47 protein-coding genes and 2 pseudogenes (1 of these 49 running past the window's edge) are annotated in these 57671 nt (G+C 40.6%); 28 read left to right on the plus strand and 21 right to left on the minus strand.

The features are described from left to right. Positions 1 to 152 precede the first annotated feature (152 nt). Both HHO47_RS12005 and HHO47_RS12010 read left to right on the plus strand, forming a co-directional pair. Positions 153 to 1526 carry an ATP-dependent nuclease gene (locus HHO47_RS12005; protein ID WP_211183708.1) on the plus strand — a complete coding sequence of 458 codons (1374 nt, stop codon included), beginning with the start codon at positions 153 to 155 and terminating at the stop codon, positions 1524 to 1526. Further along, positions 1523 to 2899: a UvrD-helicase domain-containing protein gene (locus HHO47_RS12010; RefSeq protein WP_169020502.1), complete on the plus strand. Its 1377-nt coding sequence runs from the start codon at positions 1523 to 1525 to the stop codon at positions 2897 to 2899. Before HHO47_RS12005 ends, HHO47_RS12010 begins: the two co-directional genes overlap by 4 nt. A gap of 220 nt (positions 2900 to 3119) precedes the next feature. On the opposite strand, the gene HHO47_RS12015 is transcribed toward HHO47_RS12010, so the two are convergent. Then, positions 3120 to 3551 (minus strand): GNAT family N-acetyltransferase, encoded by a 432-nt coding sequence (locus tag HHO47_RS12015; protein ID WP_149980946.1) that lies wholly within the window; start codon positions 3549 to 3551, stop codon positions 3120 to 3122. A 336-nt stretch (positions 3552 to 3887) separates the two neighbouring features. Between HHO47_RS12015 and HHO47_RS12020 the strand changes: the two genes are divergently transcribed. The 3 genes from HHO47_RS12020 (at position 3888) to HHO47_RS12030 (ending at position 8358) form a co-directional block, all read left to right on the plus strand. Beyond that, the gene (locus HHO47_RS12020) at positions 3888 to 5399 is read left to right on the plus strand and encodes an SIR2 family protein (RefSeq protein WP_169020503.1); all 1512 of its coding nucleotides are present in this window, start codon (positions 3888 to 3890) and stop codon (positions 5397 to 5399) included. 453 nt (positions 5400 to 5852) lie between these two features. Then, positions 5853 to 7172, plus strand: coding sequence for a lipase (locus HHO47_RS12025; protein WP_169020504.1), 1320 nt, complete (start codon positions 5853 to 5855; stop codon positions 7170 to 7172). Positions 7173 to 7296: 124 nt separating this feature from the next. Continuing rightward, positions 7297 to 8358, plus strand: a complete 1062-nt coding sequence (locus tag HHO47_RS12030; RefSeq protein ID WP_169020505.1) for an MBL fold metallo-hydrolase — start codon at positions 7297 to 7299, stop codon at positions 8356 to 8358. 528 nt (positions 8359 to 8886) lie between these two features. On the opposite strand, the gene rpoH is transcribed toward HHO47_RS12030, so the two are convergent. The 4 genes from rpoH to ftsY all read right to left on the minus strand — a co-directional run bounded on the left by rpoH (position 8887) and on the right by ftsY (position 13223). Beyond that, positions 8887 to 9750 carry an RNA polymerase sigma factor RpoH gene (rpoH, locus tag HHO47_RS12035; protein WP_169020506.1) on the minus strand — a complete coding sequence of 288 codons (864 nt, stop codon included), beginning with the start codon at positions 9748 to 9750 and terminating at the stop codon, positions 8887 to 8889. 224 nt (positions 9751 to 9974) lie between these two features. Continuing rightward, on the minus strand, positions 9975 to 10961 hold the full coding sequence (gene ftsX, locus HHO47_RS12040; RefSeq protein WP_169020507.1) for a permease-like cell division protein FtsX: 987 nt from the start codon (positions 10959 to 10961) through the stop codon (positions 9975 to 9977). After that, the gene (gene ftsE / locus HHO47_RS12045) at positions 10958 to 11635 is read right to left on the minus strand and encodes a cell division ATP-binding protein FtsE (RefSeq protein ID WP_169020508.1); all 678 of its coding nucleotides are present in this window, start codon (positions 11633 to 11635) and stop codon (positions 10958 to 10960) included. The genes ftsX and ftsE overlap by 4 nt, the downstream gene beginning before the upstream one ends. Before the next feature lie 52 nt (positions 11636 to 11687). Next, a complete protein-coding gene (ftsY, locus tag HHO47_RS12050) occupies positions 11688 to 13223 on the minus strand; it encodes a signal recognition particle-docking protein FtsY (RefSeq protein WP_169020509.1) in 1536 nt (511 codons plus the stop codon). A gap of 213 nt (positions 13224 to 13436) precedes the next feature. On the opposite strand from ftsY, the gene rsmD reads away from it, so the two are divergent. The 12 genes from rsmD to HHO47_RS12110 all read left to right on the plus strand — a co-directional run bounded on the left by rsmD (position 13437) and on the right by HHO47_RS12110 (position 26557). Next, positions 13437 to 14036 (plus strand): 16S rRNA (guanine(966)-N(2))-methyltransferase RsmD, encoded by a 600-nt coding sequence (gene rsmD / locus HHO47_RS12055; RefSeq protein ID WP_169020510.1) that lies wholly within the window; start codon positions 13437 to 13439, stop codon positions 14034 to 14036. Positions 14037 to 14199: 163 nt separating this feature from the next. Further along, positions 14200 to 14415 carry a 30S ribosomal protein S21 gene (gene rpsU, locus HHO47_RS12060; protein ID WP_002957797.1) on the plus strand — a complete coding sequence of 72 codons (216 nt, stop codon included), beginning with the start codon at positions 14200 to 14202 and terminating at the stop codon, positions 14413 to 14415. A 20-nt stretch (positions 14416 to 14435) separates the two neighbouring features. Then, positions 14436 to 14882: a GatB/YqeY domain-containing protein gene (locus HHO47_RS12065; RefSeq protein WP_169020511.1), complete on the plus strand. Its 447-nt coding sequence runs from the start codon at positions 14436 to 14438 to the stop codon at positions 14880 to 14882. A 169-nt stretch (positions 14883 to 15051) separates the two neighbouring features. After that, positions 15052 to 16803, plus strand: a complete 1752-nt coding sequence (gene dnaG / locus HHO47_RS12070) for a DNA primase (RefSeq protein WP_169020512.1) — start codon at positions 15052 to 15054, stop codon at positions 16801 to 16803. 125 nt (positions 16804 to 16928) lie between these two features. After that, entirely contained in the window at positions 16929 to 18770 is a 1842-nt protein-coding gene (rpoD, locus tag HHO47_RS12075) for an RNA polymerase sigma factor RpoD (RefSeq protein WP_169020513.1), read from the plus strand. Positions 18771 to 18837: 67 nt separating this feature from the next. Further along, positions 18838 to 19716, plus strand: coding sequence for a 50S ribosomal protein L11 methyltransferase (prmA, locus tag HHO47_RS12080; protein ID WP_169020514.1), 879 nt, complete (start codon positions 18838 to 18840; stop codon positions 19714 to 19716). A gap of 282 nt (positions 19717 to 19998) precedes the next feature. Then, positions 19999 to 20970, plus strand: coding sequence for a tRNA dihydrouridine synthase DusB (dusB, locus tag HHO47_RS12085; protein ID WP_348981656.1), 972 nt, complete (start codon positions 19999 to 20001; stop codon positions 20968 to 20970). A gap of 20 nt (positions 20971 to 20990) precedes the next feature. Continuing rightward, positions 20991 to 21281 carry a DNA-binding transcriptional regulator Fis gene (gene fis, locus HHO47_RS12090; protein WP_002957804.1) on the plus strand — a complete coding sequence of 97 codons (291 nt, stop codon included), beginning with the start codon at positions 20991 to 20993 and terminating at the stop codon, positions 21279 to 21281. Between the two features lie 305 nt (positions 21282 to 21586). Further along, on the plus strand, positions 21587 to 23173 hold the full coding sequence (gene purH / locus HHO47_RS12095) for a bifunctional phosphoribosylaminoimidazolecarboxamide formyltransferase/IMP cyclohydrolase (RefSeq protein ID WP_169020516.1): 1587 nt from the start codon (positions 21587 to 21589) through the stop codon (positions 23171 to 23173). Positions 23174 to 23279: 106 nt separating this feature from the next. Then, the gene (locus tag HHO47_RS12100; RefSeq protein WP_169020517.1) at positions 23280 to 24098 is read left to right on the plus strand and encodes a class I SAM-dependent methyltransferase; all 819 of its coding nucleotides are present in this window, start codon (positions 23280 to 23282) and stop codon (positions 24096 to 24098) included. Positions 24099 to 24112: 14 nt separating this feature from the next. Next, positions 24113 to 25396 carry a phosphoribosylamine--glycine ligase gene (gene purD, locus HHO47_RS12105; RefSeq protein ID WP_169020518.1) on the plus strand — a complete coding sequence of 428 codons (1284 nt, stop codon included), beginning with the start codon at positions 24113 to 24115 and terminating at the stop codon, positions 25394 to 25396. A gap of 351 nt (positions 25397 to 25747) precedes the next feature. Continuing rightward, entirely contained in the window at positions 25748 to 26557 is an 810-nt protein-coding gene (locus HHO47_RS12110; protein ID WP_169020519.1) for a DUF2797 domain-containing protein, read from the plus strand. A gap of 45 nt (positions 26558 to 26602) precedes the next feature. Here HHO47_RS12110 and HHO47_RS19395 read toward each other — a convergent pair. From HHO47_RS19395 to HHO47_RS12155, 9 genes and pseudogenes are all read right to left on the minus strand, one after another. Beyond that, positions 26603 to 26774, minus strand: a pseudogene (locus HHO47_RS19395) (EAL domain-containing protein); the annotation flags it as partial. Positions 26775 to 26879: 105 nt separating this feature from the next. Beyond that, the gene (locus HHO47_RS12120) at positions 26880 to 27800 is read right to left on the minus strand and encodes a histone deacetylase family protein (protein WP_169020520.1); all 921 of its coding nucleotides are present in this window, start codon (positions 27798 to 27800) and stop codon (positions 26880 to 26882) included. A 72-nt stretch (positions 27801 to 27872) separates the two neighbouring features. Continuing rightward, positions 27873 to 29417 (minus strand): serine hydrolase, encoded by a 1545-nt coding sequence (locus HHO47_RS12125; protein WP_169020521.1) that lies wholly within the window; start codon positions 29415 to 29417, stop codon positions 27873 to 27875. 22 nt (positions 29418 to 29439) lie between these two features. Next, positions 29440 to 29934, minus strand: a complete 495-nt coding sequence (locus HHO47_RS12130) for a gamma-glutamylcyclotransferase family protein (RefSeq protein ID WP_169020522.1) — start codon at positions 29932 to 29934, stop codon at positions 29440 to 29442. A 34-nt stretch (positions 29935 to 29968) separates the two neighbouring features. Continuing rightward, the gene (locus HHO47_RS12135) at positions 29969 to 30592 is read right to left on the minus strand and encodes a LysE family transporter (protein ID WP_169020523.1); all 624 of its coding nucleotides are present in this window, start codon (positions 30590 to 30592) and stop codon (positions 29969 to 29971) included. Positions 30593 to 30595: 3 nt separating this feature from the next. Beyond that, the gene (locus HHO47_RS12140) at positions 30596 to 31378 is read right to left on the minus strand and encodes a hypothetical protein (protein ID WP_169020524.1); all 783 of its coding nucleotides are present in this window, start codon (positions 31376 to 31378) and stop codon (positions 30596 to 30598) included. A gap of 9 nt (positions 31379 to 31387) precedes the next feature. Continuing rightward, positions 31388 to 31858, minus strand: a complete 471-nt coding sequence (locus HHO47_RS12145; RefSeq protein WP_169020525.1) for a CreA family protein — start codon at positions 31856 to 31858, stop codon at positions 31388 to 31390. Between the two features lie 117 nt (positions 31859 to 31975). Next, positions 31976 to 32107, minus strand: a complete 132-nt coding sequence (locus tag HHO47_RS19575) for a hypothetical protein (protein WP_282435318.1) — start codon at positions 32105 to 32107, stop codon at positions 31976 to 31978. Positions 32108 to 32313: 206 nt separating this feature from the next. Further along, positions 32314 to 34455 (minus strand): winged helix-turn-helix domain-containing protein, encoded by a 2142-nt coding sequence (locus tag HHO47_RS12155; RefSeq protein ID WP_169020526.1) that lies wholly within the window; start codon positions 34453 to 34455, stop codon positions 32314 to 32316. Positions 34456 to 34787: 332 nt separating this feature from the next. Here HHO47_RS12155 and HHO47_RS12160 point away from each other — a divergent pair, with 332 nt between their 5' ends. Further along, the gene (locus HHO47_RS12160; RefSeq protein ID WP_169020527.1) at positions 34788 to 37814 is read left to right on the plus strand and encodes a TonB-dependent receptor domain-containing protein; all 3027 of its coding nucleotides are present in this window, start codon (positions 34788 to 34790) and stop codon (positions 37812 to 37814) included. Positions 37815 to 37926: 112 nt separating this feature from the next. On the opposite strand, the pseudogene zapE reads toward HHO47_RS12160, so the two are convergent. Continuing rightward, positions 37927 to 39038: pseudogene (zapE, locus tag HHO47_RS12165) on the minus strand (cell division protein ZapE). A gap of 58 nt (positions 39039 to 39096) precedes the next feature. On the opposite strand from zapE, the gene rsuA reads away from it, so the two are divergent. Both rsuA and HHO47_RS12175 read left to right on the plus strand, forming a co-directional pair. After that, a complete protein-coding gene (gene rsuA, locus HHO47_RS12170) occupies positions 39097 to 39795 on the plus strand; it encodes a 16S rRNA pseudouridine(516) synthase RsuA (RefSeq protein WP_169020528.1) in 699 nt (232 codons plus the stop codon). A 124-nt stretch (positions 39796 to 39919) separates the two neighbouring features. Then, positions 39920 to 41551 carry a methyl-accepting chemotaxis protein gene (locus tag HHO47_RS12175; RefSeq protein ID WP_432651934.1) on the plus strand — a complete coding sequence of 544 codons (1632 nt, stop codon included), beginning with the start codon at positions 39920 to 39922 and terminating at the stop codon, positions 41549 to 41551. A gap of 57 nt (positions 41552 to 41608) precedes the next feature. Here the strand turns inward: HHO47_RS12175 and HHO47_RS12180 are convergent, their stop codons facing one another. Continuing rightward, positions 41609 to 42382: a YggN family protein gene (locus tag HHO47_RS12180; RefSeq protein ID WP_169020529.1), complete on the minus strand. Its 774-nt coding sequence runs from the start codon at positions 42380 to 42382 to the stop codon at positions 41609 to 41611. A gap of 133 nt (positions 42383 to 42515) precedes the next feature. Beyond that, entirely contained in the window at positions 42516 to 44945 is a 2430-nt protein-coding gene (locus HHO47_RS12185) for a zinc-dependent metalloprotease (protein WP_169020530.1), read from the minus strand. 161 nt (positions 44946 to 45106) lie between these two features. Here HHO47_RS12185 and HHO47_RS12190 point away from each other — a divergent pair, with 161 nt between their 5' ends. Next, complete coding sequence (locus HHO47_RS12190; RefSeq protein WP_169020531.1) at positions 45107 to 46075, plus strand: class 1 fructose-bisphosphatase; 969 nt, start codon at positions 45107 to 45109, stop codon at positions 46073 to 46075. A gap of 142 nt (positions 46076 to 46217) precedes the next feature. Here HHO47_RS12190 and HHO47_RS12195 read toward each other — a convergent pair whose 3' ends face one another. Beyond that, on the minus strand, positions 46218 to 46544 hold the full coding sequence (locus tag HHO47_RS12195) for a hypothetical protein (RefSeq protein ID WP_169020532.1): 327 nt from the start codon (positions 46542 to 46544) through the stop codon (positions 46218 to 46220). A 51-nt stretch (positions 46545 to 46595) separates the two neighbouring features. On the opposite strand from HHO47_RS12195, the gene HHO47_RS12200 reads away from it, so the two are divergent. From HHO47_RS12200 to HHO47_RS12210, 3 genes are all read left to right on the plus strand, one after another. Next, on the plus strand, positions 46596 to 46943 hold the full coding sequence (locus tag HHO47_RS12200) for a DUF5522 domain-containing protein (RefSeq protein WP_169020533.1): 348 nt from the start codon (positions 46596 to 46598) through the stop codon (positions 46941 to 46943). Positions 46944 to 47121: 178 nt separating this feature from the next. Continuing rightward, the gene (locus HHO47_RS12205) at positions 47122 to 49563 is read left to right on the plus strand and encodes a TonB-dependent receptor (protein ID WP_169020534.1); all 2442 of its coding nucleotides are present in this window, start codon (positions 47122 to 47124) and stop codon (positions 49561 to 49563) included. A 64-nt stretch (positions 49564 to 49627) separates the two neighbouring features. Next, the gene (locus tag HHO47_RS12210) at positions 49628 to 51148 is read left to right on the plus strand and encodes a tetratricopeptide repeat-containing sulfotransferase family protein (protein WP_248290999.1); all 1521 of its coding nucleotides are present in this window, start codon (positions 49628 to 49630) and stop codon (positions 51146 to 51148) included. On the opposite strand, the gene HHO47_RS12215 is transcribed toward HHO47_RS12210, so the two are convergent. After that, positions 51145 to 51999, minus strand: coding sequence for a sulfurtransferase (locus HHO47_RS12215; protein ID WP_169020536.1), 855 nt, complete (start codon positions 51997 to 51999; stop codon positions 51145 to 51147). The genes HHO47_RS12210 and HHO47_RS12215 overlap by 4 nt on opposite strands. Positions 52000 to 52367: 368 nt before the next feature. On the opposite strand from HHO47_RS12215, the gene HHO47_RS12220 reads away from it, so the two are divergent. Continuing rightward, positions 52368 to 53378, plus strand: a complete 1011-nt coding sequence (locus tag HHO47_RS12220; protein ID WP_169020537.1) for a glycosyltransferase family 9 protein — start codon at positions 52368 to 52370, stop codon at positions 53376 to 53378. A gap of 239 nt (positions 53379 to 53617) precedes the next feature. On the opposite strand, the gene HHO47_RS12225 is transcribed toward HHO47_RS12220, so the two are convergent. Continuing rightward, positions 53618 to 54724 (minus strand): phosphoribosylaminoimidazolesuccinocarboxamide synthase, encoded by a 1107-nt coding sequence (locus tag HHO47_RS12225; protein WP_169020538.1) that lies wholly within the window; start codon positions 54722 to 54724, stop codon positions 53618 to 53620. A gap of 183 nt (positions 54725 to 54907) precedes the next feature. Between HHO47_RS12225 and HHO47_RS12230 the strand changes: the two genes are divergently transcribed. From HHO47_RS12230 to HHO47_RS12240, 3 genes are read left to right on the plus strand one after another with little or no spacing between them, the layout of a single operon-like run. After that, positions 54908 to 55597, plus strand: a complete 690-nt coding sequence (locus HHO47_RS12230) for an ABC transporter ATP-binding protein (protein ID WP_169020539.1) — start codon at positions 54908 to 54910, stop codon at positions 55595 to 55597. After that, on the plus strand, positions 55594 to 56826 hold the full coding sequence (locus HHO47_RS12235) for an ABC transporter permease (protein WP_169020540.1): 1233 nt from the start codon (positions 55594 to 55596) through the stop codon (positions 56824 to 56826). The genes HHO47_RS12230 and HHO47_RS12235 overlap by 4 nt, the downstream gene beginning before the upstream one ends. A 10-nt stretch (positions 56827 to 56836) precedes the next feature. Beyond that, the gene (locus tag HHO47_RS12240) at positions 56837 to 57337 is read left to right on the plus strand and encodes a DUF3299 domain-containing protein (protein ID WP_169020541.1); all 501 of its coding nucleotides are present in this window, start codon (positions 56837 to 56839) and stop codon (positions 57335 to 57337) included. 80 nt (positions 57338 to 57417) lie between these two features. Here HHO47_RS12240 and mutM read toward each other — a convergent pair whose 3' ends face one another. Next, positions 57418 to 57671, minus strand: the end of a protein-coding gene (mutM, locus tag HHO47_RS12245; protein WP_169020542.1) for a bifunctional DNA-formamidopyrimidine glycosylase/DNA-(apurinic or apyrimidinic site) lyase. 556 nt of this gene lie beyond the right edge of the window; 254 of the gene's 810 nt are visible here — the last part of the coding sequence; the start codon falls outside the window, past its right edge — the gene reads right to left on this strand; it ends in the stop codon at positions 57418 to 57420.

Raw genomic sequence — 57671 nt, forward strand, 5'->3', positions numbered from 1 at the left:
ATGTGGTACAACAGTAACCGATTGCATTCCTACTTAGGGTATCAAAGCCCAAATGATTTTGAATTTAAAATTAATGAGTTAGAAAAAGTAGCTTAACTAGGGTGACTGAATTTAGTTGACCAGGTCATAAAGATGCTTATGAAACTGTACTGTTGGCTAAGTGGATTGTTGCTGATGGAGATGAAGAAACATACAAGATCAGATATGACTTTAAGCCTAAAGACGACAAAGACTTGCTTGAGGTTGTGAAGAAATCGCTCGCTGGCAGGACTTTAGATGATATTAACTGGTTTACTCTACCCGTTGAGCTATACGACTACCAAGTCGTATCTGTGAACAATGAAAAGCCTATCGCATACAGTGATTTAAAACATGTCAGTGTCCATAGTATCAATGCCGAGCGAGATGACTTCTCAGAAAGCAGTTCAATGAAGTCCAATAGCATTTTCACCAAACTGCTTATGAACACTCTCAACGATGACGACAAAGGTCAGATTAACACAGCCTACTCTGAGTTCTTTAGTGCTATTGAAAAGACTGAAACATTCGACAAAGTCATTGGAACTAATGACGATTTTGAGAATTACGACAGTATTATCAAGCAGCTTGAGTGCACCCCTAACCTGCCTAACTTGAAGAACATCTTATCGAACATCACTCTGAAATACGGAAATGAATTTCTGTACCAAAAAGGCTTAGGACAACGAAATCTTATCTACATCCTCATCCTGTTTGCTTACTACAAGTCATGTGTTGATACATTTAACTTGTGCTGTATAGAAGAACCAGAAGCACACTTGAGCGTTAATAACCTTCGTTTAGTAAGAGACTTTATTGAGAAAAGCTCAAGCAACAGTGGCTCGCTTGTACAGACTATCATTTCGACCCATAACCCATCGATCATCAACAAGCTGAAGATTTCTAATGTGTTGGCGTTTACTGGCGAGAAAGCAATTAGTCTGTCTGATACACCAACCAAGCTAGTTGGCTATCTAAGAAAGAGACCTAATTTCGACATCCTAAAACTGCTGTTCGCAAACAAAGTCATTCTCGTAGAGGGGCCAACTGAAGAAATGCTAATCAGCACTTATTTGTCTAAACAACCAGCCCTTAACGACATTGATATTATTCCAATTGGTCAACGTGGTTACACCACTTTCTTAGATATATGGCTCGCTCTGAACAAAGATAACCAGAACAAGAAAATTGGTGTTGTCCGTGACTATGACAATTTAGAGGCAGCTAAAGCAAAACATGATGCTTATGACACAACGTGTGCGAATGTCACTGTAAGAACAACAACAAACTACACACTTGAAATTGATTTAGTAGAAGCAGAAGACAACCTAGCTTTGCTGAATGGTTTATTCGAAATGGATGGCGATCTCGAAGCTGTTTCCAATCACATGATTAATGGTAAAACAGCAAGAATGCTTGATGTATGTGATGCGATGGTTGATGAAGAGAACCCACTGGATATCAAGTTACCGGCTCACATCGCTGAGGTCATTGAGGCGGTATCATGATAGAAGTACAGATTGCTGGTGCAGGTGCTGGGAAAACTTATGGCTTAGCAAAGACTTTGATAGAACACATCGAAGCTTGTACTAGCCACAAAAAGACATTTGCACTGACATACACCAACACTGCAACAGCGAAGATAGAGCAAGAAATAATCAAACAACATGGCTTTATACCGCCTAATCTCTGCATACAAACAGTACATAGCTTCTTGTTGAACGAAATCATCTATCCATTCTCGTCATTCACTCTAGGGGATGTGTATAACGATACATCCGTAATGATGTTACCTAGTGATTTTAGGTTCAAAAACTGGCACATAAAACGTTTAAAAGATAAGAAGATCATTCATGCAGAGAGTGTCTACAGCATTTCTAAACAAATAGTTGATGAAACCAACAAAAAGCACAGCAACAAAGCTAAGAAAGCAAAAGTTCGCAGACTGTTAACTATTTTCGGGAGTTGCTTTGACAAGATCTTCATCGACGAAGTCCAAGACCTCGATGACGATGCTCTCAGCTTTTTCGAGATTCTAGGCAGCAACAATATTGACGTTTACATGATTGGAGATCCAAAACAAGCAATCAAGTTCCCCCAAGACCTTGATGCTTTTGTTAAAAAGGTAGCTCCAAAAGAATACGCGACCATACTACCAATCAACAATCAAACCAGACGAGTACCTACAGAAATCTTAGCGGTATCAAATAGTTTCTGTTATGAAGATCAGCAACAAGACTCATTATCAGAAGAGATCGGTGAACTTATGTACATAGAATCGACCGATGGCAGATACGACGAGCTACTAACGAACTACATCGATACAAAACAACTTGTTTGTATCGACAAAAAAAATGGTCGGTATACAACGTCGTCTAAACACAAACACGCATTCCCACGAGAGATCGAGGAAATGATTCGTGATTCTAACCACAAGAAAGACAAAGCTTTGTTTGTTAAAGCAGCTTTTTCTGACTTTATGGACGATGTCGTAGAAGTCGGTGCAAGAATTGCTATTAATAGGCTAAAGGCCAGTCACAGATTGACACTTAATAAACAACACTTCGCCCAATTACTTGAGCTGTGTAATTCTTGCACGAAAAATGACGCTCAATTCAAGATACAAAGTATCGAATCTATCAAGGGATTGGATGCTGATGTGTGTGTAATCATACTCAGCTCTAACACCCTGAAATACTTAACCCAAAATGGTATTAGCAAAGCAAACCAATTTAATAAAGAATGGAAAAAAGTCTATGTAGCTCTAACTCGTGCCAAGAAGAGACTGGTGTTGGCTTTAGATCATGATTTACTCGCTAAAGAAGATATGGCTGCGGTTAGGGATTCCATAGGTGAACTAGGATTTGTTACTCATAACTAGAATGTATCTGTCCACAAACTCTAATAGACTCTTATAGAAGTCAGACTCAAAAAAAGTGTGATATTTAGTGACCCTGTAAATAATTTTCTTTGAAGCTAGTTGTAACTCATTTTGGGGCAAGGGTTAGTCAAGTTAGAACAACGCTCGCGTATACGGAAACGCCCAAAGTTATTAGCTTTGGGCGTTTCTTCTAACAAACTTGGTTACGACAAACCGAGCTTTAAAGTGTCATATGCAGAATTGGAAAAGGTTTTCCCATATCATCAAGTGGTGAACGAGAAACTACTTTAAAACCCATATGCTCGTAGAAGCCTACTGCTTGCGGGTTTTGTTCGTTTACATCGACTTTGGTTGCACCTAACTGCTCTATTGCGTATTGCAGTAGCACCTTACCAATACCATGCCCTCTTGCCTCGTTTAAAATGAACAGCATTTCAACCTTAGAATCATGGATACCCACGAAGCCTAGAATTGAGCCATCATTACTTTTAATACATCTTAACGTGACAGCAGGAAAAGCCTGCTCAATGATAATTGGTTTAAAAAACTCAATATCTTCTTCTGTTATGAAGTCATGAGTTGCTCGGACTGAGTTTTCCCAAACATTCAGCATTTTTGCGTAATCTTCAGGAAGCACATTTTCTACAATCACCGTATTCTCTCTAAAGTTGACTGAAATTCATGTGCAGCCGCGAGTGCGTATTTTATCCGAAAATAATTAAGTAGTCTAATGATGTAAGCAAAGGGTTCTGGCTTGGAATGGTGCGAGACGAGTTATATTTAAAACCCGTCTATGGACAGAAACGCGTTAGATTTTTAGTTCTAAACTGCTGACCTCGGATAAGTTGAGGTTGCTCAAAACCAATCAAAAGACACACGAGATTGTTTAGGAAAGGCTCCAACTCTGAGTGACTATTTAGTGATTACGATTTTGTGTAACCGTTTGAAAGTGCTAAAGTGTCTATAACATTAGTTGACTGGGTTAAAGATGAATATAGAAGAATTCATTGGGCAATACCGCAACCACCCTGTTTTATTCGTTGGAGCAGGTATCAGCCTTCGCTACCTCAATAATGCATTTACGTGGGATGGCTTATTAAAACACATTGCGTTTGAACCCAAAGGTAACAATGAGTTCTATCTTGATATTAAGGCTGAAAGTCGAGAAAACGGAAAGTACGATTACACAAAAGTTGCAACCAAGTTGGAACAGGAATTCAATAAAGTCTTGGGTCAAGATAGATACGGCAAGTTTAAAGACATCAACGATGTTTTCTATCACGAGATGGAGACTGAAAATTATCTTAGTCGTTTCAAAATCTACATATCTCAGTTAGTTAAGCAACTGAACTACAAAGAAGATATGTTCGATGAGCTGAGTGAATTAAAGAAAATTCGTAAGAATATAGGCTCAGTGATTACGACTAACTACGATAGTTTAATTGAAGACTTGTTTGGATTTGAAGAGCTTGTAGGCAATGACATTCTACTGAGTAACCCTTATGGCTCAGTCTATAAGATTCATGGTTGTTGCGTTGATCCCTCTAAAATCATTATTACAGAAGAAGATTATAATCAGTTTGATGAAAAGTATGAGCTTATTCGAGCACAATTACTCTCTATTTTCATCCATAACCCAATTATTTTCCTTGGCTATGGTATTGGCGATGAAAACATCAAGAGCTTATTAAAAACCATTTTTACTTATGTGGAACCGAACTCTGAAGATGCGGAACGAATTCGCAATAACTTTCTATTAGTTGAATATGAAAATGGATCAATGTCACACGCAATATCTGCTCATGATATTGATTTACAAGGGTTTTCAACCATTAGGATAAATAAGTTGAAAACGGATGATTTCAAGGAAATCTACAAATCACTTTCTAACCTTAGCTTACCTGTATCAGCAATGGATATCAGAAAGGTTCAGAGCATTGTTAAGGACATCTATTCAGGTGCAAGTGATGACGGGACAAGCATCAAAGTTAACATCACTGAAGATATCAATGCCCTAAGTAATAGTGACAAAATTTTAGTAATCGGTTCAGCGAAATCCATCTCCTATGAGCATAAGAACTCATCAAGTTTCAACTCTGAGTACTTTGATATTGTCGAAGAGTCTAACCACAACCTAATTAAGCTCATTGATAATATTAACATATCAGTACAGCAGTGGTTTCCAATTTATGCTTTTGACACTATTTACCGAGATTTAAGAAAGGCGGCAACTTTAAAAGAGCAACAGGCTCGCAAAATAAATGATTACCTTGCTTCTCAACCAGCAACTGTTGAAACAAAGCACACTACGTTACAAGAAATTTTTGATGATGAAGGTGTAACAAGGCCAAATGAGTTGAATGCGATTATGTGGTCAACTTGGAATGACAAAATTTCACTTGATGAAGTTGAGAGCTTTTTGAAAACAATGCCAGATAAAAAGGGAACGGGCTATCGCAGATTGCTCTGTGTGTATGATTACAAACGATACAGTGCGTAGCAAAAGTCAAACCACCCACGGGTGGTCTTTTGTGTTTTTTACTTTATCCGTTATTTTTTTATGGTGAACTTTGATTGCACAAGGTAGGGTAACTTTTTGTCTAGACTCGTTTAGGGGCAGAAACGAGTTATACCGGAATAGCTCCTTTTGGCACTCAGGCGTACTTCGGCAAAGAGCGATTAGCGGACGCTTATAGATTTTGATTATAAACTATTGCTTTGGTGTTTTTCTTCTACAACCTTAATGATTTCGATTGATAGATTGTAGTCTTCGCAAAATAAAAAAGTGGTCATTCCTAAGTATATCAATCACGTCTTATAGCGGAGCAAAAATTCATGGAATAACACTATAAGTTTACATTACTATTTAACGGGTGTATAAAAAACAAATAGCTTAAAATGATCGTATTAGATACAAAAGCTTTTCTGTCAGTTTCTCTAAGGGATTAATGTTATGAATGGATATCAATTCAAAATGTCATACGAAATCGTGAAGGCTCTATTAACTTTAACCACGTCAATGTTTTTTCTTTGCTCTTGTATGACTATAGATCCTTATCGAATAGACGCCAGTTCCAAATGCGAGTACGTAAACTCAAACGATTGTTCAGATAGCGCTATTACAACGGCAAAAACCTCATCAAATAACACTTATGATTTAAATTTTTTTGAGTTCGACGACCAAGGATACCTGCATAATTCAGAAAAGTTGGGACAACGAAAAACTAAAGACAAAATCATTGACGACATAAAAAATGAAGCAAATAAACAAAACGTTTTTCTTCTAATTTTTGTACATGGCTGGCATCACAATACTGATGGTAACCCAGAAGACGGTAATATTCGGAGTTTTAGAGAGGTGCTTTCCACCGCTGCGGATACTTTTGGAGAAAGTAAAAAAGTCATTGGGGTTTACATAGGGTGGAGAGGTGACTCTGTCAGAGTACCTTTACTTGATGAAAAAAATTTAATAAACACTTTCACGTTTTGGGAAAGAAAGAAGACAGCACATGAAATAGGCGGTCAAGGAATGACAAGCTTACTGCTTGAATTGGAAGCGGCTGTCGCACCAAATGATAAATATAATCACCACCTAATGACCGTGGGTCACAGCTTTGGAGCTGCCGCTTTATATTCTGGAATTAGCCACATCTTACAAGAACGATTGATTTCGTCTAGAGCACTAGGGGCGCACGAAGAAGCGGATGGATTTGGAGACTTGGTTGTATTGCTAAATCCCGCATTTGAAGGAATAAAGCATTCGTCTTTGTTTGAATTAGCACAGTCTAAGTGTAATAGTTATCCCACAACTCAAAAGCCTAGGTTAGTAATAGTAAGTTCAAGTGCTGACTTAGCCGTTCGCTGGGCATTTCCTACTGGTAGAAGGGTAAATGCATTTTTTGAAACGCATGGCAAGACATCAGCTACGCATTGCACTTCCAATGGGCGTATTGACATTCCTTTGAAAACTTCTCAAACGGATCGGTATGCCGTAGGGCACAATTGCAAATATATTACCCACGACTTGCACTTATATAATAATGGTAAATATGAACAGTCGAGCTTAGATTGTGAAGGTAATAGAGTTGACCGAACTAAGGTTGCGCCAGTAATTTTTGGCAGAACGGTTTTAACGTCTAGGGAAATAACTACGCTTAACAACCCTATACTAAATATATGGACAAACGGGGATGTTATTGGTGGGCACAATGATATTTGGAATGATAATGTAAAAGAGCTTCTCTACAGGATGATTGCGGTCGCCAACCTATAAACGCTTTATCATTGTAGAAATTTGCTGAGTGGTTCACGCACTTCGCTGTCTCACAGCCAGCAATCACTGGCTCATGTGGAATTATAAGTGCTCATAGACTTCAAATAGAGATTGGAGCTTAGGCTTGAAAAAAATCAACCTCACATTGATTATTGCTTTTTTACTAGCGCTTATAAGTGGATGTTCAACATGGTCTCCTGTCGAGGGCGCTTATTACCACGGTAAATATGGTAACATCAACAGTAATATCGGTGTTCGATTCATGGGAGTGTCTACGCTTACCATCACCGACGGGCACTCGCATATTATGATAGATGGATTTTTTTCGCGACAATCACCGTTGGGCTACTGTAAAAACGACATGGAAACGCAAAAATCAAAAGTGCGGCCACAGCTGGAAAAATTGAAACTCCCACACTTAGACGCATTATTTACAAGCCACGCTCACTTTGATCATATTTTGGACACGCCAATTGTTCTTGATTATTTCCACAAACGCACGTTGATTGAAAGAAAAACTCCAACTAAAATGTTTGGGACGCAGGCGAGCAAAGACTATATAAGTGAAAATTGGAAAGGCCAGTTTTCAGACTGTGAAAAGAACCAATCTCAACCTTGCTTCTCAAAATTAGAAGATGGCGGAACTTATGATGTTGGAAACTTTGTAGTGACAGCAATCGAAACCCCACACGTCGAAAAAAAGTTTCCAGTTAATGTGTTCGAAAAAATATTCACTTGTTTTAAGAGAGATAAAAACTTAATTAAAGATTTCCCTAATTACAGTTTTCTCATTACCTTAAAAACTGATACTCAACGTCAAACGCCAGATGATAGAACAACACCGCCAAAAATATTGATCATTCCAAGCGCGAACATTTCTGAAGATGACTTGGATGGAATAAACGCAGACATCGTGTTTTTGGGGATTGGCTTACTCAAACCCAAAAATGTGGAACACTATTGGAATCAGACAATAGGAAAAGTGAATGCTAGCTTGGTTGTACCTATTCATTGGGATAATTTATACAGATCACTCGACGAACGATTGGTTTCGGGCCCAAACATTTTTGTTAAAACTGATAAGGTAATTAAAGAGCTTGAGCGATTAGCTAAACAATCTAAACAGACAAAACTTTCCTATTTCAATGTTTTTGATAAAGTGACTCTGCCGAGATTTGAGCAATGAGACAGAGAAAGCATGAGTTTGTTGAAAACTGATACTTCAACGGACTCGACATATAAGGAGAAGTTTTTTAATTTTGTATCTCAAGAATGTTTGACATGCTTCACACTAGCCTAACCACCCTAAACTCAGTAAAGTCCGCGACGTGAGAAAAATGGGGACATGAAAAAAGCATTTTTCTTTTGTCTTTGCTACCTAGTAAAGCTAATAGTCCAGTGACCGCTATTGGCACATTCAAGACAACCGATAATGCAAAATACAAGTGTTGACTGATTGGGTATTTTTTCGTTGGATCTCGCTGCGCTCAAACCAACCTGCCTTAATAATTTTGAAGCGCAGCGCCTCAAAACCTCTTTGTGAATAATTAACTTAAAGCTCTTTTTCTATATTGCTTGCAAGAGGGCAAATAATCGTGGCCACATTTGCCACTAATTAACTTAAAGCTTACCGCTTAAAACTTATTTGCAACCCCCTTAAACGCAAAAAGCCCCGCATTTTCATGCGGGGCTGATGTTAAACAGTAACTGAGTATTAGCTCATTGCTGTTTGTAGCTTTTTCATCGCTGTTTTTTCAAGTTGACGAACTCGTTCTGCAGATACGCTGTATTTTTCAGCCAGTTCTTGCAGTGTTGCTTTATCGTCTGATAACCAACGTGCACTAACAATGTCTTGTGAACGTTCATCTAGCGTTTTTAATGCGCTAAATAAGCGTGTATGCGACTGCTCTTGCCATTGCTGTTGCTCAACTTCTTCAGCTAAATCATTGCTGCCATCAGTTAAGTATTGCACAGGTGAATAAGTGCTTGTTGGTGCATCATCGCTGTCGTCACCGGTTAAATCAAAGCCCATATCTTGGCCGCTCATGCGCGATTCCATTTCACGTACTTCTTTTTCACTTACACCTAGCTCATTCGCTACAGTGGCAACTTCAGCTTGGTTAAACCAACCTAAACGTTTTTTGTTCTTACGAAGATTGAAGAATAATTTACGTTGCGCTTTAGTGGTCGCAACTTTTACGATACGCCAGTTTTTCAGCACGAATTCGTGTATTTCAGCTTTTATCCAATGCACTGCAAATGAAACCAAACGTACGCCCACTGATGGGTCAAAACGTTTTACTGCTTTCATCAGGCCGATATTACCTTCTTGGATCAAGTCAGCTTGCGGTAGACCATAACCTGAATAACCTTTAGCTATATGTGCAACAAAACGAAGGTGAGACATGATGAGTTGCTTTGCAGCGTTAAGATCGCCATCTTCCTGTAAGCGAGTCGCTAACTCTTTTTCTTGCTCAGCACCTAGCATAGGTATAGTGCTTACCGCTTGAAGGTAGCCGTCCATACTTGCGCTTTGCTGTCCAACTGTGAGTGCCATTGCGTATAAATCTTTACTCATTTTTTCACCTCAGTGATAAACATTTGAAACCATCTTAGCACTCTTTCACTTAGAGTGCTAACTGCAATTTAAAACTTTTTTTCGATTGAAGCAAGTGGTTTTTTAGTGTTTTTTATTCTACTTTAAACGCCTGAATAAGCGATGAATTCTAGCTTTGCGGTCAGTTGGTTATGCTAAAGTAATTCACCACAAGCAACTTAATTAATGATTATAAACAATAATTGTTACACTTTATCGGGTTCGATTTCTTTTATATATCGATTAACAGATAAGTAGGAGCCAACAAACCCTAAGCTGGTTGCAAGCAGCACTAACGCACCAAACTCGCCTAAGCTTAAGCCGATTAGATTAAAGTTAGTTTGATACACTCCAGCGACTTGTGTAACTGCAGAGCCAAGCCACCACATCATGAGAGCCACACATATAAAAGCAAACAAACCTCCAACAATGCCATACCAAATGCCAGTCCATAAAAATGGCGCATGAATAAAGGTATTGGTTGCACCAACTAGCTTCATCACTTGGATCTCTTCTTTCTTATCCATAATTGATAAACGAATAGTATTGCCGATGATCAAAGTTACTGATGTGAGCAATAAAAGCGCGATTGTTATTACGCTTTCTTTTAGCAAACTTAATAACGCATTTAAACGCTCAAGCCAGGCAATATCTAATTTACCAAAATCGACTTCACGTTCTGCTTCAAGCTTTTTTAATAATGCTTGCGCGGCGTTTGGTTGGCGATGGCGTGAAGTAGGCGTGACAATAACAACATCTGGCAGAGGATTACTATCTAAATACTCGAGTGCTTGGCCAAACCCTGATACTTCTTTAAATTCAATAAGCGCATTTTGTTTAGGAATAAAAGTGACATTATCAATTTCTGGGTAGAGTGCTAAGCGTTTAACAAGCGTTTGTGTTTCTTGTTCACTCATGGATTCTTTAACAAATAATGAAATTTCAGCTGCTTCTTCAAAGCCACTGCTGACCTGCTGTACGTTTTTTACCACTAAATATAACGTCGCTGGTAAGGTTAAACTCAGGCCCAGTACTGCAATGGTCATCATTGACGCCATCGGTGTGCGCCACATTTCGCCTAAACTATGTACGCCTTGGCGGAAAATATTCAGCACAAAAAAATAGCTGGCTGCAAAAACTGACTTTTTTACTCGTTCATTTTGGCTTTTTCGGCCTTTGAATAACAAACTCATAGTGTTGCCTCTGCCAATGGATCTTGGCTCATTCGGCCGTCTTTTAAGGTTAAGCTGCGGTATCTCATACGTGAGATCAGCCCTAAATCATGGGTCGCTATAAGGACTGTTGTTCCGTGATTATTAAATTCTTCAAACAACCGTAAAATATCCATCGAAAGTTCTGGATCTAAATTACCCGTAGGTTCGTCGGCAAGTAGCAACGGCGGAGAGTTTACAATTGCGCGAGCAATGCCCACACGTTGTTGCTCACCACCTGAAAGTGTTGAAGGGTGACATTTTACTTTGTCTAACAAGCCAACTTTATCTAAGGCACCATGTACACGCTTTTCAATTTGCTTATGATGCGTACCTTCAATAATGAGTGGTAAAGCAACATTATCAAAAATAGTGTGGCGTTCTAATAAACGGTGGTTCTGGAAGATAATCCCAATATCACGACGAACGTACGGTATTTGTCGCGATTTTACTGCATTTAAATCAACGCCATTAATAAAAACATGACCCGCCGATGGGCGTTCCATTAAACTAATGAGTTTAAGTAAGGTACTTTTACCGGCACCACTGTGGCCAGTTAAAAAAGCCAATTCACCCGGTTTAACATGGAAATTAACTTTTTCCAGCGCTCGATGACCACCGGGATATGTTTTGCTGACTTGCTGAAAATTTATCATTTTAGTTATCAATCATCCACAGCTGAAAAGGGAGCAAGCTCCCTTTTGAAATTTAAACTTCGTCCTCATCTTGGCTAAATAGCGCATCAATGAAGTCATTACTATTAAATGCACGTAAATCATCAATGCCTTCACCAACACCAATATAGCGAATTGGAATATTAAACTTATCGGCCACCGCGAAAATAACCCCACCTTTGGCTGTACCATCTAACTTAGACAAGGTAATACCGGTAAGGCCAACACACTGGTTAAATAAGTTCACTTGGCTAATAGCGTTTTGCCCTGTGCCTGCATCGATGGTAAGCATCACTTCGTGTGGCGCATCAGGATCAATTTTCTTCATCACTCGGGCTATTTTTTCAAGCTCTTGCATTAAGTTATCTTTATTTTGCAAGCGCCCTGCTGTATCAGCAATTAACACATCAACGTTACGCGCTTTGGCAGCTTGAAATGCATCAAATATTACTGAGGCACTATCAGCACCGGTGTGCTGTGCAATTACTGGAATTTTATTACGCTCACCCCATACTTGTAATTGCTCAACGGCTGCTGCACGGAAAGTATCACCTGCAGCTAACATCACTGATTTACCTTGATCCTGAAATTGCTTAGCAAGTTTACCAATGGTCGTTGTTTTACCTACTCCATTAACACCCACCATTAAAATAACAAATGGTTTTTTATCTGTAGGAATTTCTAATGGCTGCTCTGCCGTTTTAAGCATAGCAGCCATTTCTTGCTTCATTAATTCATACAGTGCATCGCCATCTTTTAACTGTTTACGGTTAGCCGCATCAGTAAGGCTGTCGATCAGCTTCATGGTGGTGTCAACACCTAAGTCGGCTGTTAATAACTGGGTTTCAAGATCTTCAAATAATTCATCATCAATTTTCTTACCTGTGAAAATCGATGCAAAGCCAGAACCTAAGTTTACTTTGGTTTTTAATAAGCCTTTTTTAAGACGAGCAAAGAACCCTTCTTTCTTAGGTTTTTCAGCTATTTTTGCTTCCTCGATGGCAAGCTCGGCTGTTAATCGCTCTTGCTCTAAACGCTCAGCCTCAGCCTGCTCTGCGGCAATGCGTTGTTGCTCTAAACGCTCAGCTTCCGCCTGTTCTGCTGCAATACGTTGTTGCTCTAAACGCTCTGCTTCGGCTTGCTCTGCTGCGATACGAACTTGTTCTACACGTTCAGCTTCCGCCTGTCCTGCAGCAATACGTTGTTGCTCTACACGCTCAGCTTCGGCTTGCTCTGCTGCGATACGAACTTGTTCTACACGTTCAGCTTCCGCCTGTTCTGCTGCAATACGTTGTTGCTCTAAAAGCATTGCTTCTTCTTGCTGTACTAAACGAGTGGCTTCATCGCGACGTTGTTGTTCTGCTTGTTCTGTTACTGCTAATTCAGCATCTGTGATAGCTTGGCGTTCAGCATCACGTGCCTCAGCTTGCTCTGCGGCAATACGCTGTTGTTCTAAGCGCTCAACTTCCGCTTGTTGGTTATCGGCCTCTTGGGCGGTCTGCTCTACTTGTTGGTCTTTATCTGACTTACCAAAACCAAACCAAGACAGGAATTTATTTTTTTTTGCCATACTTGCTAATAACCACTTATAAAAATCTGATAAACTAACGGTAATACTTTGTGTATTCGCTGCATTGCTTTAAAAGCACAGCCGCTAATAACCACAACATATTGTCTAAGACGCTCATAGTAACACTTTTAGCGCAGTTGAAAAATGACACGCTACTATATGATTGCAATATTATCTGAGCTAGATTCTAGATACCATTTTTTAGTGAGCTAAATGAGAAATAAATCACCACAAAAACAAGTGAGTAATAAAGCCAGCGATGGCGTTATTAGGATCATCAGCGGGCAATTTCGTGGCCGTAAATTACCAGTAAAAGATGTGCAAGGTCTTCGTCCAACCACAGATCGTATCAAGGAAACAGTGTTTAACTGGTTAATGCAAGATACCCGCGATGCTAAAGTACTCGATTGTTTTGCAGGTTCCGGTGGATTAGGTTTTGAAGCACTCTCTCGTTTTGCTCTCAGCACACGCTTTTTAGAGATGGATAAACTCGCCGCCAACCAGTTAAAAACTAATATTGACACGTTAAAGCTCACTAACGCAGAAGTAGTCTGTACCGACAGTTTACTTTATTTAAGCAACAATACGCAGCAACAGCAGTTTAACTTAGTGTTTATTGATCCACCTTTTCGCCAAGGTTTAGCGCAACAATGCTGTGACTTACTTACCGAAAATGACTGGCTCAGTAAAAATGCCCTCATTTATGTTGAAGTAGAAAGCGAGATGAGCGCGTTACAAACACCTAGCAATTGGCTGTTATTAAAAGAAAAAGCGGCGGGACAAGTATTTTGCCGCCTCTATGAAGTACAGTAAAATTAGTAACATAGAAATATTTTTTGTTTCCACTTGGAGCAGACAATATTTATCCTTTACATGTGGTGCGGCTTCGGATTACAATACTGCACCATTTTTGAACCACTTGATCATTGTTTGATCAACTTGAGCAACGCTCATTATTTAGGTAGGTGAATTTTTAATGCCAGTAATTAAAGTAAGAGAGAACGAACCGTTTGACGTAGCACTTCGTCGCTTCAAGCGTTCATGTGAAAAAGCAGGTATCCTTTCAGAAGTTCGTCGTCGCGAGCACTATGAAAAGCCAACAGCTGAGCGTAAGCGTAAAAAAGCTGCAGCGGTTAAGCGTCACATGAAGAAGCTTTCTCGCGATAACGCACGTCGCGTTAAATTATATTGATCAGTATTGGTCTTGTATAAATGAGCCTTTTAATAAAGCTAAAAGATGCGCAAAAAGATGCGATGCGAGCGAAAGACAAATCTCGTCTTAACCCAATTCGTATGGTGCTTGCTGCAATCAAGCAGCGTGAAATTGACGAGCAAATAACACTTGATGATGATGGTATTACCGCAGTATTAGTGAAGCTTGTTAAACAACGCCGTGATTCTTACACTCAGTATACTGATGCTGGCCGTGAAGATTTAGCCGAAATTGAAGCCAATGAGATCACAGCTCTTGAAGAATTCTTACCTCAACAATTGAGTGAAGATGAAATAATAGCTCTTATTGATGCGGCTATTGCTGATACTAACGCAGCAGGTATGCAAGATATGGGTAAAGTAATGGGTATAATCAAAAGCAAAGCTGAAGGTCGCGCCGATTTAGGTAAGATCTCCGGTTTAATTAAGCAACGATTAACAGCTTAATACTCCCACATACAGATGTATGATTTAAGCAAACCGAGCCATGTGCTCGGTTTCTTCGTTTTTCGCTTTAATAAAAATAGCATTTGTGTTCAAATCTAAATTGTAGAACTAAATTATCTGATATTTCGTTCACCTTATTTTCTATTTATCTCAGGACTACACTTTACTAATGGCTGGAAAGATCCCACGTAATTTTATAGATGATTTACTTGCCAGAACCGATATTGTTGAGCTAATTGACTCCAAAGTTGGCTTAAAAAAAGCAGGTAAAGATTACCAAGCCTGTTGCCCTTTTCATAACGAAAAATCGCCATCATTTACCGTATCTCAAGACAAACAGTTTTATCATTGCTTTGGTTGTGGTGCGAATGGCAACGCTATTTCATTTGTTATGGAGTACGACAAGCTTGAATTTGTTGATGCCATTGAAGAACTTGCAAGCATCCTAAATCTCGATGTTCCCCGCGAGCAAGGCACCAGTAATGGTCCAGAGCGTACGGCTGAACAAAAACGCTCAGATTACGATTTAATGCTCCATAGTGCGCGTTTTTATCAACACCAGTTAAAACATCATACTAATTCAGCAGCCGTAATAGACTATGTAAAAGGCCGAGGTCTAAGTGGCGAAACTGTTAAAAAATTTATGATTGGTTATGCCCCCAGTGAATGGGAAGGCCTTTGCCAACAACTTGGCCGCAATAAAGAACAAAAAGAGCAACTCGTTGAGCTAAAGCTGGCCTCAGAGAAAACCCCTGGCCGCCAGTTCGATTTTTTCCGTGATCGCTTAATGTTCCCAATTCGCGATAAACGTGGCCGTGTTATTGCTTTTGGTGGCCGTGTGATGCAAGCGGATCAGGGGCCTAAATATTTAAACTCGCCAGAAACGCGTATCTTTCATAAAGGCTTTGAACTATATGGATTATATGAAGCAAAACAAGCGCATAAACAGCTCGACCATGTACTCATAGTTGAAGGCTATATGGATGTTGTGGCACTGAGCGAGCAAGGTATTGAATATGCGGTAGCTGCGCTTGGTACTGCCACCACCGCTGAACACATGCATACATTGTTTAGAACCACAGAGCGAGTAATTTGTTGCTATGATGGTGACCGCGCTGGCCGAGATGCCGCTTGGCGTGCACTCGAAAATGCCCTGCCCTATTTAAATGATGGTAAAGCGCTGCTGTTTGTATTTTTACCAGACGGTGAAGATCCCGATTCATTAGTGCAAAAAGAAGGTAAAGAAGCGTTTGAACTACGTTTATCTCAAGCCGATGATTTTACTAAAGTGCTGTTTAATAAACTCAGTCAAGATATTGATTTAACTACCGATGCAGGTAAAGCTAAGCTTCTTAGTGCTGTGCTTCCATTAGTTGAAAAAATTCCTAGTCAATTTTATCAAGAAAACTTATTAGAGCACTTAGGTCGATTAATAGGCCGCACTAAAGAGCAGTTAAACAATCGCTTAAAAACACCTAAGCAGCAGCATGCGATTGAGCGAAAATTTAAAATTACACCAATGCGTCGCGCTATCGGCTTACTGATCCAGCACCCAAATTTAGCACATGCCGTGCCCTATTTGCCTGATTTAGCACAAATGAATATTGCAGGGATTGAGCTACTCATTCGTTTACAGCATTACGCACTGCAAAAATCGCCAATAACCACTGCGCAATTGCTTGAATCATTTCGTGAAACGCCCGAATATGAAGCGTTGCTCAAACTGGCAACTTGGCAACATGAGATTGGCGACGACCGTTTAGAAGCAGAATTTAAAAATACTTTCAAATTTATTGAAGATCAGTGTTTAAATTATCGACTAGAGACCCTATTAATAAAAGACAAGACTCAAGGGTTAAATAGTGAAGAACGACTCGAATGTCACCTATTAACACAAGCTTTAAAAGGCACTAACAACTAGTCAAAAATGAATTATGCTGTTATACTGTGCTATTCACTGCGTCAAATAATACTTAGCTTGGCTTAATAAAGTAAGCAAGCTGGCGCCTGTTGTATCAACTTATCAGAGTGGAAGAAACAATCTCTATGGATCCAACTCCTCAGTCACAATTAAAACTTCTGATTCAAAAAGGTAAAGAGCAAGGTTACTTAACTTTTGCAGAAGTTAATGATCACCTTCCACAAGATATTATCGATTCAGATCAAGTAGAAGATATCATTAGTATGATCAATGATATGGGTATCAAAGTTAGCGAAAATGCGCCTGATGCCGATGAATTGATGATGCAAGAAACAACAACAGATGAAGACGCAGCGGAAGCTGCAGCCGCTGCGCTTGCTACTGTAGATAAAGAAATCGGCCGAACAACGGACCCGGTTCGTATGTACATGCGTGAAATGGGTACTGTTGAATTGCTTACCCGTGAAGGCGAAATTGTTATCGCTAAGCGTATTGAAGAAGGGATTAACCAAGTACAAATCTCGGTTGCAGAATACCCTGAAGCAATTACATACCTACTTGAGCAATGGGATAAGTTTGAAGCCGAAGAGATGCGCTTAAGCGATATTATCTCTGGCTTTTTCGATCCTAATGAAGATGCTGCGCCAATCTCTGCTACCCATATCGGTTCTGAATTAAGCGAAAAAGAGCTTGAAGATGAAGATGAAGATGATGCAGATAGCGATGATGAAGACGAAGAAGAAGTAGATACTGGGCCAGATCCTGAAGAGGCTCGTGTGCACTTTGAAAATCTTCGTGATCTTTATAATAAAGCACGTGATACATTTGAAAGTAAAGGCCGTTCACATCCAGAATCGCAAGCTGCAATTTTTGAAATTGGTGAACTGTTCAGAACCTTTAAATTAGTGCCAAAACAGTTTGATCGCATGGTTAATAACATGCGCGAAATGATGGATAGAGTTCGTGTTCAAGAACGTATCGTCATGAAACAAGCTGTACAAATCGCCAAGTTACCAAAGAAAACCTTTGTTAAGCATTTTGCTAACAACGAAACAGACACTGCATGGATTGACTTTGAAATTGCTGCGAATGAAAAATACTCAGCAAAATTAGAAGAAATCAAACCTGAGATCATTCGTTGCATCAATAAACTACGCGTTATTGAAGAAAGCACAGGTTTAAGCATTGAGCGTATTAAAGACATCAACCGTCGTATGAGTATTGGTGAAGCAAAAGCGCGCCGTGCGAAAAAAGAAATGGTTGAAGCTAACTTACGTCTTGTTATCTCGATTGCTAAAAAATACACCAACCGTGGTTTACAATTCTTGGACTTAATCCAAGAAGGTAACATTGGTTTGATGAAAGCCGTTGATAAATTTGAATATCGCCGTGGTTATAAGTTTTCAACTTATGCTACGTGGTGGATCCGCCAAGCAATCACCCGCTCTATTGCTGACCAAGCGCGTACAATCCGTATTCCGGTGCATATGATTGAAACGATTAATAAACTTAATCGTATTTCTCGTCAAATGCTGCAAGAAATGGGGCGTGAGCCAAATCCAGAAGAGTTAGCAGAACGCATGATGATGCCTGAGGATAAAATCCGTAAGGTACTTAAAATTGCTAAAGAGCCAATTTCAATGGAAACACCAATTGGTGATGATGAAGATTCGCACTTAGGTGACTTCATTGAAGATACGACTATTGATTCGCCAATCGACTCGGCAACAATGGAATCTCTTCGTGGCGCGACTAACGATGTTCTTGCAGGCTTAACAGCCCGTGAAGCAAAAGTATTACGTATGCGTTTTGGTATCGATATGAATACCGACCATACTCTAGAAGAGGTAGGTAAGCAATTTGACGTAACGCGTGAGCGTATTCGTCAAATCGAAGCGAAGGCACTGCGTAAATTACGCCACCCTTCACGCTCTGACTTATTAAAAAGCTTCTTAGATGCTAAATAATTAGCTGCTAACAAACATAATCAAAAGGCCGCTGTAGCGGCCTTTTTTCTATTTCAAGGAAATAATCATGGCTTGGATCCAAATCCGTATCAATGCCAACGCAGCAACCGCTGATGCAATAAGTGACTTATTAATGGAGGCAGGCAGTGCGTCAGTTACCTTTATTGATGCCAAAGACACCCCTATTTACGAACCAAAAATCGGCACTGTGGTGTTTTGGGCTGATACGACTGTGATTGGTTTGTTCGAAGCTAACCACGATATGCATACGGTAATTGCTCTATTACAGCGCCACGATGAGTTAAAAGACACTTTAGTGTACAAAATAGAGCAACTTGAAGATAAAGACTGGGAACGCGAATGGATGGATAACTTCCACCCAATTCAGTTTGGTGAAAAGCTATGGATCTGTCCAAGCTGGCGTGACATACCTGATCCTGATGCCGTAAATGTACTGCTTGACCCTGGTCTTGCTTTTGGTACTGGCACCCATGCTACCACTGCACTGTGTTTAAAATGGCTTGAAAGCCAAGATTTAACCGGTAAAACCGTAGTGGATTTTGGTTGTGGCTCAGGCATTTTAGGTATTGCGGCAATCAAACTTGGCGCTGAGCGTATGATCGGCATAGATATCGATCCACAAGCCATTGAAGCTAGTCTTGATAACGCACAGCGTAATGGTGTAGCAGACAAACTTGAAGTATACCTGCCAGAAAATCAGCCAGAATTTACTGCTGACATTGTAGTAGCCAATATTTTAGCTGCGCCGCTACGAGAATTATACAGCGTGATATTAGGCTTATTAAAACCAGGCGGTAAAATTGCCATGTCGGGGATCTTAGAAGAACAAGCGCAGTCGGTAGCTGATATTTATGCACCTTTTTTAGCACTTGATGATATCGCAGTTGAAGGTGAATGGACGCGTGTAAGTGGCAAAAAACATTAATTAAGAGCGCCGCTATTAAGTAATTATTAACCCTTAATACGTTTGTAAAGCCTGTAATTAACAGGCTTTACCTGTTATTTACACACCTATTAATAAAACAAAATAAGCCCTTTATTTTTATTCTGTTCAAATAACAAACAAATCAACCTACCCTTCAAACTGTTATCAAAAGTCAATACGAAAAAGTCAAAAAAAAGTCACTTTTGTTCAATTTATAGCCTTTGTTTTTTAGCGAAAACACCGTAAACTTAGCGCCCCTTGAAAAGAGGCCTATTGAATACAGTGCGTATCGGTTCATACCAACTTGAGAACAATGTAATTGTCGCGCCAATGGCAGGCATTACAGACAGACCATTTAGACAGCTTTGCCGACGCTTAGGTGCGGGGCTGGCCGTGTCTGAAATGCTGTCGTCGAACCCAAGTGTGTGGAAAACTGAGAAATCGATGAACCGTATGGATCACAGCGGTGAATCAGGAATACGCGCAGTGCAAATAGCAGGAGCTGATCCTGAGCTTATGGCTCAGGCTGCACAATTCAATGTCAGCAATGGCGCACAAATCATAGATATTAATATGGGGTGCCCAGCTAAGAAAGTGAACAAGAAACTCGCAGGCTCAGCGCTATTACAGTTTCCTGATTTAGTGGAAGAGATTATTGATGCGGTGGTTAGCGCTGTTGATGTACCTGTGACATTAAAAATCCGTACTGGATGGGATCAGGATAACCGTAACGGCGTTGAGATTGCGAGAATAGCTGAACGTTACGGCATAGCTTCATTGGCCGTACATGGGCGTACACGCGCATGTATGTACAAAGGTGAAGCTGAATACGCCACGATTAGGGATATTAAACGTTCAGTGTCGATACCTGTGGTTGCTAATGGTGATATTACATCTCCTGAAAAAGCAAAACAGGTTTTGGACTATACGGGTGCAGATGCCATTATGATTGGTCGAGCCGCCCAAGGTCGCCCTTGGATATTTAGGGAGATAGACCACTATTTGCGAACCGGTGAACATTTACCTGTACCTCCAATTGCGGAAGTACGTGGTATTTTGATGGAACACTTAGTGAACCTTCATGCGTTTTACGGGGAACCAATGGGAGCGCGTATCGCTCGAAAACATGTATCTTGGTATTTGCAAACCCATGACAGTGACGGTCAGTTTAGGCGAGTATTTAATGCTCTCGATAATCCACAGGCACAAATCGAGACATTAGAGCAATACTTTAAAACACTAGCAGCTAACTAAGAAAGAAAGAGATATAAACAATGTTCGAACAAAACGTGACTTCTCCATTTATTACTAACCCTCATGTTCAGTCACACGAGAAACCGCAGCCATTACGCGATGCAGTGAAAAAAGCTGTACATCATTATTTAAAACAGCTTAACGGTCAAGATGTGCAAGATGTTTACGACCTTGTTCTTTCAGAGCTAGAAGCACCATTACTTGAAGAAGTAATGACTTACACACGTGGCAACCAAACACGTGCGGCAATCTTACTAGGTATCAACCGCGGTACTTTACGTAAGAAACTAAAGAAATACGGCATGAACTGATACCAGCTATATTGAAACCGTAATCATTCTAACGAGCTAAATAAGCCCCTAACTGCGTTAAAAATTTTTTATGTAGAATAACTACACAGCAAAATTTTTGCCTTGTTATTGACTTATTTCTCTGTCGTTATAATTGCTTACTAATCCAATACAGCTGGTATAAAGTATTTTGAGTAAAAAGCACCTTAGGGTGCTTTTTTTATGTCTTTAAAAATCCTCACCCTTTAAATATCGTTTTTTAAGCGATATTCAGTTAAAATAGCGCCTTTCTAAGCTAGCTCAAACACTGAGGTAATCAAACTACAATGGATACACATCGTCCAATTCGTCGCGCACTACTAAGTGTGTCAGATAAAACCGGTATTGTTGAATTTGCTCGCGCTCTTGAATCACAAGGCGTAGATATCTTATCAACAGGCGGTACGTGTAAATTACTTGCTGATAATGGCATTAAAGTCACTGAAGTATCTGACCACACAGGTCACCCTGAGATCATGGATGGTCGCGTAAAAACTCTTCATCCAAAAATTCATGGCGGCATCTTAGCGCGTCGAGGTCAAGATGAAAGCGTAATGACTGAGAACAATATCTCAGCTATCGACATCGTTGTAGTTAACTTATACCCCTTTGCGAATACAGTCGCTCAAGAAAACTGCAGCCTTGAAGATGCCATTGAAAATATTGATATTGGCGGCCCAACTATGGTGCGTGCCGCGGCTAAGAACCACAAAGACGTGACGATTGTAGTAAACGCGAAAGATTACGACCGCGTGATCAGCGAAATGCAAAGCAGCAATGGCTCAACAACGTACAAAACACGTTTTGATTTAGCCATTGCAGCATACGAGCATACTGCACAGTACGATGGCATGATTGCTAACTACTTCGGTAAAATGGTTGCTGACTACACTGATGAAGCGGCTGAGGAAACTAAATTTCCACGCACCATTAATATGCAGTTCACTAAAAAGCAAGATATGCGCTACGGTGAAAACTCACATCAAGACGCCGCTTTCTATGTTGAGAACGACGTACAAGAAGCGTCTGTTGCAACCGCCGTACAGCTTCAAGGTAAAGCCTTATCGTTCAACAACATTGCAGACACTGACGCGGCTCTTGAATGTGTTAAAGAGTTTGACGTTCCAGCCTGTGTTATCGTAAAACATGCAAACCCATGTGGTGTATCAATCGGTGGAAACATTCTTGAAGCCTACGACCGCGCATTTAAAACTGATCCTACATCTGCATTTGGTGGCATCATTGCGTTTAACCAAGAACTTGATGCAGATACTGCTGAAGCGATTGTTGCACGTCAATTTGTTGAGGTGATCATTGCACCTAAAGTATCTGAAGCCGCAGCGCAAATTATTTCAGCGAAGCAAAATGTACGCTTACTTGAGTGTGGTGAGTTCTCAGCTAAAGGCACAGGCCACGACATTAAACGTGTAAACGGCGGCGTACTAGTTCAAGACCGTGATTTAGGTATGGTTACGCAAGGCGACTTAAAAGTTGTCTCTAAACGCCAGCCTACTGAGCAAGAACTTAAAGACTTGTTATTTTGCTGGAAAGTGGCTAAATTTGTTAAATCAAACGCCATTGTATATGCCCGTGACGGTATGACCATTGGTGTAGGCGCAGGCCAAATGAGCCGCGTTTACTCAGCTAAAATTGCCGGAATTAAAGCTGCCGATGAAAACCTTGAAGTAAAAGGTTCTGTTATGGCATCTGATGCATTCTTCCCATTCCGTGATGGTATTGATGCAGCTGCAGAGGCTGGTATTACTGCTGTGATCCAACCGGGTGGTTCAATGCGCGATGAAGAAGTTATCGCTGCTGCTGACGAAGCTGGTATGGCAATGGTGTTTACTGGCATGCGTCACTTCCGCCACTAATCACACAAAGAGCTAACACATCAGTTAGCTCTTTTTGTTTGCACCAAATTCACGTATTCTGCTTACTCTATAACCTATTCTAAAATATAATGTGAAGGAACAGACGATGAAATTTGCACTAAAAACGTTACTGGTTGCCACTTTAGCAGTCAGTGCGACTACCGCCGTTGCTCATAATCACGGCCATGATTCAGCATTAACACATGCAGTTAAAGCAACCGAACGTAGCACTGAACGCGATCAATACCGCCACCCAGTACAAACACTGGAATTTTTTGGTTTTAAACCAAGCATGACAGTGGTTGAAATTGCCCCTGGCGGTGGCTGGTACAGTGAAATTTTAGCACCAGCATTGAAAGATCACGGCACCTATTATGCTGCGCACTTCCCTGCTGATTCATCGGTTGGTTACTATCAACGTTCATTAGCAGGCTTTAAAAAGAAAGTCGTCGAAGATGAACGATTCAGTAAAGTAAAAATTACTGAGTTTGCCCCTTCAACACATTTAGACATTGCACCAGCTGGCAGTGCGGATATGGTGTTAACCTTTCGTAACGTTCATAACTGGTATATGAGCAAAGATAAAGACGCCGCAGCTAATGCCTTTAAGTCTTTTTACAAAGCACTTAAACCAGGTGGCACTTTAGGTGTGGTTGAGCATCGCCTACCTGAAACACAAGCTGATGAAATGCAAAAGTCATCAGGTTATATGAAGCAAAGCGTGGTAATCGAACTTGCTAAACAAGCAGGCTTTGAACTTACAGCAAGCAGTGACATAAATACAAATCCACTTGATACAGCCGATCACCCACAGGGTGTATGGACCCTTCCACCAAGCCTTAAACTTGGCGAGCAAGATGCCGCCAAATATAAAGCTATTGGTGAAAGTGACCGCATGACGCTGAAATTTACAAAACCGCTTTAAATAGGATAATCGCCATGAATGTATTAGTCATTGGCAGCGGCGGCCGCGAACACGCACTTGCGTTCAAAGCCGCTCAAAACACCAAAGTTAACACTGTATTTGTAGCCCCAGGTAATGCAGGTACTGCACTTGAGCCAAAGCTTGAGAATATTACCATTAACGTTGAAGACCTCGATGGGCTACTTAACTTTGCGCAAAACAACAATGTTGAGCTCACTATTGTTGGCCCTGAAGTACCATTAGTACTTGGTGTGGTAGATAAGTTCCGTGAACACGGCTTAGCTATTTTTGGCCCAACCGCTGGTGCCGCACAGTTAGAGGGCTCTAAATCGTTTACTAAAGACTTTTTAGCACGCCATAATATTCCAACTGCGGATTATCAAACATTTGAGCAAATCGACCCTGCCCTTGCCTATTTAAAAGAAAAAGGTGCACCGATTGTTATAAAAGCAGACGGTTTAGCGGCAGGTAAAGGCGTTATTGTTGCCATGGACGAGCGCGAAGCTGAAGCTGCTATTCGCGATATGCTAGCTGGTAACGCTTTTGGTGAAGCGGGCAGCCGCGTAGTCATTGAAGAGTTTTTAGAAGGCGAAGAAGCATCATTTATCGTGATGGTTGATGGTAAGAACGTACTCCCGTTTGCTACTAGCCAAGATCATAAACGTGCTTACAATGGCGATAAAGGTCCTAACACAGGCGGCATGGGTGCATACTCACCTGCACCTGTCGTGACTGACGAAATCCACCAACGCATTATGAACGAAGTGATCACTCCAACGGTAGAAGGCATGGCAAGTGAAGGCCATCCTTATACTGGCTTCCTCTATGCGGGTTTGATGATCGACAGCGACGGTACACCTAAAGTAATTGAATATAACTGTCGTTTTGGCGACCCTGAAACACAACCAATGATGTTACGCTTACAGTCAGATCTCGTTGAGTTGATTGAAGCTGCGAACCGTGTTGAGCTTGATAAAACCACCATTGAGTTTGACTCACGCGCAGCAGTCGGTGTGGTTTTGGCAGCGAAAGGCTACCCTGATAATTACCCAAAAGGTGATGCAATTAGTGGCCTGAAAGTAAACTACTCAGAAGGCGAAAAAGTCTTCCACGCGGGTACTAAGCAAAATGGCGACAACGTAGTGACTGCCGGTGGCCGAGTATTATGTGCAACGGCCCTAGGTAACACAGTGACCGAAGCGCAACAACGTGCCTATAAGCTAGTTGATGAAATTAGTTGGCAAGGCATGGAATACCGTACAGATATTGCTTATCGCGCTATTGCTCGGGAAAAATAGCTTATTGGTATAACTGTTACTATTTAAATAAAGCGCAGTTTATCTGCGCTTTATTTAGCGCAAAGCTACCACATAGCTCCATCAAAATCATTAACACTTACAGCATTTTTAGACAAACCTAATTTACGTACTTCAGAGCCCTTTGACACCATTCCATGGGAGCTAAAATCACAAAGCTATTGGCTACTGATGAAGTTAGACAATAGACACTACAGGGATCAGTAAACCCCCGATTAACTTATATAGTGAGAGTGTATTTTGCTATAAACAAGCTAATTAAGTAAGTAAAATTGCCACATGTTTAAGGATTACTGATAGAATCCTCTTTTTCACATCTTTAGGGGCGTAAAGATGCAAGGCACAATCAAAAAATTAAAATCATCGCTAACACAACCGATTCAGTATCATTTGCCTGTGGGTAATGAGTTGGTCGATCTTAATGCCTATATTGGCAAACAACTTACACTGACTTTTAATGGTGCCATTGTATGCTCTAGCTGTGGTAAAAAGACCAAAAAAAGCTACTCGCAAGGCCACTGTTTTGTATGTATGCGTAAGCTTGCTAGCTGCGATATGTGTATTATGAAACCTGAAACATGCCACTTTGATCAAGGTACTTGTCGTGAACCACAGTGGGGCGAAGAAAACTGTATGATCCCACATTATGTCTATCTTGCGAACACGTCAGGGCTGAAAGTGGGGATCACTCGTCACACACAAATTCCAACCCGCTGGATTGACCAAGGCGCGACGCAAGCACTACCAATATTCAAAGTCCAAACGCGCTTACAATCAGGGCTAGTTGAGGTTGCCTTAGCACAATTTATTGCCGATAAAACCAATTGGCGTAATATGCTCAAAGGACAAAGCGATGTCCTTGATTTAAAAGCTGCTGCGGCAGAACTTATCCCACAAATTGCCGATAAACTAAATGAACTTGCAGAGCTCTTTGGTGCTACAGCGATAGAACAACTTGATGAAGAAGTGGTTGAATTAGAGTTTCCAGTTGCTGCCTATCCAACCAAAATCAGTTCTTTCAACTTTGATAAAGAGCCCGTTGTAAGCGGTATTTTAAACGGCATTAAAGGTCAATACTTGATCTTTGATACTGGCGTTATCAACATTCGTAAATTTACTTCTTACGATATCACAGTAAGTTGATTTTAAAGTTGATCAAGTTCAAACTATTGCCGTTTTCGTCGGGTACTTTACAATTAGACCGAGTTCTTCCGCCAATGGAATAAACTGTGCAGCCGAGATTATGCCAACGAAAGAGTGCTTCAACACCTTTGATAGCTTTACTTCTTAAACACTGTTTCGGCTGAACATACAGTTCAAATTCATCATTTTAGAGCACATATTGAAATCGGCTCATCATTACGCTTTCCCAAAAGTCAGTGTCAACTGGCTAAGCTATTAATTATTAATAACATTATCCTTCCTTGTTGAATTAATGGTCTGGTTGTTGTGTGAAATAAAGCTACTATTTTGTTTCTGCAAACACTCTAATATGTTCTATGGCGCTTCGCCCTAGTGCAGATAAATTATATCCTCCTTCTAAAAAAGAGATAATCCCTTTACAACCAGTACTTTTTACCATGTTACACAGCTGTTGTGTCAACCAGGCATAATCAGCTTCAACGAACTTTAAGCTTGCCATATCATCTTCAAGGTGTGCATCAAACCCAGCACTGATAAATAATAAATCAGGTTTAAATTCACTAAGCTTTGGTAACCACTGCTGCAAGTAAACCTCTTTTAAATCATTACCATCACTTGCTATTGGCAAGGGTGAATTAACCAATGTATCGTTATTTTCAACAGCGGTATTTGGATAAAAAGGATGCTGAAATAGCGAGCAAAACAACACATTGTCATCATCGATAAAAATGTCTTGCGTGCCATTACCGTGATGAACATCAAAATCGACAATCGCAATGCGCTTTACGCCTTTACTTTGCGCGTACTTCACCGCAATTGCTAAGTTATTAAACACACAAAAGCCAGCAGAGGTTGTAGGGCTTGCATGATGCCCAGGAGGGCGTACCGAGCAAAATGCGGTATCTAAATTATCAGCCAGTATTTCATCGACGGCTAATAACCCTGCACCTACCGCCCGCTCAATTGCCAAAAATGACTCCGGGCATAACCAAGTGTCGCCATCAAGTGATACTAAACCTTGTTCAGGGAGGGTGTTTTCCACCAGCGATACAAGGGCCTCATCATGGGCTAATAAGTAATGCTCACGCAATGCTTTAGGCGCCTGTTTTTGCTGCACGGCAATATCCAAGCCACTGGCCAATAGACGATCGGTAATAGCATCTAAGCGTTCAGGACATTCAGGATGGTCCGCTATCATTTTGTGTTTACGGCAAAAAGGATGAGAAATAATCGCAGTACGCATAAATGCTCCAAATGAGTTAACGACTGTAACTATAACAAAGCCACCCTTAGGTGACTTTGCGACTTTGGTTTACTATTTAGCTTGCAAATGAAGATTTCTAAAATCAAAACTAAAATCGGTCACAGCAGTTGATACTGCACGCATTGTCGCTTCATTAACACGATTTTTAGGGCTCATATCAAAGCTAATATACGCATCGGCTTCGAGTAACTTTTCATCCCACTTGACAATAAATGTGTTGCCAGTGTAATGCTCAAGCTGCCCTTTTAAACGTTTGGTATGCGTGAAATCAATACGTAGCTTACCGTCTAGCTCCTCAATAATAACATCACCATACCAATCATCATGCAAAGTACCGGTGTAGCTAATATTTGGTAGCTGTGGTTGATAGTCTGCAGGAGCGTCCGGCTTAGCATTAGCATACGCTTTTTGCTTGCCTTCAAAGTGCTTTTTAGCCAACTCTGCTACCCAATCTTTATCTTCAAGTTCAAGGGCGTCTTCAAGCACTTCATGAGTAATCGCAGAGAGCGCACCAAATGCTTGCTGATTAGATAAAATAACAATCCCGAGGTTTTTCTCAGGCAATAGCGTCACCTGCGATACCATACCTAAAATACCACCACCATGGCCTAATTTTTTAATCCCATGGTAGTCTTCAATGCTCCAACCTAAACCATAACCTCTAAATTGCTGATGGTAAGCCTCATAAGCGCTTTTTGACGCCAATGAGGTAATATGTGGATGCCACATTTGCTCTTGTTGTTTTTCACTAAAGAGCTGCTCGCCATTTGGCATTTTACCATGGGCTAATTGTGTACGTAGCCATTGGCTCATATCATTCACACTAGATGCAATCGCGCCGGCACCACGAAAATCCTCTAGGTAATTAACGAAAAACGGGTGTAATTGACCATCCATTGGAATATGACCCGTTGCCCAGTTTTTATTACTTTTTGGAATACGCGAAAAACCGGCGCGTGAGTTATCCATGTGCAAAGGCTGAAGAATGTTTTTTTCGATATAATCATTCCAGCTCATACCTGAGACCCGCGCAACCACCTCGCCAGCGGTCACAAACATCAAGTTGTTATAAGCGTATGTGCTGCGAAAGCTACTAGCTGGTTTTAAATATTTAAGGCCTGCGAGAATTTCTTCGATTGATTTATCGGTGTCAGGCCAAATCATTAAATCCCCTTGGCCTAGCCCTAAACCACTGCGGTGACTTAATAAATCACGGATCGTCAGTTCGCGGGTTACATAAGGGTCGTATAAACGAAATTCAGGAAGATGATCAATTACCTTGTCATCCCAACTAAGCTTTTCTTCATCAACTAATTTTGCCAATGCAGCAACCGTAAATGCTTTAGTATTTGATGCAATACCAAATAAGGTATCTTTATTCACCTTACTACCTGTATTTAAGTTACTAACACCAAAGCCTTTAGCAAAAATAACCTTATCGTTTTCAACAATCGCCACGGCCATCCCCGGCACATCAAAGCGCGCCATTGAATTTTCAATCACTTGATTAATGTGCTTGGTATCAATGTCGGCGTAGCTATTAAATGCACAACCAGCTAAAAAAGTGGCGGCTATCGCGAGTTTCGTTAATTTCATAACAATCCTTGGGTTTTAGTTTTTATTTTTGATGTACAGCAAACTCAGTAGCTGCACGTACTGTATCGCTATCTTGGCAGGTTGGCCAAGACTTTATGGCATCACTGTACGCATTTGGCACAGCAGCTTCAAGCGCACCGCGATGAACGTGCTGCATATACCAATCGTAAGGCAGTATCTGCGCATCAGTGGTGTTGGCAATATAACAATGCGCCGCTACTTGTTGTCCATCAAGTAATGTTACTTGAATATCCACGCAGTCATAACGGGGCCCTTCGATGGCGTCTAAAATCGTTTTTTCTGCGTCATTGAGTTGATATACCACGCCATATACTTGCGCGTTCTTATCATTTGATGGGCGTACATTGCCTTTTCCTGAGCCATCAGTACTTACCATATCAAAGGTTAACTCGTAACCGGCTAGTATTGCCGTACCAATACGAGTAGCGTTTGGTAAACGCGCCAACAAACGACTCGACGACATATTTGAACCAAACGAAAAATTATATACAGCCATATTCACCTACTACAGATTTTTGTTAAAACAACACTTACACTACAATTCTTATTGCTAGAGCGATCAAAATCACGCCAATACCACGGTCAAACCAATAGCCACTTTTTTGAAAAAAACCGCGAACACTTGGCTTTGATAACACCAAGGATAGAAACGAAAACCACGCCCACGTTGCCAATGCCATATACAGCCCATAGCCTGCTTGCACAATTAATGGCGTTGATTGGCTGATCACTAAAGTAAACAACGACATAAAAAATAACGTAGCTTTTGGGTTTAACGCATTGGTTAAAAAGCCGCGACGAAATGCAATCCAACTGGATTCAACACCTTGAGATTGAAGAACAATTTCTTGCTGCGCTGGCGCCGGTTTAGCACTTCTAAGCGCTTGCACACCAATGTAGGCCAAGTATGCACCCGCTAAATATTTTAATACCATAAATACGTTTGGTGATTGCGTTAATAAAACTGCAACCCCAAGCAAGCAGTAACTAACATGTAATAAAATAGCCAAGCCTACCCCAAAGCTGGTCCACAATGCATTACGACGCCCCTGCTGAACACTTTGTTTAAGCACAATGGTAAAATCTGGGCCGGGGCTTGCTACAGCAAAAAAATGCGCCAGTGCAATCAATAAAAACTCATCTAAATAAGCCACGCATTACCCCACTTTTTTATCATCAAGCGCTAACAACAACGGATTAGCAGCACTATTAACTAAAGCTTTAATTTCTTTTTGCGCCTTTTTAAATTGACTGCGTAAGTGCGGCTTTAAATGCTTTTTAGAATCTTTATCGCCTTTAAAGTGGCAAATAAGGGCATGCATAAATAAGGTTTGCGGTTCACTAAGTGCAGCTTGCCTATTCGCATAGGGGTTGTAACACGAGCCACAGCCCCCTTTAAACTGATACACCGTATTGCTCATCATTACCCCAAAACCTAAAAAACATGCCACAGCATCGGCGGCCTGTGGTAAAAACTCTTCACCGCCTGGTGGTAACACGCCCACATGATGGATCATAATTGTCGCTAAAGTACCGGCAAAGCTGGCCACTAAATCTTGTGGCTGATTAATTTGATTTGGATTAAATGACACATTAACCGTATGGCTTGGCGGCACAATTAATTGGCTGTTATCACCACGTAACTGATTACTAAAAGCAAAATGAGGAAATACTTGCGGCTGCAATTGCTGTGGAGCCACCAGCGTAATTGGCCAAGCTTGCAGCCCCGCATAGCCAACCACTCGCTCAAACACTTTACTGGCCATTTCTTCAATGCTTGAAACTGCATCGGGAAAGCATTGGTGGTTTGGCAAAACTAATTGCGAGTTATTAATAAAATAGTCGCTGTCAAAATTTTCCACCGCCCATACAAAAGTATCAATCAGCCATTGCTGCTCTTGTTCATCTAATAAAGGTTTGCTTTTAAATAACGCTAACATAGTTTGCTCTTATTCTTGCTCTTGTGCCCATGCCCATGCTTGGGTGTTATACAATGGCACAGTAGATAACGCATGATGATGACTGCCTGTTGACTCTTTAGTTGAGTACGACAGATATAACAGAGTTCGCGTTTGCGCATCATAAATTCGACGCACTTTTAATGATTTAAATAAAATACTTTTTGATGATTTAAATACCACCTCACCCGACTTACTACGATCAATCGCTTGTAATTGGTCGCCAGTAATTGGCCCTGTTTGGCGACACGAAATAGACATATCAGACGGATCAGCAAAATCTAAATTCGCTTCGATATGGCTAATATGACAGGTTACGCCTTTGACGAGTGGATCTTGTTGCGAGTTAACTTTAATATCTTTAGTGGTAAATAATCCCAAGCTAACTGATGCAACATCGTCAGAGCAGCCCGCTAAGGTGATTAATAAACCTGCCAATACGCCTATCATTATAGGTTTCATATATTACTTGCTCCATGTAGAGGTAAACGATTCGTGGCTTACATTTAATATTCAGCTATGTTTCAATACTAACTTAAATTAATCACAACAACGAGCACCGACACCATGAAAAAGTATTTATTTTACTGTGCCTACTGTTAGTAAGTCAGAGCGCGTTAGCTGATTATTCACTGAGTCTTTATACTGGCTTGCAACAATCGTTAATAATGCCAGTAACGTTTCATATACATCACCAACAAACGAAAACAAGCAATGCTATGGCATTTTGATGGATAGTAAAGAAGGTTTTATCCATATTGGCGCACACATTATGCAAGGGCGTACGATTAAACAAAAGCAACAACTTAGCGATCAGTTGTTCGACTGTTTAAAAATATAATGCCGAGAATCAGACAGATTAAGTGTTAACGTTCACGATATGGAACACGAAATTTACCGAAAGTGTTAAACAGCCTCTAGGGTAGATATTCAGCTTTAATACGCTTAATATCAATTTGTGGTGATTTATACGAGGTATACACTAACCAGCCTATATTTTCGATATAGGTCAAACCTGAGCTGCGGCTAAATGCACGCTCAGGTAAACGCATCAAATCATGCTGACTTTGCGTAGAAAAATCATAATAACTCAAACGGTAATCGTCCCGTTCTACATTGAAGTAATATACTCTTGATAACGTCTGAGTTGCTCCCTCGACATAGTACCAAGATGAATGATTAGACAAATTAATAGATTCAACAAGTAATTGCGCATGGCCACTATCAGGGCGTTTTATCCATAATTGTTTGGCTGCAATATCTGCAAAAATTAACGCTCCATGCTTATCCTCATACGCATACATTGTTGATTGCTCAATCGCTTTACCTAAATTATCGCCATTGAGATTAAACCGGTATAACTCATTATTATTTGAGATCAATATAGTCTTACTATCCGGCGCCCAGCTTGGTTTGCCATGATAATTAAGGCCTGTATTTAATTGGCTGCTAGTTTGTGAGTTAAAATCATAAATTCGAAGACTATTAACTTCATTTTTAGATACGACAAACGCTATATAACGTCCATCAGGTGACCAAACAGGACTATAAATAGTGGCATTTAACTGAGTTAGTTTCTTGCGTTGCGTGCCATCCTTATTAGCAATCCACAACTCCATCGAGCCTGATTCATTTGACACAAATACCAATTTATTTTTAGTAGCACTGTAGTCAGGAAAACGCGTATTAAAATGTGTAGATAAAACAGGAAATGGAGAGCTCGCCAGCACATTATTTGTTTCAACTCGCATCAGCGTAGAGTCGATATCCCATTGGTGAAAATACAAACTGCCGTCTTGGCTATATTCTGGATAACTTAATCCGTCAATGTGCGCATCAACTAAACGCCCAGTTGCTAATTCATAAAAATAACCATGCCGCTTACCTTGATCAACCCCAGAAAAAACCAACAAATTTTTACTTGGGTGCCAATCCACACCACGAATATCAACAAATCCCGAGGTCAATTGCTTAGCACTGCCAGTAGCAATTTCAACTAAAAATAGCTCTTCATAGCCGGAGGCTAAATTTCGCGATACCACGAGCTGTTTACCATCCGGCGAAAATACCACTGATTCATCATTAAAATCACAGTTCCCAGAGCAAGGCACTCGTGTTATTGCTAACTCTCTTGATTTAAGATCAACAATATTTAGCTGTGTTTGCGTGTGATCATTTTTGTCATCACTGATAAATACCAGCTGATTACCTGCGGCGTTAATATCAAGATCGGTACTTCGGCCTTGACCGCATGTTGCCAACACCCTTGTTGCTGCTGTCGTTATATTTTGTTTAACTATTACACACTGCCTTTGCTCATCTCGCCGATAATAAAATATATTATTTAAATCAGGACTAAATACAGCACGTCCCTCAAGAAATGAGCTCTCAGTTAAGGCTATAGCAGCTTGTTCAGGTGAAAATAAATCTCGAATATAAAGGTTTGCTTGCTGTCCAGGGCGACGCCAGGAGTAAACAATAAAATGACTGTCGTTTGAAATTGCCGGATATAACTCCCGACCAGGGCTCGTGGTAATGGTTTCAACATGTTCAGATAAAGGTGTGAACTTGAACGGCTCAGGGCTCTGAATTTGCCGCTTAAAATTAAAAAACGCAATACATACCATAACGATAGTTATCATTACTGCAATTTTAACTCTACTAAAAAGTACTTGTTTACTCTTTTTTATTGGCGTTAACTGTGGCTTTACTTCTGATTTTGGCTTTTGAGTATCTAAAAATACTGGTTGCTGTGCCAAGCGATAGCCTGTTTTACGAACTGTAGCAATATAGGCATGAGCAGGGTCTAGTTCTTTAAAGGTTTTACGCAAATGCCAGATTGCATTGGTCAGTGCTTTTTCACCGACAAATTGATTACCATCCCAGACACCATCGATTAGATCTTCACGAGTAACAAGTTCTGGATAACGCATAACAAGAAAACACAGCAACTCGATAAATTTAGGTTGCAATACACATTCACTCTCACCACATAACAGCTTATTTTCAATTGTATTAACTTCGCACTGCCCTAAGGAAAATGACTGGTTAGTTTTCATAAAAAACGTATTTACACCTTATATTTAGAAGTCTAGAAGGTTAACCTTTTATTGCCTCAAAAAGCAAAATAACGCGATAGACAACATAATTACAATTTACCAAGCATTCGACAAAATAAATTCAACCATATGATAGTAAAGGAATAGATATAAAATAGATGTAAAATAGGGATATAAACGAGATACCTTTCATTGTGTTTTTGTTCACGATTATTTAAAACAAATCACGAATATACCCCATTCGTTAATGCATTAGTTGTTGTACTTTGAACTGCCCTTCAAAGATTACTAATACATTAGCTTTATCAAGATTCAATATGTAAGGGAAATCTGTGAGCAGTATATTAACAAAAAAATGCGCATTAACACTGGCGATCACAGCAAGCTTTTCAGGCCAATTAATTGCAAATGATAAACAAATTGAACGTCAATTAACACCAAATAAAACAACGATAAAAGAAGGAAAACAAGAAGCCCCTGAAAAAATAGTGGTGACTGGCTCTCGCTTAAAGCGTGATAGTTTTTCTGTTGCCACACCACTAGTGACCATGGATCGCACAGCGATTCAAGACACTGGTTTAGGTAACTTATCTGACGTTCTTGTTGATAACATGCCTGCACTTAGCCAAAGTATAGGTAACAATACTAGTCAATCGAGCATTTCTGGCACTGGCCTTTCAACCGTTCAATTACGTGATTTAGGCGCTAATCGTACCCTTACTCTTATTGATGGTCGCCGCGTAGTGTCAAATAGCTACGGCGGTAACTATGTAAGCTTAAATACCATTCCAAGCGGCATGGTTGAACGCGTTGAAATCATCAGTGGTGGCGCATCTGCAACGTATGGAGCCGATGCAGTCGCTGGGGTCGTCAATATAATTACCCAATCAAAAAAAGAAGGCTTTGATTTTCAGGCTCGTGGTGGCCAAACCACCGACGGTGGCGGCAAAGAGTTTACGCTTGATTTAAACTACGGCGATTCATTTGCTAATAATAAAGGGTATGTGTTTTTTAGTGCCAACTGGGACCGCGATTTTGGCATTAGTTACTATGATCGCGATCGGGCAAAAATAGAAGCCGCACATAGCTATAATAACACTCTTATGTGCAATCAAATGATGACCGCAAGTGGCTCTAAATGTATGCGTGACATTACTCAAGCTGATTGGGTAAGTAAAAGTGATGGCACCTTAGGCGGGGTTTTTCTAGAAAACAATAACAACGACACGCAATTTTGGTATGACGGTCAAACACTGCGTGATGACTGGAAAGGCAATGAAGAAATATACGGTATTAACTCAAATCAGTACGTAATGCTGGATGTACCAAGTGATAACCTGTCAACAGCCGTAAAAATCGATTTTGATATCAGCGACGACATCATGAGTTACTTCCAACTGCAATATAGTAAAAGTGGCTCATTCAACAGTAAGTCACCTGAAGATGAATATGAGGGTGCATTCGTACCGCGTTATGATGCTGTAACAGGCGATCCAATCGCAGATATCGCACCAGGCTACATTCCAATTAATAACCCGTATGTGCCACAACAAATCTTAGACGCAAACCCATACAAAGACCGTATTTATTGGGATCGTCGTTTTGGCGAAGTCGGTAATATCAGTACTGATAATGACCGTACCACTATCCGGACATGGGCAGGCCTACAAGGTACTATGTTTAATCATCAATGGGATTGGGATGTATCAGCCGGCTATGGGCAATTTAAACAGCATCAAATCCGTAATAATGAACTGAATGTAATAAAGTTAAATCAAGCATTACAAGCAGAGAAACTTGCTGATGGCACTATTCAATGTATAGATGAAGCAGCCCGTGCAGCAGGCTGTGTACCAATCAACCTATTTGGTGAAGGCTCAATTACGCCAGATATGGCCGATTGGATCCGTAGCAACCCGATTATTGATACAAAAATTCAGCAATATACAGTGATGGGTTATATCACTGGTGATTTATTTGAATTACCAGCAGGGAGTGTTTCTGCGGTATTTGGTGGCGAATATCGTAAAGATAGCCAAAGCTTAGATACCAGTGAAGACATGAAAGTTGGCGGTATTACGTTTAACGTTGTTCCTTCATTTTATGGTGAAGTTGAAGTCTATGAAGCCTTTGCAGAATTGGCGATCCCACTACTAAAAGATGCCCCACTTGCAAAAGGCTTATCCGCTGAAACCTCGTTACGCTTAGCTAATTACAGCATGGAAAACGTCAATACTGTAGCCAGCTATAAACTAGGTTTACTATGGCAGCCAGTTGATGGCTACATGGTACGCGCAAATTATGCTCGCGCACAGCGTGCTCCAACGATTACCGAATTGATGTCTCCACCGCGTGGCGATTTCGACTCATATGATGATATTTGTGATGGCTTAACGGCGACCTCAACTAAGCCAGGTCATGATAATTGTCGTTTAGAGCCAACTCTTGCTAAGCAGCTAGCTGAGGATCCTAACTTTAAATTCGACAGCGAAGATAACAATTACTCTCCAGGTACAGGTAACCCTAACCTTAAAGAAGAAACGGCCGATACCTATACCTTTGGTGTAACACTATCCCCGGAGTTTTTCCGTGGTTTTAATCTCGCCATCGATTACTACGATATTGCCATTATTGATGCGATTGATGAGATCAGTAACGAAAATATTATGAATGAATGTTACGATTCTGAAGCAGCTTGGGGTAGCAATAATGAGTTCTGTAATGATATCACCCGAAATAACGAAGGTAACATCATCAAAATTCTCCAACGTGAATATAATTTAGATGAGCTGACAGCCCGTGGTTATGATGTAGTCGCGACTTATGATTTTGATATTGGTAGTTATGGCGATGTATCTTTAAAGCTTGACTACAATCACGTTATTGAAAACTCACAAACCTATGAAGGTTTAGATGGCAATAACGTAGTTACTCATTATGCTGGATATGGTCGCAGTAAAGACAAAGCCGCGATGTCAATTGCATGGAGTTTGGATGACTTGCGTATTCGTTGGCGTACCAACTTCTTGGGCTCTTTTAAAGCCGATCAACAAGATGAAAAAGATTACCTGAAGGCCGTGTTAGAAAACAATGAAAACTGTGCCACTGCAAGTGCAGACTGTATTACCAATCCAGAGCCTCTGGCTTATCAAGACTACGGATCATATATAAAGCATAGTTTATCAGCTTCTTACACTATGGCCTTAACTTCAAACAGCGACTTACGCGTGTTTGCTGGAATTAATAATATATTTGATAATAAAGGCGCATTCTACCCAAGTGGCAACGGTAATTATTACAGTGGATATGGCGGTGGTACTGGTCGTTATATGTACTTAGGTGCACAATATAGTTTTTAAATGATAGCGTCTAAAATTTATTGCTAACGAAGCATTAGTGCTTCACTAGCTTTATAACTACTAGGTTGTTGTCAAAGGTACGTATCGCAAGAACGTACCTTTTTATTTAAACCTAAAACCAGTTTTGCATTTCTATTAATCTTGACTCGGTGCGTGCGTATTCAAATGCCAGCTTTTTACCTTGATATAAATCAGCAATGCCAACCTCGCCACTCAATATCAATAACTTGCCACGGTCGTAAAATTCATCCACTAAGGCAATAAAGCGTCGCGCTTCATCGTCTAGTGTATGTTCTTGTAAATCTTGTTTTCACGCTGATAACTATCTTCAATACCATGCACTATTTGCTTACCTGTTGCCGCAGCGCCCATTACTGGCACATTACAGATATATACACGCTGATAGTACTTTGCTAAATGAATATAATCAGCGGTGCTACGCGGGCCTGAGCACAATGCCATAAAATCAAACATAATGGCATTATTGCTGAGCCTTAAACACGCTAGTTTACGCCCGTAAATAGTAATATCAGTTGCTGTTTGTAAGTTATCTGCAAAAGCCAAAAAATCAGCATCCAGTTCAGAGTTAGCCGAGCTGTTAAAATAATGAGTCGCGTGCTTTCCAAAACGAAATCGGTGGTCAACAGAGCCTGTGACATTAATAATATGACAATGCGCTTTAATTAACGCTATGGTGGGTAAAAAGCGCGCTCGCTGCAAGCCGTTATAATAAAGCTGCTCAGGTTGACAATTTGACGTAGCAACCAAAACGATGCCTTTGGCAAACAAGGCTTTAAATAACCCTGCCATGATCATAGCATCGCCAATATCAGAGACAAAAAACTCATCAAAGCAAATTAATTTAAGCGTTTCTGACCACTCACTGGCTATTTTATCTAGCGGATTTTTAACCCCTTGCAACTGCCCTAAGCGAGTATGTACTTGAGCAATAAAATGATGGAAGTGTAAACGTGTTTTTTGTTTAATAGCTACAGTCTCAAAAAACAAATCCATTAGCATCGATTTACCCCGTCCAACAGGCCCATACAAATAAATGCCCTGCAAAGATACCGATTTTTGCCACCAATGATACGGTTTATCAATAGCGATTGCGAGATTGTCTAGTGCATTCACCGCTGCTAATTGGGCATCATCAAATTGCAATTTACCGATGGCTATTTGCTGTTGATAATATGCTAATATTTGTCCGCTATGTACTGTCATGCGTTATCACGATCCGTTATACTCGCCGCCATTGTAGTCGACTAGCAGTGTGAACCCAATGAAATTCCCTTGCCGCCTAGATAAATTTATTAGCCATCTAGCAGAAACGCCACGCACCAAAGCGAGGGCAGGAATAAAGCGTAAAGATGCCAGCGTAAATGGCGAGGTGATCAGCGCTTATGATCATCCAATCACAGCAACAGATGACGTATTGTGGCAAGGTAAGCCGCTAGTTTTTCTAGGTAAACGCTATTATATGCTGAATAAACCGGTCGGTTATGTATGCGCCAACAGTGACGAGTTACACCCAACGGTATTTGATTTACTCGATGAACCTAACATGAGTGATTTTCATGTTGCAGGTCGGCTTGATCTCGATACGACTGGACTTGTGCTCATTACCAATGATGGCGATTGGTCACATAAAATTACCTCCCCAAAACATAACAAATTCAAGACTTACCTGATTGAAACGCAAGAACCTCTAACGGATGATGCGCTGGAAAAACTTCGCCAAGGGGTGCAATTACGTAACGAAAAAGAGCTAACCAGACCAGCAATTGCAGAGCAACTTGCCACATATTGTTTACGTTTATCAATTTGTGAAGGTAAATACCATCAAGTTAAACGTATGCTCGCCGCAGTCGGTAATAAGGTAGTTGAATTACATAGAGAAAAAGTAGCAAATATCGAGCTTGATGAGACCCTTGCCAGCGGAGAATATCGACTTTTAAGCGCAGCAGAAATCTCACTTTAAATTACCTACAATAGAAACTTGAGTAAAAGTCACGTCTAATTCCGTTATTACTGTTAATTAAAACTAACATCTAGCCGACAAACATGGTAGAAATCGTAGTCATAACAATAATAAGGGGCTCAATGTGCTGTCAGGTTTAGCATTAAGAACTAAAATAATCTTGTTCGCTGGAGCGATGTTTATAGCACTCAATGCTATAGCATTACTGGGCTTACAATCTCTTCATCACGCTAGTGAAAACGATAATATTGCCCGTATTAATCAACTCATGAAAAGCACGACAAATATTGTCGAGCAATTTGAGTTACTTGCTAAAAATGGGCAACTAACCGAGCAACAAGCGCGTGAATTTGCCACGCAAATATTGCGTGAAAACAAATACCACGACAGTGAATATGTCTACGTAGTGAATGATAAACTCAACTTTATTGCTACACCGCACGATCCGCAGTTACACAACACCAGCTTTAATGATTTCAAAGATGCCAGCGGTAACAGTATTGGTCGTATGGTTGAACAATTAGTCGGAAATCAAACCAATAAAATTATTACTTATCATTGGGATTCGGTCCGCGATGGTGAAACCGTTGACCTAACCTCTGTGGTACAAAAAACTCCTTACTTTGGTTGGTATGTTGGCACTGGGATCAGCGAAAAAGAAGTCGATGAACGTTACTGGAATACCGCTAAGTGGTTAGTAGGTTTGTCACTACTTATTGCCCTTGCTTTAACTGCTGCAATTGCGCGTTTTGGCATTTCACTCAGTAACGCATTAGGCGGTGAAGTCACTGAGGTAATTGGTATTGTTAAGCAAGTTTCTCGTGGTAAATTAAATTCACATATTCGCACTGACGCCCAACCTGAAAGCATAATTGCTGCCATGCACTATATGCAACAAGGGCTGCGGGGTGTAGTTGGCAGCATTAAAGGTGTTACTGATAGTCTAAAAAATCAGAGTTTAGATAACGAATCCCGCTCAACTGAGCTTGATAAACTGACGCGTAGCCTAAATGAAGAAACTCACATGGTCGCATCAGCGATCACTGAGTTAACAGCCTCTGCGCAAACAGTGGTTGAGCATGCCGAGCAAGCCGCTTTTTCAGTACAAAAAGCAGAAAGCCAAGGGCAAAATGCTAGCCATTTAACTGCAGAGGCAGCAAATACCATTGCTCTTTTAGAGCAACAAATTGACAGCGCTGGTAATAACATCCAACTCCTTGATGATGAAGTAAATAATATTGCAAATGTGCTTACTGTTATTCAAAGTATTGCCGAGCAAACTAACCTGTTAGCACTCAATGCAGCCATTGAAGCAGCCCGTGCTGGTGAACAAGGAAGAGGCTTTGCGGTCGTTGCGGATGAAGTACGTCAACTAGCGCAGCGCACGCAAACCAGCACAGAAGAAATTCGTACTATGATCGGTAAATTACAATCCGCCACTAAAGATGCAAAAACTTCAGTTAATTTAAGTATTGCCACCAGTGAGCAAACCGTAGCGAAATCTAAAGATGCCAGTGAAGAGTTGCAGCGTGTTGCTGCATCTTTGAGTGCCATCGCACAAATGAGCCATCAAATAGCCATTGCAGCTAAAGAGCAGCTCAATGCAGGGGAAGACACAGCAAGACGCATTGTGACCATATCAGACACGGCCTCACAGACCGCAGACCTATCACATCAAGCCCATGCTGCAACGGACTTAATCAAAGGGCTGACTAGCGATTTAGAGGCCGAAACAGACAAGTTTAGCTCTGAATGATATACACATTAAAAAGCCCGCATTAATTACGCGGGCTTTTTATTTGAATTGATTAAGTTAAGATTTAATTTGTACCAAATCAAAATCAGCCATACTTGGTACTATCATTTGTAATCGTGATTCGGTGACATCAAGCGAGTTTAAACATTCACAGTATTCTGAAGCTTTTAACTCTAACTGTTGAGCTTTTTTCTGTAGTGACTTATCTATTTCTTTTGAAATAATATCCATGCGCTGCCCCATGTCATTAATACGATCTTCAATATTACCTTCGCGGGACTTAAATGCATCACCTAAAGAAATTAAAATAGCGCCGAGAGAGCCATGAACGGCTGAGTGAATTTTTTGACTGATCTCTTCGGTAAAAAAATCATCAATTTTAGATAGTGATTGTGGCGCAATAAAAAAGAAATCATCACCGCGTTTAAACTTATCCATTAAAGCCCGCTCGACATATTGCAGTTGCGTTTTGAGCACTTCCGACTCTTTGTCTGACATGCCTTCAACAACTTGCTCTATCGCACTCAAGCCAAGATTAACACCGTCAGTTGCCAACTCCACCAACTCAGGCACCGTATCGCGAATACCCGCGCTAAACTGCTTTAACACTAGGGTTTCCTCAGCCGTTAGATCAATCCAATAACCACGGATAAATAGTTGATTATCATTATTTATTTGTACGCGGGTTTGGCCTTTATCAACAATACGGATCACATCATCAGTGATGATCAAACCATGCCCTAGCTCTACTTCACAAATGGCTTTAGCACTGACATTAAGGCTTGATAGTGCTATGGACATCGCCAATATCGAACGAGATAAAAACGCCATAAACACCTCAAAAAGACTAAAAATGGAAGGCGGCTAGGTTAACAAAAAACCAGTTTTATGCAAGAAAAATGGTAGGCGCGATTTTACATCGCGCATGAATAGGCTTCTGCGCGGGATAAACCCGCGCCTACATTTAAATTGGTGATCCTGGTGGAATTGGTAAGGCGGTAAAATTTGTCGGCCAATTGCCGGTAGTCAGAAACTGTTTAAGTTGATCGGCTAAGTATTGCTTAAAGGCACTTTCACCAACATCAGCACTGCTAAGTAAAGACTCTTGCTGATACGCCTTATTCAGTTTTACTAAGTAATAACGCAACTGGGCTTGCACCTCTGGAGCAACTTTATCACTGGCGACTAAATCAGCAAACTGCTTTGCTGTTAATAACTGCACCCGCTGAGTTATTTTACCTGCCATGCCTTTTTTACTCTGAATTAAAAACACCTGCTGATAAACTTTTGCAAGCAGTTCATCTAAGCTAAAAAATGCATCACTGCGTGCTTGCTGCTGCGCTAAACGATTTAATCGCTGGCTATTTAGCAATAACCCTAAACTATGTTGTGCAGCCACTTCAGGAAGTGCCATTGCATCTAAAGTTAAGCCAGTTCGGCCAACAATACTTTCTCGGCTTTTAGATTCGCCATAGGCCTTGGGTGGAATAAGCGCTAACACTGATTCTGGTAATACTAAATTGTCAGCATTTAGGGTAGCTAAAATGGCCTTTAAAGCGAGCTGTTGAGTTGCCTTTGCAACAACTTGTGCACCTTTTACCATACCTTGACCACGTACTTCATAATCATAATCAACACCTGCAATCAGTTTTACAGCAGACTCGACCTGATAACGATGGAATAAATACAGCGGCACCAGCATCTCTTCAAGCTGAGACAGTGACGTCCCTTCTTTGATATTGTTAATACCAAATTTAGCGAGTGCTTGCTGTCTTATTTCAAGTACTCTTAATAGCTCTTCACTTGGCGAACTGCCGTTATCCCATAAATGTGCTGTTGGGTGCGCACCACCTTGCGCTCGTGCATCACTATCAGAAATAAACTCCAGTCCTTTAGCTTGATTGTCTGCTAAAATTGCAGCCAGCTCGGCACCTTCATCAAGGCCTGTAAAATCACTGTAACCGTACTTTATAACTTGCGTATCCCACTGTCCCATACCTTGCGCATAGCCTCGGCTCACATCGAGTTCACCATGGTCATTAAAGCCCACTAGTGGGTGCGGATAATCCATCACCGACGCACGATCAGCCACTGACGCAGAGAAATTATGAGCAATACCAAGTGTGTGACCAATTTCGTGAGCACTGAGCTGGCGAATACGATCAAGTGCCATTGCTTGTAACGTTTTTGCCACTTCATTACCTTCTAAATAAGGCGCTGCAAGTGCTTCAGCAATTAAAATATCTTGGCGCACACGCAGTGAGCCTAATGTAACGTGACCTTTTAAAATCTCACCTGTACGCGGATCGATCACCGAGCTGCCATAAGACCAACCACGGGTTGCACGATGCACCCATTGGATCACGTTATAACGTACATCCATAGGATCTGCGTTATATGGTAATACTTTGACAATAAAGGCATTTTTATAACCCGCCTCAGTAAAGGCATCATCCCACCATTTTGCGCCATCGAGTAACGCTGTTTTTACCGGCTCTGGTACACCTGGATCTAAATAATAAATAATTGGCTCAACAGGTTCGCTAATAGGTAAGCTTGGGTCTTTTTTCGCAAGACGATGACGCGGGATAGTGCGTAGCAACATTGATTTACTTAATGGCGCGGCATAATCTTTATGTTCAATACTCCAATATCCTGATTGCGGATGAAACGCACGTGGCGTGTAATTATCATCAGGTAACTGTATTAAAGAGTGATGCATATGCACGGTTAATGCGTAAGGGTCAGCACTGACCTGACGAATGTACTCACCCGGTTGAGCACCATTAAATGTCAGCACAGCTTCAAGTTCAGTATTTTTCATAAACGCTTTTGAGCGTTCCATATTTACCGCACTGCGGCTTTCATCAAGGCTAAAATTACCTTGTTTACGGGCTGCAAGCGTTCGACCCACACCATGTACATCACTCAGTAAATACGGCGTGTAATCAATCAGTACAGCTTGCGGGCTTTGTGCAACCACTTTAAAACCCGCTAAAATACTTGATGCAAAGGCTTCTTGAATACTTTTTTGTTCGGCTTTATTGCTGGTATTTGCACGGTAGTAGGTATTAATAGCCCGTAACATCACTTTATCACCAAAGCGCTCAAACTGTACAAGATGTGTATTGCCTAACTGGCCGCGATCAAGGCCAATATCGTTAGAGCCGACACCATAAGGCAAGCTTTGCTGTAATAAAAATTGCTGCTTGAGTTTATCAACTTTTAAATAAATTTTACCGTTTTGAGTGTCGTAATAAAAAGAGAAGTAGCCCGGAAAATGATTCATTTGTTCAGTAAAATCATTAATAGACTTAATTGCTGCGTGCGCTTGGGTTATCATAGTTAGCAACACAGTAAAGAGTATGTAACGTATCAATGGTATTTTTTGCATAATCTTATCTTTGTTATTCGCGTTTTAAATACGGTTAAGGTGTGCCCAGTATAGGATGTTGCACCTAAAATACAGTTATTTAAGACGAAATTCAGCGCTTGCTGTGATGATCCCTCTCACCCTATGATTATCATGGCCCATAACGTTATCAGGAAAATAGAATGCGTAGACTACCTCCGGTATTACTTGAAGACGGTTGCCCTAGAGAGTTAATCTCATTGATCAGAACGATTTTAGCGGCCTGTAAAGAAATTTCATTCCGCGTCGGCCAAGGTGCCCTGTCCGGTGTACTAGGTTCAACGCTTGATGAAAACATTCAAGGCGAAACACAAAAGAAACTCGATGTTCTGACCAACCAACTACTTAAAGATATTTTACTGGAGTCAGGCTACGTAAAAGCGATAGCCTCAGAAGAAGAAGACTACACAGTAGCTGGCAACCCGAATGCAGAATATATCGTCGCGTTTGATCCACTTGATGGCTCATCAAATACCGATATCAATTCACTGGTTGGTACTATTTTTTCAGTTATGAAAGCGCCTGAGGGCTCAGATCCTGCCGATCAAAGTATCTTTATGCAACCGGGTAAAAGCCAAGTCGCTGCGGGATATGTATTATATGGCCCATCTACAGTACTTGCATTAACGACCGGCAAAGGTACACGTTTCTTCACGCTAGATAAAACACACGGCAGCTTCTTATTAACTCAAGATTTTGCCCAAATACCAGAAGAGACAAGTGAATACGCTATCAATGCATCAAATCAACGTCATTGGCAGCCAGCGATGCAAAACTACATTAATGACTTAATGGCTGGCGAAACAGGTCCACGAGCGCGTAACTTTAACATGCGTTGGATTGCCGCCATGGTCGGTGATGTTCATCGCGTATTATGTCGCGGTGGTATTTTTACTTACCCAACTGACACTAAAGATCCAAACAAACCAAATAAACTACGCTTACTTTATGAAGCAAACCCAATGGCTATGTTAATCGAACAAGCCGGCGGCATCGCATCTACCGGCACTGAGCGCATCATGGACATTCAGCCAGATGCAATCCACCAGCGCGTTGCTGTTATTTTAGGTTCTAAAAACGAAGTAGAAACCTGTTTGGGATATCATAAGTAATAGACTTTAAGATAGAGGAGCTAGGTAAAAGGCTCTAGGAAAGTGATTTTCTCAGATAACAATCACATCGTAGGCGCGGCTTTATGCCGCGTTTTTTATTTTCAGCTATATCAACCGCAATATCCCTAGAACCTAGCCCCTACTAACTTGCTAATAATTCAATCAGCTTCGCAACTTTACTCTTATCAAGCTCGCCCATTTGTTCGCTGTTGCTGAGAGCATAAATTGCACCTTCCACGGCGCTGTGATCGATGTCGGTTCTTGATTCTATAACATTGGCCCACAGCTCAAGGTCGTCTAAAGCTATCTCGCCTGTCAAGCAGCGAGTGAGTACATCGAGTAAGGTTGCAAGCGTTAATGTGTAAGCAGGGCTTTGCTCATCACTTGTTGTTGAAACAATAATACTGATGGCCTCGTCTTTTTGTTTACCAAAACGGGCAAATTCTGCTAACGCTTGTGCTCTGTTCATAGCTGCTTATCTGTTATTCTATGGATTATTGAAAAATTAAACGTATCTCAAATGACTATTTTAGCTTGCTCACAATGCCAAACAACGCTTACGTGTAATGTTGATGATATTAATGCTTGTTGGTGCAATGAACTACCAGCTATTTTACCGTTTGATAGCACAACCACCAGCTGTTTATGTCGAGAGTGTACCTTAGCGAAAATTAATCAATTTCTAAATACCCTTTATCAACGCCCCCTCAAAGAGCAGTTTGCTTTTGCAAAGCTCTTTCACACTAACGCCAATTTAATCGAACACCTCGATTATGAAATGCAAAACGGCTATATGATATTCAGTCGTTGGTTTTTCTTAAAACGTGGAAAGTGCTGTAAAAACATCTGTAAACACTGCCCTTACTAAATATTTAAGTATTTATTCAAAAAAATGGCATAAAGTTGCAAATAACGCATGACGAAAAGAATAAAAATACATTATAATTAGATATAAATTCACTAAATATCCAATGTATTTTGTTTAAAAAATCAACTTAGCTTGATTTTTAAGCATAAAATTACTGTAACTTATTCGGAAAATGAACATGAATACCTTTAGGCCAGCACTTCTTGCATCAGCTGTTTCTACTATTTTATTTAATAGCCACCACCTTGCTGCTGCGCAGTCAACAACCCAAGCAGACAAAGCAATTGAAACAATTCAAATTACCGCTACTCGTCGCGCGGGCTCAGTGCAAGAGGCACCACTTAATATTACCGCCCTTGATGGCGATGTGATCAAAGATCAGAATATTAGTGATCTTGAAGATGTAGCACGCTGGGTGCCTGGATTAACGATTTCTGATCAAGGTGGTCGTGAAGGCTCCCCTATAATCGTGCGTGGTTTGAATACCAATACTTCAGATCGTATTTCTGATGGCGGTACTGTGGCCACTTACGTGGGTGAAATTCCTCTTAATATTGATTTACGTTTAACTGACGTTGACCGCGTTGAAGTACTTATTGGCCCACAAGGTACTTTATATGGCGCTGGCACATTAGGTGGTGCGATTCGCTATCTATTAAAACAACCAGAACTTGATATTACCGAAGGCCAAGTAACTGGTGATGTATTTAGCTTAAATGAAAGCAACGGCACCGGTGGTGAATTTGGTTTAGTCTTTAACACGCCATTAATTGACGATGTATTGGCAATTCGTGCCAGTGTTAATTATTACACCAACCCAGGTTATATCGATTACAACTACGTGGTGCAAAACCTTGGTGTATCAAACCCAAATCCTGATTTTACCAACCCACAAGATGTCAGTGCTAACTTACGCCGTGTTAGTGACGTAAACGATGAACAAATTACTACAGGCCGTGTGTCACTGCGTTGGCAAGCTAACGAAGCAGTTGAAGCAACGCTTAACTATTTTTATCAAAAACAAGAAAGTGGCGGCAACTCAACATCACAATATAACTCATTAAGTGACAGCAGCGGCCTACAAGAGATGGTTGGTCAATATGAAAATGCAGCGCGGATACTTGAACCTGGTGAAGCAGAAAACGACTTACTAAGCTTAGAGCTCAAGGCTGACTTAGGTTTTGCTGAGCTGGTATCTGCCTCAGGTTGGTCAAGCTACGAGCAATCTGGACAACGCGACCAAACTGATTTACTTTACGATATATATTCCGGTTATGCTGAATTTCCAGCGTTTGTTGCACAAGCTCGGGATACCTCAAAACGTGATAATTTCACTCAAGAAATTCGCTTAGTATCTAACTCGGAGGGTGCATTTAACTGGATTGTTGGTGGTTACTACAACAAGCTTGAAAGCCACGTTAATGATCGTGAATACACGCCAGGGCTTACTGAATTTTCGGGTGATGAGATCCCAAATATAGAAACTGACCTTGAATATATTTTATTAACTAACTCAGAAACTACAGAAAAAGCATTATTTGGTGAGATCAGTTATAGCTTTACTGAAAAGTTGCATGTAACTCTTGGTGCCCGGGTTTATAAATATGACATTTCATCTGATGTTGGTTCAGCTACACCACTATTTATAGAGGACGAAAACTACATTTCGTCCCTCGATAAAATTAAGTTCTCGAATATAAAAACTAATGATAGTGGTAGCCTATTTAAGTTTAATGCCAACTATACTTTTGATTCTGGGGTACTTGCTTATTTTACCGTAAGTGAAGGCTTTCGGATTGGCGGTGACAATGGTATCTCCCTTTGTCCGGATGTATTACCAGAACAACAAATTATTTGTACGCTACCAAATGAAGAAGATTATAAACCAGATACCACGGTAAACTATGAGCTTGGTTTTAAATCAAGTTGGTTTAAAAACCGCTTACACTTTAATGCCGCGCTGTTTAACGTTGATTGGAAAGATCCACAAGTTGGCTCTTCGACAGTTAATGGTCAAGAGCTGATCACCTCAAATGCCGGTGCTGCCAATTCAAAAGGTGTGGAAATTTCATCTCGCGCGATAATAGCTGATAACTGGACTGCTTACGCAACCTACGCCTATGCAAAAGCAGAGCTAACTGAAAATGTGCCTCTTTTATTTGGTGAATTAGATGAAAAGTATACCCAGTATCAAGCATACTATGATGGCGCCGATGGCGATCGTTTACCTGGTGCCCCTGAGCATCAGTTCTCATTCGGCCTGCGCTACGAGCAAGATGTGCTAGACGATAAGTTGTTAAGTATTAATTATGGTATAACAGCACAAAGTGATGTGATCACTAAAGTTGGTTTAAAAGCCGATGGTGAAACACTTGCAGGTTATGCGCTGAGTAATTTATCTGCCAAGCTAACAGGTGATATGTGGTCTGCAACTATCTACGTTGACAACTTATTCGATAAGTACGCATTTACCTCGGTACGCCGCGATAAATCATGGGCAGGCATGGCTAAATATGAAGCGCTAAATAAAGACCTCCCTGAACTACAACGTGTGTATGGTCACTACACCACTACACCGCGTACTATCGGCATGAAATTTACGTATAACTTTGAGCTGTAATAACGGTTCTTTATAAACTAAAAAAGCCTTGGTGTTTTACACTAAGGCTTTTATGCTTCTTACTATGCAATTAACATCAATTCAAAAACACCTACAACAACAAATTGAGCAGGCTATTAACCATGGCAAGCTTAATGACGCGCACTTATTACTGCTCAATTATATAAAACAGAACCCAAGTGATCATTTTAGCTACTTTTTACTGGCGCAAGTAAATGTTGCAGCACAGGATATAAGCAAAGCCAAAAAACTACTCGCCAAAGCGATTAGTATTGCGCCTTTGCCATTATACTTTGCTCACTCGGCTAAGCTTGCGGTGCTCAGTGGACAACTATTAGATGCGCAATTAGCTATTAATGAAGCAATAAAACATCCACAGTTTGCAGCTATTGAATGCGATTTAATTGCCAATGTATTAACTCGTTTAGGTCACTACCAACTTGCACTAGAATGGCAATTACGGGCCTACCAACAAGCCCCTAACAACCCGCAAATAAGTTATAACCTAGCTGTGGCCTATAAAATCATGGCGCAATTTAATGATGCTAAACAACTATTACATCAATTAACACAACAGCAGCCACAGTATTTTCAAGCTCATTATTCGCTAGCTGAACTTAACGATAGCCAACAGGCTAAGCAACATTTACAACAGCTGTTAACTTTAACCGAACACGCTAAAACGCCGATGCAGCAACAATTTTTGTACCATGCGATTGCACTTAATTACGAACACTGCACTGATTATCAGCAAGCCTTTGCGCATTTTACTACAAGTAAGCAAGCAATCTCTGGGCATGTAAAATATGCTGCGCAAACCCATCGTAAATTTTGTGAGCAGCTGATAGCACTCAGTAATGATTATAAACCGCGCACAAGCAACAGCGATTTTGAGCCGCTATTTGTGGTTGGTATGCCGCGCTCTGGCACTACTTTGCTAGAAAAAATAATTAATCAGTCAGCGCTAGTGCAAGGTGTGGGTGAACTTAATGATATTGCTCAGCTTTGCCAAGGTGCTAATGTTCAGGTATTAAATAGCAATGTACTTAAACTGGCATATTCAAATACTGAGTTAACAGCCCAGCTTAGCCAATATCAGCAACGTATTAATCAGCTGGTGGCACGTGGGCTGCGTAGTTGCGACAAACAGCCATTTAATTTTTACTATATCGATTTAATTTTAGCGGCTTTTCCTAAGGCTAAAATCATTTGCATGCAACGAGGGCGAAAAGCTAGCTGTATCGCTAATTACCGTCAACTATACAGCCCAGCCAGTGCATTTCATCACTACAGTTACAACCTGCAAGACATCGATAGTTTTTATCAAGATTACAGCGGTTTGATCAATCATTTTGCAGCAAAACACCCTGGTAATGTGATGATAATGCAATACGAAACGCTTGTTTCAGAGCCGCAGCTAAGCACGCAACAGCTGTATGGGTTTTGTAATTTACCTTGGCAAATTGAGTGTCTGGATTTTCATAAGCAACATAGCCCGTCGGCAACAGCAAGCAAAGTGCAAGTGCGCCAGCCGCTCAATAAAAAAACCATTGATTACTGGCAACACTATGGGTTTGCATTTTAACGCGCTGGGCAAGGGTCTGTGTCGATAGGTAACTCATCACGGCCGCCCCACTCACTCCATGAGCCGTCATAAACATGCAGATTTTCATACCCACACTCATCAGCAAATAACGCCAAGATGCATGCCGTAACGCCGGAGCCACAACTAAACTGCAAGGTCGTTTCAGGAGTCGCCTGCTCACCTAATACCGCGTCGAATGCTGCTTTAATGTCAGTTAATGGTTTTGCTTCGCCATCATCTAATAACTCAACAAAAGGTAAAGCACGACTATTTGGAATATGGCCGCTGCGCATGCCCGCTCTAGGCTCTACCATTTTACCTAAATAACGCTGATAACCGCGCGCATCAAGTAATACCGTTTGTTCATCATCGATACCATTAAAAACCGCAGCGGCATCTATAAAGTAATCCGTTCTTGGGTTAGCAATGAAGTTTCCTTTATGATGATGACGGCTGTATTCAACTTGAGTGAGATACCCGAGAGATTGCCATTTTGCTAGGCCACCACTGAGTACTTTGACATTATCAAAGCCCATGGCTTTAAACATCCACCAGCCTCGTGCGGCACTAAATAAACCTTGGTCTTCATAAATAATTACTAAAGAATCTTTATCAACCCCCATTAACTGCATCTGCTCAGTAAATTGCTCTGCACTACACATGCTATGTGGTAGTGGATTGTCTTGATCGGCTAATTGCTTTTTAAAGTCAAAACGCTGTGCATTTGGCAACTTGGCCTCGGGTTGATACTCACCGAGCTTACCTGGGCGCACCATGCCGGCATCAAAAATAATCAGCCTGGGGTCGTTTATGTGCTCGTTCAACCATTGGCAAGTTACTATGTTTTTCATTGTGTTCCTTATAATTAACCTGATGAAAAATCAGCTTATTTCCATTCAACTAAGCTATGAATTACTCTTACATCATAATCTTGCCAGCTAATATTTACACTGTAAATACACTTAAAGGCTGTATGGGTGAAATCAACTTTTTGCCACCTAATGCTAGACGCACCCTTAAATATGCATCGTTGATATAAATAGGAAAAATAAATTTGGAATATGAAAATGAGCTTAACATTACGGTTTAACGCTAATAGAAGTATATTTTAGGAGTTATTAATCTTAGAACTCGTATATACTTACAACCTAATGCAGTAATAGTAAATATTACTAATATTATCAGTTCAAAAAACGATGGTTGTTCAGAGTTAAGCATAATGAAAGAAAATCATAATACGATAACTGCTAGCCAAGTAACTGGCAATATTCTAGTTGTGCTACCAAAGTTCATTGGCGACGCGGTCAATTGCACACCTTCATTGCAGCTACTTAAAAACCTTTATCCAAATAAAAATATTATATTACTAATTAGACCTCATTTAGTTGAGATGTTTAAGCGTGAAACCGACTATTCAATTATAGTCGATGAACGCTTTAATAAAACTCAACCTGTGTCTATTTGGGCGTTCGCTAAAACACTTAAAGCCACAAATATTCAAGTTGCAATAATAATGCGCAACTCATTGTCTGAAGCAATACTTTGCTTTTTAGCAAGTATCAAATACCGAGTAGGTTATGCAAAAAATGGACGTTCGCTATTATTAACGCATAAGTTAAAGTTAAACGAAAATCACCATTATATATTTCGCTACTGCCGACTTGTGAATGAACCCCATGATAATCCGTTTAACTCTATACCAAAGACCGTGCTGGTAAAAGAGCCCAGTCTGTTAATCCCTAAACAGAACAAAAAATCTATTGGAGTTTATTTTGGCGGGAAAAATAAAGGTTTTCGTCATTACCCTAACGAGCTTTCATTTATTGCAATGGCGGATATAGCTAAAAAGATTGGTTGCACCTTTTATATTTTTGGTGATAACGCCGAGCTTAAAGATGCCCAGCAATTACATCAGCAGCTAAATCAGCAACAAGTTGACTCTGTTGTCCTTGCAGGAAAAACCTCGATTATAACTATGATAGACGCTATTGGTGAGCTTGATTTATTACTGACAATCGACTCTGGTCCCATGCATATTGCAGCTGCATTCAATATTCCTTTTGTTGCTGTAGTGGGTATGGGAACTTCACCATGGAGTGTTGTGGCACCCAAAGTAACCAATGCCATTACGTTAATTGCAAATGGCAATCAGCTACTTGAAAAAGATATTATTAACGACATAAAGCCACAGCACATCAGTGAGGCGGCTTTAAAGTTACTGAATCACTAAATCTTAATAATTTCAGAACTCAGCGGTGCCATTTTTGCGAGTATTTATTTGGCACCCAAGCAACAAGCATATCTTGCCATTGTTGCAAAATAACGTATTGGCATTAAGCCCCCTGTGAAACGCTGAATTCTGCATCTTGAGGTGGCTTGGGTATATAAATGCAAAGAATAAAAGCCCAGTAACTATAAATAATAGTAAAACTCTAAACTTTTAAATTGCAGCAAGTTAATTACTAACAACTAAGAGTTAGAAATCAAACCATATTGCTCGTCTAAAATAGCAATTACTTCACTACGCGGATCTGCTGGAATTGTAATATCACGGCCCACAATTTTGCTAGCGATACCAACATAAGTATCAGAAACAGTTAACATAACCGACTCAGGTAAAATGTAATCTTTTGCTAGTTGCTCACGTTCAGGCATACGATCTTTATTCAGCAATACATCACTATCAGGCACATTATTAATTAATAACTGACGAAACCCTTCTTTAGAGTTCTCAACAATTTTGCCATCTTGATAAGCTAATTCATCCCAAATACGTGATGAGTCTGGCGTGCCTACCTCATCAATATAAATTAGTTTATTAGTACCATTTAAGTCTTCCACATAACCAAACTCAAATTTAGTATCAACGAATATTTGACCTAACTTAGCCAACTCTTCACTTATCAGAGTAAATCCTTCAACCAGTAATTGCTCATATTTAGTAACATCTTCTGCTGATTTAAAGTTAAATACGGCTAAGTTATTTAGAATATTATCGCGAGTAATATTGACATCATCCACCGCCGGAATATCAGCAACATCGGTAATAATTCCTTTTGTTGATGGCGTAATAAGTACTTCGTCTAATTTTTGGTTCGCAGTTAAGCCATCGGGGAGTTCTAAACCACAAAAGTTGCGAATACCTTTATTATAATCACGCCACATGCTGCCTGTAATATATTGACGAGCAATTGCCTCAACTTTCACAGTACTGGCTTTACGCACAATCCACACATACGGATGTGGAATATCAACAATATGATTTCCCGCAAGGCCTGCCTGATCAAATAACTTAAACCAATGTGATGCAACAGTATTTAACGCAATACCTTTACCTGGCACACCATTTAAACCATTTTCACCTTGCCAAATACAATCAAACGCTGAGATACGATCAGAAATAACCATAATAGCCAGTTCTGTACCTTTAGGAACTTGGTAACCCTTATCGCTGATCAAACGCGCGCTGTCTTCGTCGGTTAACCAATAAACTGAACGTACTTTACCACTGTGAACGGGGCTCTTTGTGCGTATTGGTAAGTCATCGTTTACGTCTAAAACTTTATAGCTAGTCATGCTATCTCCGAATGTATGGCATGCTCATAATGAGCATAAGTATGGTATTAGGGTTATGAGGTGTTAATAATAATCGAGACGGCGTTAAATCACAATTAAAGGACTTTGTTGTTTAACGTGTTTTGTTTTCATTTTTCTTACTGCGTTATAGTATAACACCAAATAAACCACAACTCGCTGCATATGATCAATATTCAAAGACTTAGTTTTAAATGGCACTCGCAACAAACTATCCCTACATTGACTATACCCTCTTTAGTCATTGAGCATGGCGAGCATGTATTTTTACACGGCCCGAGTGGCTCTGGAAAATCAACCCTACTGTCATTGCTTGCTGGTATAAACAAGCCAAATTCAGGCACACTTAGTGTGCTTGATATAAACTTGGCGCAGTTGAGCCACCGCAAGCGAGATGCATTTCGCTCTGATCACATAGGGTATATTTTTCAAAACTTTAATTTGCTCCCTTATTTGTCACCGCTGGAAAATGTGATGCTAGGTTGCCAATTTTCTAAACCCCGCCAACAAAACGCATTGCAACAAAGTGATACATTGGCACTGGAAGCGCAAAGGTTATTGGGGGCACTTGGCCTGTCGAGCGAACACCACCACCGTAGCGTGGCTGATTTAAGTATTGGACAACAACAACGCGTTGCCGCTGCACGTGCTTTTATTGGTAGCCCTGAACTTATTATTGCTGACGAACCCACATCAGCCTTAGATGCAGCGAATCGAACAGCATTTATCGAACTGTTATTTGCACAAGCTAACTTAGTAGGTAGTACGTTGGTATTTGTAAGTCATGATGAAAACCTACAAGCACTTTTTAACCGCTCAATTAGTCTTGTTGATATTATGGAGCAAGTAATATGATTTTAATAAAACTTGCTTATAAAAGCCTACTCAATCGCCGCGGCAGCGCATTTTTAACCTTGTTTACTATTGCCATTAGCGTCATGTTGCTATTGAGTATTGAGCGTGTACGCGTTGATGCTAAAAGTAGTTTTAGTAATACTATTTCTGGCACTGATCTCATTGTTGGCGCTCGTACCGGCGATATACAGCTGTTATTATCTTCGGTTTTTCGCATTGGCCATGCTAACAATGGTGTTAGCTGGCAAAGCTATGAATATATAAAACAGCAACGCGGTGTCAACTGGACCATTCCGCTGTCACTAGGAGATAGCCATAAAGGCCAAGCGGTACTAGGCACCTCAGTGGATTATTTTCAACATTATAAATTTGCTAAAAAGCAACCGCTTAGTTTTAGCCAAGGCCGCACCTTCGCCCATTTAGATGAAGTAGTACTGGGTGCGCAGGTCGCTGCCAAGCTAGGCTATTCGCTAGGCGATAATATCGTTATTTCACACGGTATGGGTAATACCAGCTTTCATCATCATGATGATAACCCTTTCACTGTGGTGGGCATTTTAGACGCGACGGGCACCCCCGTTGATAAAACCCTACATATTCCATTAGCGGCTATTGAACTGATCCACAGCGGTAGCCACACCAGCCATGAACAGCATGACGATCTAACAGGCGAACCTAAGCAAATCACCGCGTTTTTAGTGGGTTTTGATTCTCCTCTTTATACGTTACAAGTAAGGCGCAATATTAATCAATACAAACCTGAAGCGTTGCTTGCCATCATGCCAGGTGTAACTTTACGTGAGCTATGGGAAATGCTGACAATTGTTGAAAAAATCTTGTTACTGTTTTCTATTGTAGTGGTACTCGTGAGCCTACTAGGCATGCTAACGACTCTATTAGCCAACCTTAACCAACGCCGCCGCGAATTGGCCATTTTACGCTCGGTCGGTGCGCGTCCTTGGCATTTATTCACATTGATCAGCATTGAATCACTACTGATAACCTTTTTGGGCTGCCTAGTAGGCTGTGGGTTATTTTATTTATTAATGTCTCTTGCCACAGGTTACTTACAAAGTAATGCTGGCATCACAATCACCATTGCTATGCTATCGAGCTATGAACTGGTATTGATCGGCGCTATTATGACGGCTGGCTTTATCGTTGGTTTAATACCTTCCACCCGCGCCTATTTTTACTCATTGTCTGATGGCATGAGCATTAAAATTTAAGAGGAACATCATGCAGTACTTTCAAAAGTTCACTTTACTTTGCTTAGTTATTTTTAGCTTTGGTTATAATTTGAGTAGTTATGCCAATGAACCAAAAGAAATTTTTTGGGAAGACTTAATTCCTAAGGGACATGTACAAATAGATACTCAAGATCAAGCTAGCCATGAAGGTACAGAGCAAAATTGGGTGCAACCGGATCTAGATGCACCAATTGTTAAGGAACTCAATGGCCAATCAGTCAGCTTACCTGGGTTTGTAGTACCTCTTGAAGGTGACAGCGAAATGATTACTGAGTTTTTATTAGTGCCTTACTTTGGTGCTTGCATCCACGTGCCACCACCACCACCGAATCAAATTGTTCATGTAACAATTAAAGGCGGCGTGCCAATTGAAAGCTTGTACGATGCCATAGTCGTTACCGGCATCATCAGCACCGAAAGCTGGAGTGGCGAAATAGCCCAAGTAGGCTATAAAATGACAGCCGTCGGCGTCGCACCATTCGAACTATAAATTATAAAAGGTTAAAGACTTTCACCTTTAACCTTTTATTGATCAACTCAACCTCTAACCTATACTGCAAACACGCTGAATTAACGTTGGCATTGACTACAATACACAGTACTACGTTGCCCTAAACGGATCTCAGTTAAGGTTTTTTTACACACCATACACGCCTCACCTTTACGGCCATACACTAAAAGTTGTTGGGCAAAGTAACCTGGTTTACCATCACTTTGCGCAAAATCTTTTAGTGTAGTACCGCCTTGAGTGATAGCTGCAGCCAAAGTATCTTTAATAATAGGGATTAATTGCTGATAACGCGCGAGTGCTACTTTTCCTGCTT

Origin of the sequence: Pseudoalteromonas arctica, assembly GCF_012927645.1 — a bacterium.
GTDB classification, from domain to species: domain Bacteria; phylum Pseudomonadota; class Gammaproteobacteria; order Enterobacterales; family Alteromonadaceae; genus Pseudoalteromonas; species Pseudoalteromonas arctica_A.

Excerpts from the sequence above, each read along its gene's own strand:
- HHO47_RS12180 (WP_169020529.1), bottom strand. The coding sequence starts at position 42,382 with ATGGCGTTTTTATCTCGTTCGATATTGGCGATGTCCATAGCACTATCA.
- HHO47_RS12110 (WP_169020519.1), top strand. The coding sequence starts at position 25,748 with ATGCAAGGCACAATCAAAAAATTAAAATCATCGCTAACACAACCGATT.
- HHO47_RS12020 (WP_169020503.1), top strand. The coding sequence starts at position 3,888 with ATGAATATAGAAGAATTCATTGGGCAATACCGCAACCACCCTGTTTTA.
- HHO47_RS12130 (WP_169020522.1), bottom strand. The coding sequence starts at position 29,934 with ATGGCTGTATATAATTTTTCGTTTGGTTCAAATATGTCGTCGAGTCGT.
- rpoH (WP_169020506.1), bottom strand. The coding sequence starts at position 9,750 with ATGAGTAAAGATTTATACGCAATGGCACTCACAGTTGGACAGCAAAGC.
- HHO47_RS12215 (WP_169020536.1), bottom strand. The coding sequence starts at position 51,999 with ATGAAAAACATAGTAACTTGCCAATGGTTGAACGAGCACATAAACGAC.
- purD (WP_169020518.1), top strand. The coding sequence starts at position 24,113 with ATGAATGTATTAGTCATTGGCAGCGGCGGCCGCGAACACGCACTTGCG.
- HHO47_RS12155 (WP_169020526.1), bottom strand. The coding sequence starts at position 34,455 with ATGAAAACTAACCAGTCATTTTCCTTAGGGCAGTGCGAAGTTAATACA.
- fis (WP_002957804.1), top strand. The coding sequence starts at position 20,991 with ATGTTCGAACAAAACGTGACTTCTCCATTTATTACTAACCCTCATGTT.
- HHO47_RS12195 (WP_169020532.1), bottom strand. The coding sequence starts at position 46,544 with ATGAACAGAGCACAAGCGTTAGCAGAATTTGCCCGTTTTGGTAAACAA.
- ftsE (WP_169020508.1), bottom strand. The coding sequence starts at position 11,635 with ATGATAAATTTTCAGCAAGTCAGCAAAACATATCCCGGTGGTCATCGA.
- HHO47_RS12120 (WP_169020520.1), bottom strand. The coding sequence starts at position 27,800 with ATGCGTACTGCGATTATTTCTCATCCTTTTTGCCGTAAACACAAAATG.
- ftsY (WP_169020509.1), bottom strand. The coding sequence starts at position 13,223 with ATGGCAAAAAAAAATAAATTCCTGTCTTGGTTTGGTTTTGGTAAGTCA.
- HHO47_RS12145 (WP_169020525.1), bottom strand. The coding sequence starts at position 31,858 with ATGAAACCTATAATGATAGGCGTATTGGCAGGTTTATTAATCACCTTA.
- HHO47_RS12240 (WP_169020541.1), top strand. The coding sequence starts at position 56,837 with ATGCAGTACTTTCAAAAGTTCACTTTACTTTGCTTAGTTATTTTTAGC.
- dnaG (WP_169020512.1), top strand. The coding sequence starts at position 15,052 with ATGGCTGGAAAGATCCCACGTAATTTTATAGATGATTTACTTGCCAGA.
- HHO47_RS12200 (WP_169020533.1), top strand. The coding sequence starts at position 46,596 with ATGACTATTTTAGCTTGCTCACAATGCCAAACAACGCTTACGTGTAAT.
- HHO47_RS12140 (WP_169020524.1), bottom strand. The coding sequence starts at position 31,378 with ATGTTAGCGTTATTTAAAAGCAAACCTTTATTAGATGAACAAGAGCAG.
- HHO47_RS12205 (WP_169020534.1), top strand. The coding sequence starts at position 47,122 with ATGAATACCTTTAGGCCAGCACTTCTTGCATCAGCTGTTTCTACTATT.
- rpsU (WP_002957797.1), top strand. The coding sequence starts at position 14,200 with ATGCCAGTAATTAAAGTAAGAGAGAACGAACCGTTTGACGTAGCACTT.
- purH (WP_169020516.1), top strand. The coding sequence starts at position 21,587 with ATGGATACACATCGTCCAATTCGTCGCGCACTACTAAGTGTGTCAGAT.
- rsuA (WP_169020528.1), top strand. The coding sequence starts at position 39,097 with ATGAAATTCCCTTGCCGCCTAGATAAATTTATTAGCCATCTAGCAGAA.
- HHO47_RS12065 (WP_169020511.1), top strand. The coding sequence starts at position 14,436 with ATGAGCCTTTTAATAAAGCTAAAAGATGCGCAAAAAGATGCGATGCGA.
- HHO47_RS12235 (WP_169020540.1), top strand. The coding sequence starts at position 55,594 with ATGATTTTAATAAAACTTGCTTATAAAAGCCTACTCAATCGCCGCGGC.
- prmA (WP_169020514.1), top strand. The coding sequence starts at position 18,838 with ATGGCTTGGATCCAAATCCGTATCAATGCCAACGCAGCAACCGCTGAT.
- HHO47_RS12210 (WP_248290999.1), top strand. The coding sequence starts at position 49,628 with ATGCAATTAACATCAATTCAAAAACACCTACAACAACAAATTGAGCAG.
- HHO47_RS12230 (WP_169020539.1), top strand. The coding sequence starts at position 54,908 with ATGATCAATATTCAAAGACTTAGTTTTAAATGGCACTCGCAACAAACT.
- HHO47_RS12125 (WP_169020521.1), bottom strand. The coding sequence starts at position 29,417 with ATGAAATTAACGAAACTCGCGATAGCCGCCACTTTTTTAGCTGGTTGT.
- HHO47_RS12225 (WP_169020538.1), bottom strand. The coding sequence starts at position 54,724 with ATGACTAGCTATAAAGTTTTAGACGTAAACGATGACTTACCAATACGC.
- rsmD (WP_169020510.1), top strand. The coding sequence starts at position 13,437 with ATGAGAAATAAATCACCACAAAAACAAGTGAGTAATAAAGCCAGCGAT.
- HHO47_RS12025 (WP_169020504.1), top strand. The coding sequence starts at position 5,853 with ATGAATGGATATCAATTCAAAATGTCATACGAAATCGTGAAGGCTCTA.
- rpoD (WP_169020513.1), top strand. The coding sequence starts at position 16,929 with ATGGATCCAACTCCTCAGTCACAATTAAAACTTCTGATTCAAAAAGGT.
- HHO47_RS12220 (WP_169020537.1), top strand. The coding sequence starts at position 52,368 with ATGAAAGAAAATCATAATACGATAACTGCTAGCCAAGTAACTGGCAAT.
- ftsX (WP_169020507.1), bottom strand. The coding sequence starts at position 10,961 with ATGAGTTTGTTATTCAAAGGCCGAAAAAGCCAAAATGAACGAGTAAAA.
- HHO47_RS12100 (WP_169020517.1), top strand. The coding sequence starts at position 23,280 with ATGAAATTTGCACTAAAAACGTTACTGGTTGCCACTTTAGCAGTCAGT.
- HHO47_RS12190 (WP_169020531.1), top strand. The coding sequence starts at position 45,107 with ATGCGTAGACTACCTCCGGTATTACTTGAAGACGGTTGCCCTAGAGAG.
- HHO47_RS12185 (WP_169020530.1), bottom strand. The coding sequence starts at position 44,945 with ATGCAAAAAATACCATTGATACGTTACATACTCTTTACTGTGTTGCTA.
- HHO47_RS12010 (WP_169020502.1), top strand. The coding sequence starts at position 1,523 with ATGATAGAAGTACAGATTGCTGGTGCAGGTGCTGGGAAAACTTATGGC.